The following is a 49,140-nucleotide window of genomic DNA, read 5'->3' on the forward strand; positions in this document are numbered from 1 at the left end:
TTCCTAGTCTTTACCGTCGCACCCGATCTGCAGCACGGTGTCGCCTATGGGCTTAACAAGGACGATTCCTATTTCGAAAACTTCACCGCCAACATGCAGGCCAAGCGTGACTACCTGATGAATGGGCTTAAGGAAGTCGGATTTGATGTCCTTGACTCACAAGGCACCTATTTCATCACCTGCGATTTCCGCCCGCTTGGCTATGATTGCGATGATGTCGAGTTCTGCCAGATCATGATCAAGAAAGCCGGTGTGGTCGCCATCCCGGTATCGGCCTTCTATCAGGGTGAAGATGGCGGTGTGCGCAATTTTGTGCGGTTCTGCTTCTGCAAGGACGAAGCCAAGATGGCAGAGGCGATTGCACGCATGAAAAAGGCTTTTGCCAAGTAAGCCGTGGGCGCAAAACAAGGCATTTGAAAGAACAGCGGGCCGACATGGAAATGTCGGCCCGTTTTGGTTGCGCGAGGGCGATGGTGTCAGGCCGTTTGTTCAAGTGTGCCCTGTCCCTGAAGCGGCAGGCCCGCCTCGCGCCAGTCATTCTTGCCTTCGTGATAATCGCGCACATTGCTGTAGCCAAGCTTGGTCAGCGCCATCTGGGCTATGCCGGAATTCTTGCACGGGCCACTGGCGCAATAGACAACAATCGGTGCATCCAGATCGGGCAGGATCTGTTTGATGCCCTCATCAATCGCATCATGGGGAATGTTGATCGCACCGGGCAGGTGGGCATCAACATAATACCGCGCCGGAAGCGCTTCGATCAGGGTCGGGGCATTTGCGGTGCCAAGGGCGGCCTTAAGCTCGTCACGGGTAATGGTTCTGGTCATTTTCCAATCTCCATCAGGAATATCGTTGGTTGATGGGATCAGTATTAATGTGCGTCTACGCGAAGTAAATTTGCGATAAATCGATTAGTATGTGCAATAATGCGAATAATCAGATGGCGCGTTCGGAGGATTGCACATGCTGGAATGGGATGATTTGAAACTGGTGCTGGCGGTGGGGCGCGCGCGCAGCATCACGCAGGCGGCCAGACAAACCGGCATTCACCATTCCACGTTGTTTCGCCGCATGGCTGATATTGAAAGTCGCATCGGTGCCAAGCTGTTTGAGCGGCAGCAGGGTGATTATCAACCAACGCCAGCGGGCTTGGCGGCCATCGAAACCGCCGAAAAGCTTGAAGCCGAAATGGCCGTGCTTGCCCGAACGCTGGCCGGACAGGATATCCGCCCGTCAGGCACGGTGCGCCTGACCACGACCGATACGTTGCTTCACGCCGTGCTGGCAGATGATCTTGCGGCGTTTGCGCAGGCCTATCCCGAAATCACTGTGCAGGTCGTGACCGATAACCGGTTTTATGATCTCAACCGCCATGATGCCGATATCGCCATCCGGCCCAGCAATGCGCCGAATGAAAATCTGGTTGGGCGGCAAATTGCTCCGATCCGGTCGGTGGTTTGTGCGGCAAAGGGTATGGGTGATCCCAAGGACGGTGATGGGCCGTGGATCACCTGCGATGAAAGCCTTGCCCATATCAAGGCCGCCCGGTGGCGTGACAAACATTTTCACGATCAGCATGTCACGATGCGCAGCAATTCACTTTTGAATGTGGCGCGGCTGGTCAATGCCGGGGCGGGTTATGCGGTACTGCCGGTGTTTCTTGCCGGGGCATTTGACAATATCGCGATCCTTGGTGACGCGATTGACGGGCTTGATAATGATCTTTGGATGCTGATGCACCGCGATCTTAAAGCTGTGCCGCGCGTTCGGGCCTTCAATGACTTTATGTTTCCGAGGCTTAAGGCCAAATCAGCCCTGTTTGCCGGCGCGTGATTGGCCAAAGAAAAAGCCGGGTTTCCCCGGCTTTTGTGCAGTTGAGTATCGGCAATACGTTGATCAGGATTTGACCATTTCCCAGCTGCCGGTTTTGGCAGAGCGGGCAAACGCATCCAAAATCTGCATATTGGCAATTGCGTCTTCAATCGGATAATCGACCGGGCTTTCGCCGGCAAAGATCTTAGTCGCGGCTTCACCCTGCAGGGTGTACTGGTTGCAGACCGGGAATTTGATTTCGCGCGCGTCGTCAAAGCCCGGCTGTTTCTGACCGGCAACGCGAATGACCGCTTCGTTTTCCGGCACAGCATTAAAGGGCATCAGGATCTCAATCCGGCCTTCGGTGCCAAGGATATGCACACGCTGTACGGCGGCCGACTGGGTGCCACACACAAAGCTCGCCTGCAGGCCGGATCCGAAATCAAGCATGCCAGATACCAAACGGTCGGTACCGAATTTTGGGTCCTTGTCCATCAGCGACACCACGCGGACGGGCTCCTTGCCGGTGATAAAGCGCGGGCCCACAATGCAATAGCAGCCGATATCAAGCAATCCGCCGCCGCCAATGTCCTTTTTATTGCGGACATTGTTCGGATCGGCATTGAAATAGGTGAAGATGCTTTGCACCGTGGTAAGTGTGCCGATCTGACCGCTTTCGACGATCTTGCGGGCTTCCAGCCATTGCGGATGATGGCGGACCATAAAGGCCTCAAGCACCTGCTTGCCGCTTTTGTCGCGGGCGCTAATCAGCCGCTTGGCATCTTCGGTATCAAGGCCGATCGGTTTTTCACACAATACATGCTTTCCGGCCTCAAGTGCCTTGATCGTCCATTCGACATGCAAATGGTTGGGCAGGGGATTGTAGATCGCCTCGATTGACGGATCAGCCAGCAGTTCTTCATACGAACCATAGGCGCGCGGAATGCGCATGTTTTCAGCGACCTCACGGGTCTTTTCAAGATCACGACCGGCAATCGCCAGGATTTCAAGCTGATCGCTTTCCTGCATGGCCGGGATGACCTTTTCCGTGCCGATCTTGGCGGTGCTAAGGATGCCCCACTTCATTCCGATACTCCGTCTGTTTTTCTATTATTTGGCCGTTTCCATGCCAAGGCAGGCAAGCAACCCTTTATATATGGTGTCTTGGTAACCTGCATTTGTGGCAATAGCCTGTTATTGGACCAGATTAATTAAGCCATGTGAGCATGGATGCAAGATGTTCAGACGGGTGGGGTGCCCAATTTACGGATAGGAAAGGACACAGAATCCCGATCAGGATTGCTCAAGCCCGCAAAAATCGGTGCTTTGAACAACTTGGCGGAAATCGGGCTAAAAAATTGAAAATATGCGCTTGACGTTGGGGGCCTCGGGCCATATAAACCGCGCCACACGATGGCGGGTGTAGCTCAGGTGGTTAGAGCACCAGTTTGTGGCACTGGGGGCCGTGGGTTCAAGTCCCATCACTCGCCCCATTTGTGAAAAGGTCAGGCAGAAATGCCTGGCCTTTTGTCTTTTGCGCACCTTTTTGCCGCAGCCCCGGTTGCCTTTGACGGGTGATCGACTAGACTGCCCGAAAATATCAATGTTCGGGGCGATATGGGGCGGCATGGCGAAGCTCAAAGTTGATCAGGCAATGAAGCGCGCAAAGGCGCATATGCGCAAAGGCGAAATGGCCGAGGCGCGCGCCCTTTATGAAGCCGTCCTTGCCGATTATCCCAAAAACGAACGCGTCAAAACGGCCCTTGCCGAACTCAGCGGCCCTGTGAAGGTAGCTGCCCCTTCAAAGGGTGCTGCGTCCGGTACTACCGAGCCACCGGCCGAGGTGTTTGCCAAACTTTCGCAAGCCTATCAGGCCGGTCGTTTGCAAGATGTGCATGCCATGACCGGGCAGCTTTTGAGCCAGTATGGCAATTCTGCCAAGCTGTGGAACTTCCGTGCTGCGGTCAGCAGCAATCTGAACCTGCTTGACGATGCCGAGCAGGCCTTGCGACAGGTCGTGCGCCTGCAGCCGGGCATGGTTGCGGCCAAAAGCAACCTTGGCGTCATTCTGGAACGTCTTGGCAAGTTGGCCGAGGCAGAGGAATGCTATCGCGCGGTGATTGCGAGCGCCCCCGAATTTGCCGAGGCGCATAACAATCTGGGTAACATCCTTAAAAGTAGCGGCAAGCTTGAAGAAGCCCAAGGCTGCTATATCAATGCAATTGCGCGCAAGGCAGATTATGCTGACGCGCATTATAACCTTGCCAACACGCTCCGCGAACGCGACCAGCTTGAAGACGCCAAACAGCAATATTTCAAGACGCTCAAGCTGCAGCCGAAACTGGCTGAAGCCTGGTACGGCCTTGGGCAAACCTTGGCGGAGCTTAAATCTGCGCCAGAAGCGGTTGAAGCGTATCAACGCGCCCTTGCCATCAAACCGGGCTACGTTTTGGCGATTGTTGAGCTATTGCGCGAACAAAGCCGTTTGTGTGACTGGCGGGCGTGTGATCTGTTTGATCAGTATGGCGCACAGCTTGGCGTCACGGGCGAGGCTGCCTTGCCATTCCCGTTGCTGCCGTTTGAGGATAACCCGGCCCATCAACTGGCCCGGTCGCGCAACTGGGCACAAAGCCACTTCTCGGCCGCCGCCCCGGTATCCACGATCCAGCCAACCCCGGCGGACGGGCGCAAAATCCGGTTGGGCTATTTCTCGGCCGATTTTCATGATCACGCCACCATGTTCCTGATGGCCGGCATTCTGCGCCATCATGACAGGTCGAAATTCGAGATCTTTGCGTTCAGCTATGGCCATACCACGGATGGCGCACAACGCGATCAGATGTTGGAGAATGTTGACCAGTTCTTTGATGTGCAGGAAATGTCGGATGGCGTTCTGGTCGCATTTGCCCGCGAACAGAACCTTGATATCGCAATCGACCTCAAGGGCTATACCCGCAACAGCCGTCTGGAACCGTTTGCCAAACGCGTGGCACCGTTGCAGATCAGCTACCTTGGCTATCCCGGTACGCTTGGCGCAGATTTCATCGATTATATCATCGCTGACCCGGTCGTCATTCCGCCCGAACAGCGCAGCGGTTATCACGAGAAGATCATTTATCTGCCGGGGTGCTATCAGCCCAATGACAATACGCGCGACATCTCGAACAAGCCGATGACGCGCGCCGAGCTTGGCCTGCCCGAAGATGGTTTTGTGTTCTGTTGTCTGAACAACAACTACAAAATCATGCCAGCCGAATTTGCCATCTGGATGCGGGTGATGAAGAAGGTTGAAGGCAGTGTGCTCTGGCTTTGGTGCAATGATGATGTCGCCAAGACCAACCTGCGCGAGAGTGCGGAAAAGCATGGGGTTTCGGGTGACCGTCTGATCTTTGCCGGTTACATGCCGCAGTCCGAGCATCTCGCGCGCTTGCGCCATGCCGACCTGTTTATCGATACCTTTAATGTCAATGCACACACGACCGCCAGTGACGCGCTCTGGGCCGGATTGCCGGTGGTGACACTGGCCGGAAAACAGTTCGCCGCCCGCGTTGCCGCCAGCCTGCTGTCGGTTATCGGCCTGCCGGAACTGACCGCCGAAACGCCCGAGGCCTATGAGGAGCTCATTCTCAAGCTCGCGCAAAACCCCGACATGCTGGCAGATCTGCGCACCAAGCTTGACGCAAATCGCCTAACCCAACCTCTGTTTGATACCGAAGGCTACACGCGCGGGTTTGAGCAGGGGCTGGAGCAGGCGTTTGTGCAAAGGTTGGCTGGGGAAGCGTTTTCGGACATTGCGGTTAATGTCTAGGCTTGTCTGATTGTGGTCTGATGTCACATTCCTGACGAAATAATTCCGAATAAGGGACGCATCTTCCGGCTCGATTGACTGGAAGGTTGTGCGTTGCGGTCCGCGGTCACATGGACTGCGTATAGGTTTAGTGCGCATATGACCCCGACCTTCAAGGACTGATGGATATGCCGGGCAAAAGACCACTTCCGATGCTGACCCGCCGTGCCTTCTCAGTGACCCTTCTGGGCGCGATGGCCACTCCCGCTATGGGCCGGGCCTTTGCTCAGACGCCGACCAATATCCGTTCGCGAATTGCTGACATGTCCCAGCTTCACGCAATCATGGTCCAGCGCGGTGACGAGATTATTGTTGCCGAAGCACCGCGCGGGCTGGGTTTGGATCGGGTTGCGAACATCAAGTCCTGCTCGAAAAGCATCATCGGTCTGCTGACCGGTAACGCGATTGCGCAAGGAGCGATCTCCTCGGTCGACGCCACCATCGGCGAAATCGCACCGTCTATCATTCCGTCGAACGCCACCCCCGGTGTGGAAGACCTGACCATCGAAGATCTGGTGACGCTCCGGGCCGGGCTTGAAAGCACATCAGGGCGCAATTACGGCGCTTGGGTCAATTCCGATAACTGGGTTTCCTTTGCGCTGCGCCGCCCCATGGTCGCCACGCCGGGCAGGCGGATGATCTATTCCACCGGCACCACGCATGTCCTTGGTGCGGTGCTTGCGGTTGCGACCGGGAAAAGCCTGCTCGCGCAGGCGCGCGATGTCCTTGGTCAGCCGCTCGGTATTGAAATTCCAGCTTGGACACGCGATCCGCAAGGCTATTATTTCGGCGGGAATCAGATGGCGATGACCCCGCGCGGGATGTTGCGCATCGCGACCCTCATGCGGGATCAAGGCAGGTTCAATGGCGACCAGATCATTCCAGCGGACTGGATAGACCAGTCAACCCAACCCCACACCCGATCACCATATTCGGGGCTCGCGTATGGTTATGGCTGGTTCCTGAGCCGTAGCGGTTTCATTATCGCACGCGGCTATGGCGGTCAGATCATTGCGGCCCATCCGGAAAAGAACCTGGCGGTAGCCATCACCTCTGATCCGACCTCGCCCGCACGATCAGGCGGATATTTTGGGGATTTGATGGACCTGCTTGAGGGACCCGTGCTTTCACTGGCCTGACAGAAGTGTCTAAAGAGCATGTAGAAAAGGTGGCGGCCATGATGGGGCAGAAAAACAAACCTGTCCCCTTTTTCGCGCACTTATTATGAAATCAAATGTAAATAGTAGTTCGGTCTGTTGTTGGTAGGCTTAACCTGAAAGGACTGTATTGGCGACTTATCTATTGAGAAGACGTTTCAATCGCGTTTTCTAGTGATTTCTTCATTTTCGCAAATTGAGTCCTGTTGTTGAAAATTGGTAGTGTAAGTCTGCGCAAATTTTGGCAAACAGTATGATGTTTAGAGATAATGGTAGAATTCAAGCCGCCCGATGATACGTACATACGTTTTGTGGAAGCGAAAATCGACGATAATTCACTCAATAAATGCTGTAGCGCATATTTTGCTTCATAAAAATGCACGTTGCATTCCTGATGATTGCTTTCATTTAAGAAGTTCAATCTATGTTGAGTGGTTGTTATTTCAGAACCTATCTGCTCAAATATTTCGTCGAAATGTACATGGAAAATATGCGGAGTAGGTTTGTTTGAATGGTAGAAATCGTATGTTTCCGTGGTTAAAGTCTTAACTTTTTCAGAGATATCAGCGATGCTTTTTTCTACCGTATTCGCTATATCTATTGAGGGTTGGAATTTCGCGCGCATCGTGTTCTTTAATCTTCGTTGGTCAATTATCCTTTGTTTTGTGAATAGCAGGTAGGCAACCAAAACACCGATTACAGAACCTATCAGGCTTTGCCAAATCTCAAGCTGGTTCATCAATACGCATCCATACAAGGTCAAAAATCCCCAAACACCAAATAGAAATAAGCTCAATATAGGCACTTTGATGAAGAGAAATATGATGCAATTCAGGTGCAAGGCAGACCCTCACTAATTTTCTGAGCGCAAACTAATTAAACTACATAATTCCATAAAAGCACCTAATCTGCTAGGTAACGCTCCATATTTCCCCAACGGGTTCATTGCTTGCCAGGAGATCGCCCTATGTCGACCAATCGCATTACCCTTCGCCGTCCCGATGACTGGCATTTGCATTTGCGAGATGGCGAGATGTTGAAAGGTGTGATTGGCGAGACGTCCGAACATTTTGCCCGCGCGATCATCATGCCCAATCTGGTACCGCCGGTGGTCAAGACGGCCGATGCCGTGGCATATCGCGACCGGATTACCGCCGCCATCCCGTCAGGCCATGATTTTACCCCGCTGATGACGCTTTATCTGACCGAGGGCAGCAATCCCGATGATATCGAGGAAGGTTACAAGGCCGGTGTGATCACGGCACTCAAGCTTTATCCGGCCGGGGCGACTACGAATTCGGACAGTGGTGTGCGCAATTTCGATAATGCCATGCCAGCGCTGGAGCGTATGGCAGAGCTTGGCATTCCGCTATGTGTACACGGCGAAGTCACCGATCCCGACATTGATATTTTTGACCGTGAAGCGGTGTTTATCGACCGGGTTCTCGATCCGCTGCGCAAGCGTCTGCCGGAACTGCGCGTGGTGATGGAGCACATCACGACCGAAGACGGTGTCGATTATGTCAAAGCCAATGACAACAACCTTGGTGCTACGATCACGACGCACCATCTGATCATTAACCGCAATGCCATTCTGGTTGGCGGCATTCATCCGCATATGTATTGCCTGCCGGTTGCCAAGCGTGAAAAGCATCGTTTGGCGCTGCGTGCGGCGGCGACGTCGGGTAATGTGCGTTTCTTCCTTGGAACAGACTCAGCGCCGCATACCGACGAGCGCAAGGAAAGCCCGTGCGGCTGTGCCGGGATCTTTACCGCCAACAACACCGTGCAGCTTCTGGCGCACGTGTTTGAGGAAGAAGGGGCGCTTGATAAGCTTGAAGGCTTTGCCTCGATCCATGGCCCGCAATATTACGGCCTGCCAATCAATGGTGATCAGATCACGCTGGAAAAACGCAGCGAGCCGGCCAAGTTCGCGGAGAAGATCGAAACCGGCGAAGGCCCGGTGACGGTGTTTAATCCGGGCTTTGACGTGTTCTGGCATTACGCTGACTGATTTCGGTGACAGACAAAGCAAAAGCGGCTCCGAGTGGGCCGCTTTTTTGTTGGGCTATCTTCATTCCGGGCGGCGCGGATGCTAACCGCTGAGGTCAATTTTGCCCGGCGCTGCATTTAGGCCAAGGGCCATGCGATAGCTTTCTGCCGCCGCACTGGCCTGCGAGGCGATCATCGCCGAGATGTTCTTTGATGCGCCCTTGGCGACATTGAAATCAGCCGCCGAACTTCCGGGCACCGATGCCGCACGTGAAATGGCGGCCTGATTGGCAATCGCCGCCACACCATCAAGTCCCTGAATGGGGCGGATGCTGACTTTGCCGCCGGTGGCATAAAGCCGCCCGTCGGGGCCTGCGGTATAGCTGTAGCTGATCATGCCGGCATTGGCCCCGGCGAGGGTTTGGTGGCTTTCTTCCTCTGTCCGGACAATCGCATCGCGGGCACTTAGTTCGCGCACAATCTCACGTTCCGACGCGGTCAGGAGGGCCGGGTTTGAGGTGGGTTGGCGCGCATTTTCCGGGGTGGCTTCGCGTTCTTCCTGCTGGCGCTGTGTCGGGCTTTGGGTATTCGCATCGTCCGGTGCAGCACCATGAATATCGCGCGGATCAAGCTGTTGAATGATGGTCACCACCGAGGCCGCACTGTTGACCGGTGCGGTTTGCGCAGGCGTAGGCGAAGGTGGCGGTGCCGCTTGGCGCTCGCCCGTATTGGAGGATTGCGATGGGTTTGTTTGATCTGTCCGTGCCGAAGGGCCGTTTGCCGGGGCTTGTGTGGCAGCAGCGATGGTGCTGGAAAGCGGGACAAGCGCAACGGCGGCTGGTAATGTTTGCGGCGCAGACGTGAGCGTTCCGCCCGACCCGTTGGTTGGCGGTTGGCTCCCGGAGCCGAGCAGGGCGCGTGTGGCAATAATCTGGCCAAGTTGCCCGCCACTGCCGGGGATAACCTGTATTGCACCTGCCTGTATCATGACGCCCAGTATAGCCCAGCTTGGGGTTAAATGTATATAAGCCGATCAAGGGGATGACAGGGCGTTATGACAGAGATCACGCCGGTTTGATGCGCCGGTTTTGCCCGCACCGGTTAAGGTGGGATCAAATCTGTTGAAATCTGGTTTGGTGATCATGCGTGCGTTGAGTGTTGCCCTGTCCTTTTTGCTGATTGCTGTCGCGGTTGTTGTGCCTGTGCGCCACTTGCAGGCTGCGCCGGATGCCGATTTATGGCCGGATTGGCAGGCGCATGATCCGGGCAGTACGGTCGAGATTGACCATGGCGATTGGCAGGCGGTGCTGGATCGCTATGTCACCCAACATGCGCCCGGTGTGACCAGTTTTGATTATGCAGCCGCCAGTCGGGATGGCGGGACGGAGATGGTCGCGGGCTATGTCGATGCCATGACCAAGATCAACGTCGATGCGCTTAACCGCGATCAACAATTTGCCTATTGGGTGAACCTGTATAATGCGCTGACCGTTAAGGTGGTTCTGGACCATTATCCGGTCGATAGCATCCGCGATATCGACATCTCGCCTGGGTTATTTTCATCTGGCCCATGGGGCAAGAAACTGATCACGGTCGAGGGCAGGACGCTTAGCCTTGATGATATCGAACATCGCATATTGCGACCGATCTGGCGCGATGCGCGCATTCATTATGTGGTCAATTGTGCGTCGATTGGTTGCCCGGCATTGGCGCCGGAGGCCTTTGACGCGGACAAGCTTGAAGCGCAGCTGGATCAGGCGGCGCGTGATTTCATCAACCATCCACGCGCGGTGCGTATCAATGCCGATGGCGGCCTTGTGCTTTCAAGCCTGTATGACTGGTATCGGGATGATTTCGGGAAAAGTGATGCGGAATTCATCGCGCATCTGAGAAAATTCGCCGGGTCGGAGCTGACGAAAGCTCTGGGCGGTATCACGGAACTTGATGTCGCCGACTATGAATATGACTGGGCGTTGAACGCCCGATAGTACCCGCCAAGGTGAACCGGTGCGTTACGCCGCCGTGTTGTGTAGCCCTGGTTTGACAGGGTTGGTCGTGGCCCATGCATCGGCATGTGCGTCCTCGACCGGATTTTCCGGCCGATTCTGATTTACCTGCTCAATCGTGTGACGAACATCACTGGCAGAGACGCCGTCATAGCGCATTAATGTCTGAACGATCGGGTCGGCAAGCATGTCTTCGACCGTCAATTCCTGATCAACATAACTCATCATCTCATATCCCGATTTTTTTGTTATGCGTAATGTAATGCAATTGCAAGTCATTCGCAATAACTATTCTGTGTCGATGGTGACTTTTTTTCATTTTTGTCTCTGAAACGCTTTGATCTGCCTTAAGGCAGGGCATCTATGCGAGAATTTCGCAAACTGCATTCAGCGGCCTGCAGCGTGCTGTTATTGGGGCAAAATCTGTGAAAAGGTATTTCCTTGATTAAAAAGCGTATGGGTCTTAACGCTTGATCTGGTCTGTTCGTCACCGCGATAAGGCCCAATAAGTATGGCAAAAATGGGCTAATAAAATGAAACGTCCGGGAATTCGTGAATACGGCTTGCTGTTGCTGCTGGCCTTGATGTGGGGAAGTTCGTTCACCTTCATCAAAATCGGCGTGCATGCCTATTCGCCGCTGGTGGTGGCCTGTGGCCGTTTGTCCTTTGCCGCCCTTGTCCTGTGGTGTTTCGCAGCTATTCGTAAATCCGAACTGCCCAAGGGGCGTGGTGCCTGGATTTCGACCTTTATGGTGGCCCTGATCGGCAATGCCATTCCGTTCTTTTTGATCAGTTTTGGCGAAACACAGGTCGATGCCGGATTGGCCGCGATCCTGATGTCGACCGTGCCGCTGACCACGGTGGTCTTGGCGCATTTCTTTACCCATGATGAAAAGCTTTCGACCGGCAAGGTCGTCGGCGTGATTTTGGGAACGATCGGCGTGATTGTGCTGGTCGGGCCGGAAACACTTTCCGGGCTGGGGGGAGAATTCCTGTTCCAGTTGGCCATTCTGGTTGCAGCAATCGGTTATGGGATCTCATCGCTTGTGGCGCGCAATCTGCGTGATCAGCCGCGCATCGGATCGACGGCCGTGATCCTGACTTTTGCCGCCTTGATGCTGATGCCCTTTACCCTGATTATCGATCAGCCCTGGACAATGGACTGGGACCCTGAAGGCGCACTTGCCATCATGTATCTCGGCATGTTCCCGACCGGCATTGCCATGTTCCTGATCCTGCAACTGATTGCGGTGGCCGGGGCCAGCTTCCTTGTGTTTAACAATTATCTGGTGCCAGCTGTTGGTGTGGTCATCAGTTTTATTGTGCTGGGCGAAGTGCCCCAACCCAATGCATTGATTGCCCTGGCGGTCATTCTGGGCGGGATTGCCGCATCACAGATGCGTTTTGGCCGCAAACCGAAGGATGTCGAGCGGCCGGTTTTGAAGTCTGATCCGATGACACCGGTGATGGAAGTTCCCAAAGGCGACAAATCGGGCGGAAAGTGACGGTTTTATATGCCGGAAAAACCGCGAATTTTCGCGAAATTTCGAACTTTATTGCCCAACCTTGCGCGATAGGATTTGTCAATATTGTTTGTGCGGGACAAACCTGATACTTTCCGCCTTTCTGGTCCGGCATGTGCCTTCAAATAGGTGTATGTCACGCCGATTGAATCATTTCTGATCAAGCGTTTAAGAGGTCACGGCCTTTGTCCACCAAAGAGACCAATCCCGAGAACCGCGATATCTTCCCGGTTTCCATCGAACAAGAAATGCGCCGCAGCTACCTCGATTACGCGATGAGCGTGATCGTCAGCCGCGCACTGCCTGACGTCCGAGACGGTTTGAAGCCGGTACATCGTCGTATTCTGTACGCCATGCACGAGAACGGGTTTGAATATAACAAGCCGTTCCGCAAATCGGCCCGTGTGGTCGGGGACGTGATGGGTAAATATCACCCGCACGGCGACAGCGCGATTTACGATGCCATGGTCCGTATGGCGCAGAATTTCTCCATGCGCCTGCAGCTGATTGACGGGCAGGGCAACTTCGGGTCCATGGATGGCGACAAGGCCGCCGCCATGCGTTACACCGAGGCCCGCATGGCCAAGGCCGCGCACTTCCTTCTGGATGATATCGACAAGGATACGATTGATTTCCGCGATAACTATGACGAAACCACCAAGGAACCGTCAGTTATCCCGGCCCGTTTCCCCAACATGCTGGTCAATGGTGCCGGTGGTATTGCGGTTGGTATGGCAACCAACATTCCGCCGCACAACCTTGGCGAAGTCATTGATGGCTGCATGGCCTATGTTGATGATCCCAATATTTCCGTCGAAGGTCTGATGGAATTTGTCCATGGTCCGGATTTCCCGACCGGTGGTCTTATTCTTGGCCGTTCGGGCATCCATTCGGCGTTCAAGACCGGCCGTGGTTCTGTCGTCATGCGGGCACGTACCCATGTCGAGGAAATCCGTGCCAACCGCGAAGCCATCATCGTGACCGAAGTTCCCTATCAGGTGAACAAGGCCACCCTGATGGAAAAAATCGCCGAACTGGTCCGCGACAAGAAGCTCGAAGGCATTTCCGATCTGCGTGACGAGTCTGACCGTTCGGGCGTGCGCATGGTGATCGAGCTTAAGCGTGATGCCAATGCCGACGTTGTCCTGAACCAGCTGTTCCGCTTTACAGCACTTCAGACCTCGTTTGGTGTCAACATGCTGGCGCTGAACCGTGGCAAGCCGGAACTGATGAACCTGAAGGAAATCATTCAGGCCTTCGTCGAATTCCGCGAAGAAGTCATTACCCGTCGTACCATCCACCTTCTGAAAAAGGCGCGTGATCGTGCCCATGTCGTGGTGGGTCTGGGTATTGCCGTATCGAATATCGACGAAGTCATCAAACTGATCCGTAATGCAGCCGATCCCACTGTTGCACGTGAACAGCTGATGGAACGTGATTGGGCGGCGGGCGATATCGTTCCGCTGATCGAACTGATTGCCGATCCGAACCAGGTTGGTTCAACCGATGGCATGTATCGCCTGTCCGAAGCACAGGCACGTGCGATCCTTGAACTGCGTCTGCATCGCCTGACCGGTCTCGAACGCGACAAGATCGCGGGCGAATTGACCGAGTTGGGTGAGAAGATCAAGGACTTCCTTGATATCCTTGCCTCGCGTGAGCGCAAGCTGACGATCCTCAAGGATGAACTGACCGAAATGCGCAATGAATTCGCCGACCCGCGTCGCAGCGAAATTCAGGAAGCAGAATTCGAACATGACATCGAAGACCTGATTGCCCGTGAAGACATGGTCGTGACCGTGTCGCACAGCGGCTATATCCAGCGTGTTCCGCTGTCGACCTATCGCGCACAGCGTCGCGGTGGTAAAGGCCGTTCGGGCATGGCAACCCGCGAGGAAGATTTCGTTTCCAAGCTGTTTGTTGCCAATACCCACACCCCGGTTCTGTTCTTCAGCTCCGAGGGCATGGTCTACAAGATGAAGGTCTGGCGCCTGCCGATGGGTACGCCGCAATCGCGCGGCAAGGCGCTTGTGAACCTGTTGCCGCTCTCAGAAGGCGAATATATCACCACGGTCCTGCCGCTTCCCGATGAGGAAGAATGGCCGAACCTGCATGTGATGTTTGCCACCTCGACCGGTAACGTCCGCCGTAACAGCCTTGCCGATTTCGTGAATGTGAAATCAAACGGCAAGATCGCCATGAAGCTTGAAGAAGAGCGTGGTGACAAGCTGATTGCGGTTCAGACCTGTACCGATGATGACGACATCCTTCTGACAACCCGTCAGGGCAAGTGCATTCGTTTCCGTGTCGGTGACGTGCGCGTCTTTACCGGCCGTAATTCGGTCGGTGTGCGTGGCATCCGTCTGGCCGATCAGGACGAAGTCATCGCGATGTCGGTTCTGTTTGGCAACCATGTTTCGATGGAAGAGCGCGGTGAATACCTTTCTATCACCGGCAAGTTGCGTCGCGAGGAAATCACGGCTGATAACCTTCCGCTCGAACTGCTGTCCGAAGAACGGTATCAGGAAATTCTCAGTGGCGATCAGATGATCCTGTCGGTTACTGAAAACGGTTATGGCAAACGGACGTCTGCCTATGAATATCGTGTGACCGGCCGTGGTGGTCAGGGCTTTGCCAATATCGAGATGTCGGAACGTAACGGTAATGTCGCTGCGTCCTTCGTGATCGAAGAAGGCGACGAACTGATGATGGTCACCAATGGTGGCAAGGTCATCCGTATGCCGACCCATGACATCCGTATTGCCGGGCGTAAGACCCAGGGTGTGACGCTGTTCCGTACTGCCGAAGACGAACAGGTCGTCGCAGTCGAACGTCTGTCAAACCTTGGTGATGAAGATGATGAGATCATCGATGGCGAGGAAGGTGTGATCGAGGGTGCCGAAGGTGCCGTTGAAACCGCCGACCAGGCCCCGGAAGCATCTGATGAAGATGCGGCTGAGGCACCGGCATCTGATGAAGCGGACCGCGACGAATAACGGGAAGTTCGATGACTGAAACGTCTTCTACCGTATCGCGTATCGGGATTTATCCGGGCACCTTTGATCCGGTAACCCAAGGGCATATGGATATCATTCGTCGTGCGACCCGGATCGTCGATCAACTGATTGTCGGCGTTGCGATCAACGCCGGCAAAGGTCCGATGTTCGGGGTCGATGAACGCTGTGCACTGGTTGAAGGTGCACTCAAGGCTGCGGGCGGTGAAGTTGCCGCCCGTACCTCAGTTAAGCCATTTTCATCGCTTCTGATGCAGTTTGCCCAGGAAAACGGATCCAGCACGATTATCCGTGGTCTTCGGGCGGTATCGGACTTTGAGTATGAATTCCAGATGGCCGGGATGAACGCCCGGCTATCCCCGGAAGTTGAAACCGTCTTTTTGATGGCATCGGACAAACAACAGTTTGTCTCTTCGCGTTTCGTGAAGGAAATCGCCCGTCTGGGCGGGAATGTCACTGAATTTGTGCCGGCAAACGTGCTGAAACGGCTGCACGAAAAGCTGGCAGAAGAAAAGGAATAACGCAGGCCATGCGTCTTTTTCGTCTATTTTCAATTATCGCTCTCGTACTAGGATTTATCACCATGTCCAATGGAAACGACGCTGTCGCTCAGGATCTGGAAAACACGCTTTATCTTGACCTGAAAGATGGCCGCGTTGTGATCCAGCTTCGCCCGGATCTGGCACCGAAACATGTTGCCCGGATCAAGGAACTCACCCGTGAAGGCTTTTACGATGGGCTGAAATTCCATCGTGTGATCGAAGGTTTCATGGCGCAGACCGGTGATCCCAAAGGCAACGGAACCGGTGGTTCCGGCCAGAAACTTGATGCCGAGTTCTCGAATGAACGTCACGTTCGCGGCACCGTTTCCATGGCCCGTTCGGCCAATCCGAACAGTGCAGATTCCCAGTTCTTCATCGTCTTTGCCGATGCACCGCACCTTGATGGCCAGTACACCATCTGGGGCGAAGTTACTGAGGGCATGGAATATGTCGATATGATCAAAAAGGGTGCGCCCTGGGCCAATGGCAGCGTTGCCGACCCGGATCAGATCGTCAAAATGCAGGTTGCTGCCGACGCGCAATAATCGCGATATTTGAAGTATTACAACCGAAAGCCGTCCCTTCATGGGGCGGCTTTCGCGTTTTTGGGGCTGAATGCGCAAAAAGAGCCAAAATATGGAAAACAGGTGTTGACCGATGCCGCCTGTGCCATTAAAACGCGCTTCACCAACCTTGAGGGCCCGTAGCTCAGTTGGTAGAGCAACTGACTTTTAATCAGTTGGCCACAGGTTCGAATCCTGTCGGGCTCACCAATAAGCCCCTGAAACCCAACCGGTTTCGGGGGCTTTTTATTTGTCCGGATTCTCCCTGCATATCGCGATTTTTTCCGACGCCGGAACCCGTCTTGCCATTGGCGATATTTCGCTATCCGCAAAGGCACATTCAGGCATGTGATTGGCAGGTATTTTTCGCCATTTGACGTCTTTTCATGGCTGATGTGCATCTTCGCATAAAAAGGGGGGTTGACCGATCCCGTCTGGCCCATTAAAACGCCGCTCACCAACGTTGAGGGCCCGTAGCTCAGTTGGTAGAGCAACTGACTTTTAATCAGTTGGCCACAGGTTCGAATCCTGTCGGGCTCACCAATTCAAAACCCCCGGAACCCAGAAGTTCCGGGGGTTTTGCATATCCGGCTTTTGCCATCATATTTCCCATCGCAATTCCTGATCGATCACGCAAACCCTTTCCCGCATTGAATAGGCCTGTCCGGGGCAGGGGATCAGCATGAAATGTATTTTGGCCTGTTGGTTGCGATTGCATCGCAATTCTATTTCCTGTAAAGAATGCAAATCAGTTTCAAACGCACCAGAGCAGGACGTCTGGTGGTGATCAATTTTGTGATCGGGAAAGTTACATGTCTGACCCTGTGAATTCATCAGCCGCATCTTCGGATGCGCAAACGCCGCTTTCTTCCGATGGCGCACTCGTCCCGGTGGGGGCTGACTCTGCGACCGGAAATCTTAATGCGGACGGTTCTGTCATGGTGGACCCGAATACCGGGCTTGCCATTGATGCAACTGCAACGACCCAGTCGACCGGTATGCTCGATGGCTTTGTTGGCCTTCCGGTGATTGAGCAGGTTGACCGGGCTGGCGTGGTCGGCTGGGTTCTGGCTGCGATGGCGCTGATCGGGCTTATGGTGTTCTTCTATAAGCTGGTCGGTTTCCTGCGCCGTGGTGTTTTTGCCGACGGCTTTGTAAAGGATGTCGAACGTCACTTGTCATCGGGTGACGAGCAGCAGGCGGCCGAAATTCTGGCCCGCCGTCGCCATCCGGCCGCGCGCATTGCGCTGTCGGGCATGATGCTTCCGGTAAGTTCGTCTGAGGAACGCGAAGCGGCCTCGGATCTGATTGCTTCGCGTGCGCGCAAGGAAATTGATGGTCTCAATGGTGGTCTGCGGATCATGTCGGCCATTGCCGTGCTAAGCCCGCTCTTGGGTCTTCTGGGTACGGTCATGGGCATGATCGAGGCCTTCCAGCGCATGGAAGGGGCCGGCAGCCGTATTGATCCGTCTGTGCTGTCTGGCGGTATCTGGCTGGCACTTCTGACTACGGCAATTGGCCTTGTGGTCGCGATCCCGGCAACCGCGTTTCATATGTGGATGCAGGGCGTGATTGGCCGTGCTGCCGCCACGATGGAAGATGTTTGTACGCTGGTGGTCAATCGCGGTGAACTGGCCCGCAAGACGCTTACCCGCGCATCAAACATTTCCGAACTGCGCCACGCCGCCGAATAAAACCCGTTTCCGAAAGTCGCCCCATGCAGCTGCGCGAACGCAACAGCGGTTCTACACCGATGATCGGTCTGACCCCGCTGATTGATGTTGTCTTTATCCTGCTGATCTTCTTCATGCTGGCCTCAAGCTTCCTTGACTGGAAGGGCTTTGAGATGTCGGTCAGCATCACCGATGGTCGCGCCACCAGCCAAAGCGATACCCGACCGGTCACGGTCGAGGTCGATGTGAATGGCGGTCTGTCGATCAACGGCAATGCGATTGCGCTGTCCAATCTGGCACCGACGCTTTTGCGCGATCATGACGGATCGCAGGTGCGCCTACGGCCGATCAACGGTGCCAATCTGCAACGACTGGTCGAAGTCATGGATACGCTGGGCCGTGGTGGTGTCACGGATGTGGAGTTCATTGAATGAAACGCCGCATCCAGATTGCCGAGGATGGACCGGTTCAGGAACCGATGTTGCCTTTGATCAACATCGTCTTTCTGCTTTTGATCTTTTTCATGATCGCCGGAAGCCTGCAAAAACTCGGTCCCTTTGAAGTTGACCCGCCTGCCAGCCAAACGGCTGAAGGCCAGCCGGAAGACACCATTGTCCTGTGGTTTGGCAGCAATGGTGAAATCGGGATTGATGATCTGACGGGTGGGCTTGATCGCCTGTCGTCAATGCTGCCTGCCGATTATATCGGCCGTCCGGTTGAAATCCGGGCCGACCGCGAAGTCGAAGGTGCCAAGGTCGTGACCCTTCTGGCGCGCCTTCAGGAACTTGGCATTGAGAAGGTCCAATTGATGACGGCCATGCAGCCGGGTCAGGAATAGCATGTCCAAACGCGTTGATCTTTTGATTGCGACCGGGCTGACCGGTCTTGTCCTGACTGGCGGGATCGTGCTTGCCATGCCCGACCCGCAGCCATCGGGCTGGGGCGGGGCAGGGGCAGTACAAAGTATCAGCATTTCGCTGGGTGCCGGGCAGGCCGAAACCGGCGAGGCGGAAACAGATACCCAAAGTGCCGACGCGGTTGACAGCATGGCCGCCGAAGTGCCCGAAGAAATCGTTGAACCGGATCTGGAACAGGAACCCCAGCCTGAACCGATCCCCGAGGAAGTGGCTGAGCCTGAACCAGAAGTTCTCCCGGAACCAGAGCCGGAAGTGGTCGAGCAACAGCCAGAACCCATTCCGGAACCAGAACCGGTCATCGAACAAGTTACCGAACCAGAACCAGAACCCGAGCCGGTTGTCGAGCAGCAGCTGGCAGAGGTCCTGCCGGTGCGCATGAAGCCCAAACCACCCGTGGAGCAGGCAGAGGCCCCAAAGCCGACCAAGGCACCCGAGCCGGCCGAAAAAGCCGCCCAGCCAACGCCACAGCCCTCCGGGCTGACCAACTCGGTCAAGTCGGAGGGCACGACGGGTGAAACCACCCAAAGTCAGGCGGCCAGTTCATCGGCTGGTAGCGGTGGTGGTGCGGCAAGCCAGGCAAAGATGGTGGATTATCAGGCATCGGTTTTGCAAACACTGGCGCGCTACCGCGAATATCCCGAACGCGCCATGCGCCGCCGGATCGAGGGCGAAAACCGTATTCGCCTTGTCATTGCGCGCGATGGCACGGTGCTTGAGGCCAGTATGGTCAGTTCAAGCGGATCAAGCATCCTTGATCGCGAAACCGAACGCCTGATCGAACGGGTGCGGAAATTCCCGCCATTCCCCGACGAGATGACCGAACAACATGTCGTCTGGACCGTACCAGTCGCCTATCAGCTTCACTAGAATGACAAACGCCAGCCCATGAAGGCTGGCGTTTTTGTTTGCGTAAGGCGCGTTTAGGCATCAGGCGTTTCGCCGTCCTCCCAGTGATAATCAAGTGGTGCCTCGCGCCAGGCGAATTTGTCGAGATGAACGATAATCACACCCTTCATGCTCTCGATACCCTCGGGCTTGTGTGACTGTCCGTCAAAGGTCAGGCGATCCTCATGGGCAGTAATGACACACGGCCCCATGGGAAACGCCACATTGCCGGCGGTTTCGCCCAGATCGACTTCGACCTTGTGGGCGAAATGTTTGCACAGCTGGACAAGATACTTGGCGGCCTTATCGGTTTTGACCGATCCCTTTGTGGTAATCATCTGGCGATCTCTCTGTTTGCGTTTGCGGGGTTGGGTCGGCTTATGGTGACGGCGTGTCGTCAAGGCCGATCCAGTAGACACCGTTCAGATCGACCGCCTGAAAGCGCTCGAAGAACGTTGCCAGTTCGGCGTCGGGATCGAGGTCGGCATAGATGTCGGGATGCAGCCACTTCGCCATCGCCTGCAGGGCAAACACATTGATCGGGTTGTTATAAATGTGATGCCAGACGGAATAGACCTTCCTGTTTTTAACAGCACTCAAAAGTGGCAGGCCGGTCCGTTCCATACTGTGCGCCAAGGACACACGCGCCTGATCGGCATTTGTGTTTGCACCGAGGACAATGCGACGTGCATTTGTTTCCGCATTCAGCCCGGACGATCCGATGGCCGTGGTGATATAGACGTCCGGGTCGGTGAAGATCACCTGTTCGACCGATATCTGGCTGATTACGCCGGGAATGGTATCGGCGAAGATGTTTTTGCCACCAGCCAGGGTAACGAACTTGCCGATCATCTCGTTGCCCATGGCTTCGCAGCAGTTCTCGGCAAGGCCGACACGGCTTTCAAGGAGGACACTGGGCTTTTCGGTTATTTTTGCGGCGCGTGAGGTCACCTTTCGAAGGTTCTCCTCATAGAATTTCACAAAGGCCTCTGCCTGTTCTTCCTTGCCCATCAGCTTGCCCAGAAGACGGATGCTTTTGGGCGTGTTTTCAAACGGCTTGGCCCGAAAATCGATCATCACCACCGGGATGTCTGCCGCACCCATGACAGACAGAACTTCGTGGCTGGTGGAACTAGGCCCATGGCCGCCCGACATGCCAAAAATTGCCACGTCGGGCTCGACTGTCACGGCCTCTTCAACAGAAAACGTTTCCTCGTTCTGACGACCAACCAGCGCGATATCATCAATCTCGGGGAATTTTTCGCGATATTGCGCAAAGGATGCCGGATCAAGCGATTTGAAGTCGCCCATCATTCCAGCAATCCAGCGCACCGGATTTTCCGGATCGAGAATGCCGATCGACGGCAGGAAACGCCCTTCGCCAAGGATCATGTGTTTGACCGGCACCTCGACGGTGACTTCACGTCCAGCAATATCAGTCAGCGTGACCGTTTCACCAGCGGAAGCACTTGCACCCCAGATCAGTGTCGCCGCAGCAAAGGCAAGAAGATTGCGAATTTTCATGTCAGGTCATCCTGAAGGTTTGTCTTGTCGTGCATTTCAAACGCCAAAACGGGCAGCACCTGATGTGCTGCCCATTTCGGTTCGATGAGTGTTTCTTCGCGTCCTAGAAATCGACCTTCGCCGAGATCAGGAAAGTGCGTCCGGGTTCGTGGAACGGTTCACTGATGCGCGTGCTGTCATAACCGGTTGTTGCGCGGTCGATGTAATCGCGATCAAGGATGTTCAGCGCATCCACACGCAGGGTAACTGCATCGTTCAACACTCCGGGGACCCATTCGGCATAGAGATTGGCAACGAAGTAGCTATCGAGTTTTTCGTTGCCGCGTTCTTCCGGACTGTCATCGGCAAGGGCGAATTCCGCATTGCCGCCAACGCGCAGCCCATAGCTATCAAAGCTGTGACCAGCATCGAAGTTGAACATGTCACCCATGATGACGCCCTGATAGGAGGCCTCGGTGCTCAGCGGGACGCCGCCGTCGGTTTTAACGTTGGTGTGGGAATAGGTCAGGCGCGCAAAGCCCGGACCATAGGAATACATGGCAGACAGATTGACACCACGGGTATCGAGATCGACTGTCGAGTTACGGGTCGCACTCGACAGATCGTGGGATTCATCGATCAGGTTGTAGAAAAGGTTTCCATCCAGCGTCCAGTCATCAAGCGCAAGGCGCGAACCGACCTTTGCGTTATAGGACCGCGAAGGGGCAAAACCGTCATAATTCCAGTTGCCACTGAATTCATAAATTGCTGACTCACCAAGCGGTAGGCCACCAAAGGTGGTCCCGGCACCACCGTATACCATCAACTGTTCGGTAAGGTCATATTCAGTGTTGGCATTGCCGCTCAGTCCGAATTCGGAAAAGTCTTCACCGGTCAGGCCTTCGAACCATTGCTGATCGGCACGGCCGCCGAACGACACACGCCACTGATCGGTCAGGGACAGGCGGGCTTGCGAGAATGCGCCAATATCGGTCGAGGTTTCCGAATAGTTACCGTTGCGCGGGGATCGGTTGTGATATCCGGTTGCCTCATCGCGATAGAAATCAATCCCGGCGGTGATGACACCATTATCGACTTCAAAATTGTTTGCGGCCTTGCCGTTGATGGACCGGATATCGGATTTGACGTGATAGAAGTTCGCACCACCCTGAAGGGCCGGAATGTTCAGAACCGTGCGGCTGTATGCCAGGCTGAATTCCGGATCAAACTGGCCAGACGGCATTTCATCTACATAGCTCACCCCAACCGAGGTATCGCGATAGGACAGCCATTGTGGCGCTGCGCCGTTGGCCAGAACCGCATAATTCGGGCGGGACGGGCGGACACCTTCATCTTCAAGATGGCTTGCGAACGCTTCGAAACGGCCGCCGTCATTGCCGGTAAAGGCAATCTTGCCCAGTCCGCTTTCGCTGCCATCGGCGGTACCAATCGCCTCATCACCTTCGCCGTCTTTGTAATTGCCCTGATTGCTGTTTTTCAGATACGCCAGCGCTTCAAACCCGTCTGACTGTCCAGCAACGGTTAGCCATTCGGCAAAGCCCTTGGTGTTTGAGTTGTACTGCAACTTGCCCCAGCCACCGAACGTGTCACCGGCTTCAAGAACGTCCCGGGCATCACGTGTTTCATAAGACATCGATCCGCCCAAGGCGTGTGGCCCGGCATCCGCCGGGGCGACACCGGATTCAACATTAACCGATTTCAGCATCGCCGGATCAATGATAGCTGTTCCGATATGGTGGAAGCTTGAATCTACCTGACGTGCGCCATCAACCTGAACGTTGAGCTTGGTATTCTCGATACCCTGCACATAGACCTTCTGAACGATGGCGGTCGGGCCGCCGACTTCAACCGACGCGTCCGATGAAAAGACATCCTTGATCGTCTGCGGATTTTTACGATCCAGTTCGTCCTGGCCAATCGAAACACCACCGGGAAGGCCTTGTGCCGATTTGGCCGAAGCCGTGACTTCGAGGGGCTTGGTCACGGTTTCATCGTTGTTGGCCCCTTGGGCAAAGGTGATTGATGGCAAAACCGCAAGCGAAAAACCGGCAAGAACGGTCGTGCGCAAAAGGGCGCTGATCCGGGGCGATGGGGTTGGCGAGGGTGACTGTGGCATGTTCATTTCCTGAGAAATATAATTGCAAATGCGAATGATTGTGAATATTATTTTCGCAGGCGGGGATGCAACAGGAATGATGTTTGCCAAATCGCCGGACATGTTTGCGAAATCGTCAGCATGTCTTCGCATAGGCCATGCGGCGCCGATTGCATGTTCAAAGATGCTTTGTGACTTCAAAATGATGCAGGAGAGGTTTGTGGGGGTAACAGCACACCGGCAAATAACGCGGCGTGACTCTATTACCAGAAGCCATCTGGAAAAACGCGGCACCCTTATCAAGGAAACAGGCGAGCTCGGGAACGCCTTGGCAAGTCGCGGCGCGTTGATGAGCGGGCGCATGTCATTTAGCGATACGCAGTCGTTTCTTGATATTCACACATCTGACACGATGGAGATGAAGGATGCCATCGCCGACTATCATGTCGGCGCGGCCGTAAAGGTTGCCATTATGCTGAAGGGACGGTTGCAGGCCGAGTTTGATGGTGTGCCGGTTGATCTTGACGCACGTGCCCACCCGGTTGGCTTTGTCTTGGCGGTGCCGCAACCCTCCAAGGTCAGGCGTTATATCCACAAAGGCAGCGAAATCAGCAAGGTGATGATTTCGGCACAGTTTGACTGGGTCTTGCGCCAGCTTGGCAAGTCACCGGCCCGCTATCGCGAAATCGCCGACTTCTTCAATGCGGGCATTTCTGTGCGCAGCTGGCGGCCGTCACGCCGGGTGCTCGCACTTGCTGATCAGTTGATCTATCCGCACGCAACGGATCCGCTTATGCGCGAGCTGTATGAAGAAAGTCGCGGGTTGGAGATTTTTGCCGAAGCACTTTCCGCCATTCAGAACGGTGCGGACCAAACGGCGACGCTTGGCAAAAATTCCGGCCCGGATGCGCTGGATCGGCATCATCGTGCACAGGAAATCCGAGATTTCATTCTGGCCAGTGACCCGGAACAGCAAACTCTTCCGACCATTGCCGCCGCCATCGGGATCAGTGTCGCCAGCATGCAGCGCATCTTCAAGGATGCCTATGGCATGACGGTAAAGGATTTCATCCGTGAAAGCCGTCTTGTCGCGGCCCGCGATGCCATGGAAAAGGACGGCCTGACGATTGCGCAGGCCGCCTGGGCGGCGGGCTATAAAAGCCCGGCCAATTTCGCAACCGCCTTCAAGCGTGTGTTTGGCATCACACCGTCCGAGGCACGCGACCGCTAGCAACTGGCATAAGCAGCGCGGCCTCGGGGTGAGGTGGTGTTTGATCCTATGATGTCAGCTTCGTGATGAAGGCATCGACATCTGACCGCAGTTTTTCGGAATTCTGCTTAAGCATGCGTGAGACGTCCGAGACGTTTTGTGCCACCGTGCTGGTGCGTTGTGCGGTGCCATTGACGGTTTCCAGGCTGCCGTTCACATCGCGATTGGCCGATGATACCGCGTTGATATTGCCACTGATTTCGGTGGTGGCGGCGGCCTGTTGTTCGACGGCTGCGGAGATGGCGGTGACGGAATCAACGATGTTGCTGATCTGGCCGGCCACCCCGTGAATGGCATTCACCGCGGCAACCGTGCTTTGCTGCACATTGTTGATTTGTGCTGTGATATCGCCGGTGGCCTTCGCGGTCTGATTGGCAAGGTTTTTGACCTCGCTTGCGACCACGGCAAAGCCTTTGCCTGCTTCGCCGGCACGGGCAGCCTCGATCGTGGCATTCAGGGCCAGAAGGTTGGTTTGGCTCGCGATCTTGTCAATCAGGTCAACGACAGTGCCGATTTGCTCGGCGGCGGCATTGAGGGTTTCGATCGTGTCTGATGTTTGTTGTACAGAAACTTCAACTTCGTTGGAAATCGTCGAGGCTCGCGAAACCTGGCTTGAGATTTCGCGAATGGAGCTATCAAGTTCTTCCGCCGCACCGGCAACCGTGGTGGCATTATCGGCAGACAGTTCAGCAGCACCGCGCGCCTTTTCAACTTCGCCCTGGGTTTCCTGCATGCTGGCCAACAGGGTTTCAGATGCCTGTGACATATCTTCGGCAGAGCTTGAAACGGCGGAAACAACCGTTCCGATGGTTTTTTCAAACTCGTCGGACATTTGCTGAAGTTTGTCGGCATAGGTCTTTTGCGTTTCTTCGTAATAGACCGTAATCGCCATTTCGACATCGATCAGCAACGCATTGGTCGAGCCGATGATCATCAACGGCAATTGTGAATCACGACTGAAATTTTTGCACAGCACAGCGGTGATTTCGCCAAGCATGAAGTTATAGGCCGAAACATATGCTTCGGGCGTCAGGCCAATCCGTTCGTGGGCCTTACCGATGCGGCGCACGTCGTCGTAAAAGGATTGATCGAATGCGCCGTCAAAAAGTTTGGCCCAGTGTTTGGCCTGGGCATTCTTCAGACGATCAATGTTTGACGGATCTCCGATAATTTTTGCCAGAGCCGCGTTATTCATCACCTTATGGTAAAACTGATCAAGCATGCCCGGCAGGTTTTTTTCAATCACTGGCCATGCGCGTTTGAGCTGTTTTATTTTAGGTTCGTCCAGTCCGATGAAGTCGAGACGGCTTTTCAGTTCAGGATGTACCACTTTTGATCCCCCAAGAAACAACAAGCAATGTGAACACTTAAAAGATGTTGTTTCTTTAGGTTGGATCTGAATGGTCTAGTTTAACTATCCAAAAGGTTAGTTTGGTGCAATTTTATGTAATTAAAATACTGTTTCCATGTGTTAAATTACGCGGATAAAGAGAAAAAACAGAAAAGATTTCTCATTTCCCGATCTGCTGCGTCATAGGGGTCCTTATACCATTGGTTGAATGGAGGCTCCTATGCCAATCAATGCCACGCAGCTTCGCACCCTTGTCGTCAAACCGGTTCTGGCGGCCCTTGGATTGCCTGCGTCAGATGTCGCGGAAAATCTGATCATGGGCACAGCCGCCCATGAAAGTCATCTGGGCGATTATATTGAACAGGTTGGCGGTGGTCCGGCGCTGGGAATTTTCCAGATGGAACCGGCAACCTTGCATGATTGTTATGAAAACTATCTTGATTACCGGGCGGACCTGAAAGCCAAAGTGGACGGGTTTCTTGCCCCGCAGCCAGCACAAGCAGACGGTACGCCCGACAAGGACGCACAACTGGCGACCAATCTGGCCTATGCCACGGCGCTTTGTCGTATTCGCTACTACCGGGCACCAGCCGCGATGCCGACCGATCCCAACGACGTCAACGGGCTGGCAGCCTATTGGAAGCAATATTACAACACGCCGCTTGGGGCGGGCACGGTTGAACAGTTCGTCGCCGATTACAATCGCTACCTTGGGTCGTAAGACACAGTTGGCGGACTGAAGGGCAGCATTCCGTAGCGGCAAGAAAAAATATTTCCTGATTTCGGCAAAAATAGTGGAAAAGGACAGTCGTTTTAGACAAAATTCCCCTCCGCAAGTTGGTGGTTGCGCAAAAAACCACCAAAACACAAGAATTTAAGGGGATCGGAATGAAACGTCGTCAGTTTCTAAAAGGGGCCGGACTGGGTGCGGGTGCAGTTGCTGCCTCGGTTGCAGCACCGGCTGTTGTATCCGCACAGGAAACGCTGAATTGGCGCATGGTGATGCCATGGCCAAAAGGAACCCCGGGACTTGGCACCAATGCCGAAAAGTTCGCCGCCATGGTCAAGGAGATGTCGGCTGGTCGTCTGAACATCACCATCTATGGTGCCGGTGAACTGGTGCCGCCGTTCGAATGCATGGATGCCGTCGAACAGGGTGTCGCCGAAATGGCGCACGGTACCCCGTATTACTGGCAGGGCAAAAACCCGGCCCTTAACTTCTTCTCGACCATCCCGTTCGGTCTGACCGCGTGGGAGCTTTCAAGCTGGATCCGCTTTGGCGATGGTCAGAAGCTTTGGGAAGAAGCTTACGAAGAATTCAACGTTGTGCCGTTCTATGCCGGTAACTCTGGCATGCAGGCTGGCGGCTGGTTCAACAAGGAAATCAATTCGCTTGATGACCTGCAGGGCCTTAAAATGCGCTATGCCGGTCTTGGCGGCGAAGCCATGCGCCGTGCCGGTGCCAACGCGACCATGATCCCGCCGGGTGAAATCCTGCCAGCGATGCAGTCGGGTGCGATTGACGCGGCCGAATGGGTTGGCCCGTGGAACGATATGGCGTTTGGTCTGTATCAGGTTGCCAAATACTACTACACCCCGGCCTTCCACGAACCTGGTCCGGGTCTTGAGATCTTTGTTGGCAAGGACAAGTTTAACGCGCTGACACCGGATCTGCAGGCGATCATTCGCTTTGCCGCACAGGCGATTGCCGAAAATACCCTTGCCGACTTCACCTTTAACAACATCCAGTCCTATCAGCCGCTGATCGACAAGGGTGTTGAGGTGCGTCAGTTCCCCGATGAAGTCATCATGGCGCTGGCCGAACATTCCAAGGCAGCTGTTGATGAAATTGCTGGCCAGAACGACCTCGCTGGCCGGATTGCTGCAAGCTACCTTGACCTCGTTAAAAAAGCTGCACGTTACGGCAAGGAGTTCGAGGCAACCGGTCTGATGCACCGTGCAAAGGTCTGGGGCTACTAAGACCCGCCTTTAAATCTTTATCGGACCCTCGGTTCGATCCCCGGTCAGGGACTGCCATTCTGGCAGTCCCTTTTTGTTTGGCTCTATGGTTGAAAATTTATCGATGAAATGTCGATGTCATGCGCTCAGTGCGATGCTGCATCCCGCAATCGTTAATTGTTGCCTGCGCCAAAAACCGTAACTTTGGGCCCAAACAAGGTTACGAAATTATCTTCGTAAGCTTTTTACGCAAAATTTTACCAATATTGGGAGCCCCACAATGAAACGTCGCGCGTTTCTGGGCGGTGCAGGCGTTGCCGCAGGCGCATTTGCCGCTACTGCCGCTGCACCATCAATCGTCAAAGCAAATGAAACCATCAACTGGCGCATGGTCATGCCCTGGCCGAAAGGAACCCCGGGCCTTGGTGCGAACGGCGAACTGTTTGCCGAACGTGTCAACAAGATGTCGGGCGGTCGCCTGAACATCACCGTTTACGGCGCGGGTGAACTTGTCCCGGCCCTTGAATGCATGGATGCGGTCGAGCAGGGCGTTGCCGATCTTGCGCACTCCACCCCGTATTACTGGTTTGGCAAGGACCCGGCTGTTTCATTCTTCACCACCACTCCGTTCGGTCTGATGGGCTGGGAGCTTTCCGGTTGGCTGCGCTTTGGCGGTGGTCAGGCGCTCTGGGACGAGCTTTATGCCCAGTTCAACGTCAAGCCGTTCCTGGCGGGTAACACAGGCCTTCAGGCCGGTGGCTGGTTTAACAAGGAAATCAACTCGGTTGACGACCTCAAAGGCCTTAAGGTCCGTTATGCCGGTATCGGTGGCGAAGCCATGCGCCGTCTGGGTGCAACCCCGTCGCTTCTGCCGGCTGCCGACATCCTGCCGAGCTTGCAGTCAGGTGCGATTGACGCAGCCGAGTGGGTTGGTCCGTGGAACGATTATGCCTTTGGCCTCGCATCGGTTGCCAAATACTACTACACCCCGGCATTCGCCGAGCCGGGTTCGGGCATCGAAGTCTTCATCAACAAGGACAAGTTTGCCGAATTACCCGAAGACCTTCAGGAAATCGTCGCCGTTGCCGCACAGGCCAATGCCGAACAGACCCTGTCGGATTTCGCATTCAACAATATTCAGTCCTATCAGGCGATCCTTGAAAAAGGCACCGAGATCCGTCACTTCAATGACGATCTGATCAATGCCTTTGCGAAGGCCTCCAAAGAAGCGCTTGAAGAAATTGCTGCGAAGAATGAACTCACCGGTCGCATTTATGCGTCCGTGATGGATTTCGCCAAGAAAGCCGCGCCCTATGGCAAGGAATTCGAGGCAACCGCACTTAACCAGCGCGCCAATGTTTTTGCCAACAGCACTTACTAAGCCATCAGGTTTTGAAAGAAAAAGGCCGGCGTCACATGACGTCGGCCTTTTATTTTGGGCGGGCCTAGTCCATATGTTCGACCTCAAGCGGGAATAGATGGCGATAGGGCTTGGCATCCGCGATGCACCGGGCAAAGGATGGGCGTTCCATCAGCCGGTCACGTAGCGCGTGGACATGGCGATATTTGCGATCAATCGGATGGGTCCAGTGCGCATAAAACAGGGCGGGTCCCGCCGCACAATCGGCAAGACTGAAATCCTCACCCGCAGCCCAAGTGCGATCAGCCATCCTGTCATTAAGCCAGCCATAGGATGTTTCAAGCAGGTCAATCGCCTTGTTAACCCCATAAGCATCCCGGTCCTTTGCATCACGCAGAACGTCGAATACGACAGTCATTTGCGGGGTTGAGATGTAATTGTCAAAGAACCGGTCCATAAAGCGTGCTTCAAGCGCCAGGGCCCGATCGCGCGGCACAAGGTCATGCCCGCTGTTATGATGCAGGTCGATATGTTCGATGATGATGCTGCTTTCCATGATGGTATGGCCGCTATCGATGATGACCGGCATGCGTTTGAGACGCCAGATTTCCTCAAACTCCGCCATGATTTCCGGGTCTTCGAAGTCAATCTTGCGCAGGTCGTGGTCAACGCTGTGTTCGTGAAACGCGATCAAGGCCTTTTGGCAATAGGCAGAAAAGTGATGGCCATAGAATGTGATGGGCATGGTGGCCTCCCGTTATGATGAAAACTGATTGCATAATGCAACCAGTTGCCTTTTAACAAAACCGATCCTATTTTGCAACCAGTGTGAAAAAGGATGCTTTGGGAATGGATCAGCACCGTTCGGGATGCCCTATTAATCTGACATTGGAAGTTCTTGGTGATCGCTGGAGCCTGATCGTCATTCGCGACGTGATGTTTGGCAATCGCCGCCATTTCCGCGAACTGCTTGGCCAGTCTGAAGAAGGCATTGCCTCAAACATCCTTTCGACCCGTTTGAAACGACTGGTCGCAGAAGGTTTGTTGTTCAAATCTCCTGATCCAAGCCACGCGCAAAAATCGATCTATAGCCTGAGTGAACCGGCAATCGAGCTTGTCCCGCTTTTGGTGCAAATGGGGGCGTGGGGAAGGCGGCATACGCCGGTGTCAAAGGAACTGTCGATCCGTGCCCAATTGCTCGAAGATGGCGGAACAATCATGTGGCAGCGTTTCATGGATGAGCTGCGCCATATCCATCTTGGTGCGCCCAAACCGGCCAAATCAGTCCTTGAAGAACTTCAAGATGCCTATCTGCGCGTGGTGGCCGAAGAAGCCGCCTCATCCTGAACGCAGATAAAAGAAAAGGGTGCCGAGGCACCCTGATCTGAAGTCATCAAAATCGGCGTTCGTCTGTGCTTAGTGCACGGTCGGTGCGTTCGGGGCGGCGGGCAAATCGAACGTGAACCTGTCCTGATCCTTGAGCTCCTCATTGGCGGCCCGTTTGACCAGTTCGGCGGCGAGGATCAGCGATGTTTCAATCGCCCATTTAAGCTGTTCTACCGCACCCTCGTTCCCGGCATTAAGCGCCTCTGGCAGGATGCGTTCTTGCAGGAATTTGGCGACACCGGCAAAGGCGCGCGCGGCACTTTCGCAGTTGTTGCGTTCGACCATGAAGCGACCGCTTTGTTCAATCGCATCGGCAATCCCGGCCAGATGGCCCATCATGATGCGAATTTCGGCGTCATCGGTTTCCGTCTTTTTTGCGACGAACCGCAGGATACCGGCGTAAAAGCCATAATCAGAAGCCATCTGAACCACGCTTTCCTTGATCTTTGGTCTCAAAACGATTTGCGCCGTTTTAGACAATTCACCCGCCGTGGTATAGTCCCCGATAACAGATAATTGTGACCGCCTGAATGGGCGGCGATAACAAGGGCGTTTGCGTCGATGCTTCAGGGCGGACTGATCTTTATTGTTGCCATGACCTATATCGGGTTGTTGTTTGCCATTGCCCATTATGGCGACAAATATGCCGACAAGTGGCGCGCATCCAGATTAAAGCCGACGATCTATGCCCTGTCGATGGCGGTCTATTGCACAAGCTGGACCTTCTTTGGCTCGGTGGGCTCTGCGGCCACCGGGGGATGGGCGTTTCTGCCGATCTATATCGGGCCGATTTTGGTGATGATTTTCGGTTTTGGCATCATGACCAAGATCGCCCGCGTCTGTCACAAGCAAAACATTACCTCTATTGCCGATTTCCTGGGTTCGCGCTATGGCAAAAGCCAAAGTCTGGCCGCCCTTGTTGCGCTGATCGCGGTGGTTGGCGTGCTGGCCTATATTTCGCTTCAGCTCAAAGCGGTATCGATGTCGTTTGATGTGCTGATCGGCGATCTCGGCCAACAGGTTGTTCGCCATTCCGAAGGCCATTTTTCCAAGGATACGGCGTTTTATGTCACCATCCTGATGGCGGTGTTCGCCATCCTGTTTGGCGTGCGTTATATCCACGCATCCGAACATCATGACGGCCTGATTCTGGCGGTGGCGTTTGAAAGCCTGATCAAGCTTGCAGCCCTTTTGATGGTCGGTTTTTTTGTCGTTTACGGGATGTTTGACGGATTTGTCGATATCAATCAACGCGCCCTGTCTGATCCGACCGTGCGGCAGATGTTTATTCCCGATACCTGGCTGACATCAAACTTCTTTATCGCCACCATGCTGGCAGGCTTTGCCATTTTCTGTCTGCCGCGGCAGTTCCATGTCACCTTTGTTGAAAATGATGACAGCCGCAATCTGACCAGCGCGCGCTGGCTGTTTCCGGCCTATCTGGTTGCGATCAACATCTTTGTCGTGCCGATTGCGATTGCCGGTCTGTTCATGTTTAGCCATAACCCGGCGGTTAATCCCGATACCTTTGTTCTGACCTTGCCGTTGCTGGGCGGGCAGAACTGGTTGGCGGTATTTGCCTTTATCGGTGGTTTGTCGGCCAGTACCGGGATGGTGATTGTGTCCTGCGTCGCGGTTTCGACCATGGTCTGTAACGATCTGGTCATGCCGCTTTTGCTGCGTTCTGAACGGCTCCAGAAACGGATGTCTGGCGATGTCAGTCAGGTGTTGTTGAAAATTCGCCGGGCCGCCATCATTGCCATCCTGTTTCTGGCCTATGGTTTCTATCGGTTTTTGGCGGAAAACTATGCGCTGGCCGATATCGGGATGCTGTCCTTTGCCGCCATGGCGCAGTTCGGCCCGGCGGTTCTCGCCGCGATCTATCTTAAAAACATCAACCGGACGGGGGTGCGGCTTGGCCTGACGTCGGGCTTTGTTCTATGGGCCTATACGCTTCTGATGCCGGCCTTTGTGCAGGGCGGGTTGTTGCCATCATCGCTCCTGACCGACGGGCCGTTTGGCATTGGTATTCTGAACCCGCAGGCCCTTTTGGGGGTGGGGATCGAAGATCATCTGACCCACGGTGTTGTCTGGTCACTTGGTGTGAACTTCGTTTTGATGTTTGTCGGCTCGGCCGTTGGGGTGCAGGGTGTCACCCAACGCCGTCAGGCGCAGGTCTTTGTCGATGTCTGGCGCAAGGATACACGCGCGCGCAACGATACCTGGCCGGGTCGGGTGACGCTGGGCGATCTCGAAGATCTGGCGGCAAGGTTCCTTGGCAAGCATTGGGCACAGCGCGCCTTTCGCAATTATCTGCAATCGCGTGATGGCGAAACCAAGCGATCCGATCTTGCCGATGTTGATGCCGCGAACTTTACCGAACATCTGCTGTCTGGCGCCGTCGGGGCCGCATCCTCCCGCGTGGTGATGGCATTGTTGCTGCCCGATAAGGCGGTATCACGCCGCGATGCGATGGAGCTGCTCGATGAAGCGTCCGAGGCCATCAAGTTCAACCGCGACCTTCTGCTCAACACGCTTGAAAACATCTCGCAAGGGGTCGGGGTGTTTGACCAGAACCTGCGCCTTGCCACATGGAACCACCGTTTCATTGATTTGCTTGGCATTTCGACCAGCGACATTCAGGTGACATTGCCGCTGTCGGAGCTTGTCCATATCTGCCGCGATAACGGCAATCGCGCGGTCGATATTGATATTCTGCTGGGGCGCAATGCCGCCCCGCAGATGCGCCGTTTGCCACATACTTATGAGCGCAAGCGTGCCGATGGCATGGTGCTTGAAGTTCGCACCAACCCGATGCCCGATGGCGGCTTTGTCGCTACCATTGCCGACATCACAGCCCGTGTCCGCACCGAAGAAGCCCTTAGGGATAGCGAACGCAACATCCGGATTTACACCGATAATATTCCGGTGATGATTGCCTATGCCGATAAAAATCAGCGCCTGCGCTTTACCAACCGCCCCTATGAGCGGATGTTTGGCCTGCGCCGGGTTGAGGCCCATGGCATGTCCGTCCGCGAAGCCGTGGGCGAGGAACGCTATGTCCATCTCGCCCCGATGATCGATCTTGTATTGCAGGGTTATCGCCAGAGTTTCGAGATCGAATTTCCCGCGATTACCCGCAACCGCAATGACGAACGCGCCACCCTTGGCGTGCGCGAAGGCCGCTATGCCGAAGGCACCTATATCCCGCACTTTGACGAAACCGGTGAAGTGCTGGGCTATTTCTGTATCTATCACGACATTACCGAACGCAAGATCGCCGAACAGGCGCTTAAGGAAGCCAACGAAGGCCTTGAGGCGCGCGTGACCGAACGAACGCACGCGCTTGAGGTACTTAATTCCGAGCTTTCAGACGCCAAGGAGCAGGCCGAAACGGCGAACGATACCAAAACCCGCTTCTTTGCCGCAGCAAGCCACGACTTGCTTCAGCCGCTTAATGCCGCGCGCCTGTTTACCGTTGCCCTTGGCGGCAAGCAGGGGCTGGCCGAAGACGTGCTTGATCTGGTCGGCAAGGTCGATTTGTCGCTCAAGGGTGTCGAAGAACTGCTGAACGAGCTTTTGGATATCTGCAAGCTTGATGCGGGCGCCATGCAGCCGACCGTGCGTGACTTTGCAATTAATGATGTGCTGGGCGCACTTGAAACCGAATTTGGTCCGATTGCCGAAAATGCTGGCCTGACCTTCAAGGTCCATAAACGCGATCTTTGGGTGCGCAGCGACAGTCGCCTGCTTAGGCGTATCCTGCAAAACTTCATTTCCAACGCCATGCGCTATACCCGCACGGGTGGCGCGGTGGTCGGCTGCCGTGTGCGCGGCGATAAACTGAGGCTTGAAGTCTGGGATAGCGGGCCGGGCATCCCGGAAGACAAACTGAAAATCATCTTCCGCGAATTCCATCGCCTCGAAGGCCCGGAAACCACCGATGTGAAGGGCCTTGGCCTTGGCCTTGCCATCGTCGATCGCTTGGGTAAGTCACTCGGCCATCCGGTTTCGGTGCGCTCACGCCCCGGTCGTGGCACGGTCTTTTCGGTCGAAGTGCCGCTTGGCGTTGCCGACACTGCCGCCCCCCCAAAACCCAAACGCCGCATGGCGGGCGAACTGGGCGGCCTTCGCGTGCTCTGTCTTGATAACGAACCGGCGATCCTTGATGGCATGCGCGCCATGTTGGAAAACTGGGATTGTGTTGTGGTCACCGCCCAGTCTGGCCGTGCTGCCGAAGACGCCTTGACCAAAACAATCGATGGCAGACCGCCGTTCTCCCCGGATATCATCCTTGCCGATTACCACCTTGATTCCGGCCAGACCGGCCTTGATGTTCTGATCCGGCTCCGCGATGTTCACGGTGTTAACGTTCCCGGCGTCATCATCACCGCCGACCGCTCCTCTGACACCGCAGACCTGATCGCGGCCCAAGGCTACTCCTTGCTCAACAAACCGCTCCGCCCAGCCAAGCTGCGCGCCCTGATGACGCGCGCGCTCAACCGATTGGGGAGTGATGCGGCGGAGTAAACCGTAAAAGGAACCGTGAATAGATGCTCAGCCCATTAGAGATATATGGCCTTATCAAGGATGGAACTGGTGCGGCTGTTTCTGGTGTCCGCTTTTGGAAGCGGAAGCGTAGGATACTTAGTCCAGAAGAAAAAATTGCTCTTCGAGCGAGATGGAAATCAGAGTTCGAAGAACATCTTTATGTTCGCCAAGCGCGCGGCCTCAGAAAGGACGTCATTGTCCGAGACGTAAAGAGGATCGACATCTATCCGGATATCCCGAAGACAAAGGGAATTTCTCCCTGTTTTCGCGTCGGTTTGGTTGGGACATACGAGCGGGGTGCAATGATAGGGCTCGGTTGGGCTCGTATTATAGAAGAAAAAGGTAGGTGGCGGGAATTAGATCTGCCTTATGATTCAGATGAGCACGAGAAAGTTATGTTAACCGGCTTCGTTCCTTACGAAAATATCGAACACGTAGATTGGGATGGAGACCAATACTACAGTTATCCTCATATTTTCTGCCACTTTGTCTACAAGGGCGAACCATACGAAAAGGTTGCGTATTGTCGGTGCTACGAATTTAACAATAACGAACACTTTTCTGAGCTCGTGAATTACAAAGACGTTAAACGTAAATGACATCGGCTATGATGTCGTTGCTAGCTTCATGCCCATTAGAACAAAGGCTCCCGCGAAGCTTTTGCCTATAAACCTCATGACGTTCGGGCGTTCGATAATGTGGCTGCGAAGGGCGCCTGCAAAGCAGCCATAAACCACAAACACCGCAAATGTCATCGCCATGAAGATCAGGCCGAGCAGGGTCATTTCGAGCGTTGTATCGGGCGTGTTAGCGCTAACAAATTGCGGCAGGAAGGCAAGGAAGAAGACCGAGAGCTTCGGGTTCAGCAGGTTGAGCAATATGCCGTCGCGGATGATTTTAAGAATGCCCGCAGCACTTTCATTGGCGGTGACTTTCATCGCACCCGTCCCGTGCCACATGCCCCAGGCCATATAGAGCAACCACGCCACCCCAAGATAACGCACGATTTCAAAGGCGACCGCGCTGGCATGAAGCAGGGCGGCGAGGCCAAGGATGCTGGCGGTCATATGCGGGACGATACCAAGCGTGCAGCCAAAGGCCGCCCAGATGCTGGCCTTCATGCCGTGGCCTAGGCCGAGGGCGAGGGTATAGATCACGCCCGTACCGGGCAGGACGACGATGATAAGAGAAGTTATCAGGAAATCGAGGCTGATCATTTTGCATCCGTTTGTTTGACTGCGTTGCGATCAATCTACGGATGGACAGCAGGGCATTCTTGAACGGAATTGCAGAATGTGAGGATTGCTCAGTTTCCGCGAACGGCGCGGGCATAGCGGCCCGGTGTCAGGCCAAAGGCGCGGACAAAGTGGCGGTTCAGATGGCTTTGATCGGCAAAGCCGGCGGCACTTGCGATATCAGCAAGCGTTTCGCCGGATTTGATCATGGTCCTTGCAAGATCAATGCGCCGCTGGATCAGATAGGCGTGCGGGGTTAGGCCGGTCGCACGGGTAAAATCGCGCAGCGTTTGAAATTTGCTTAAGCCCGTTGCGTTTGCAAGATCATCAAGGCTGTGGCTTTGCGTTGGGCTGTCATCGAGCAACGCCTTGGCGCGTCTGATCCGGGCATGGGCAACAGCCGTTCGGGCGTTTGATTTCCGGGTGGGTTCACCGGGGCCGATCATGGCGTGATGGAGCATCATCAGCAGCATTTCTTCGCGCCGGAGCCGTGCGCTTTCTTCCGATCCGTTGGTGATGGCATCGAATAATGCGCCAAAGCAGTGCCGGACATCGGGGCTGTCCATGACGGGCCGTGTGAATTCATATTGATCGGTGGCGGTTTCGGAAAGGTCGGTTGCCGCATGTGCGATCAGGGCCGGGTCGAAATACAGCATGTTCCAGCCGCGCGGAGCATCGCCAATCGGATGGCCATCATGCACTTCGCGCGGATTGACCGTGATGATGTTGCCAGCCCCGGCCTCGACCATGCCGCGCCCGGAGGCCGATTTTTGCGCCCCCGAATACATGAAGCCGATGCCAAACGCCTCGTGCGTGTGTTTGGCAAAGGAATGGCGTGTTTCGGCCATGACGGCTTCAACACCCAGACAATCATGGGCAATGACTTCGATCTTGTTCATCGCACAAAACTGGCAGCGTTTGCAGATTTTGGCAATGGCGCAGGGTGTAGGGCTGGCTGATAAAGCTACTTACCGTTTGTCGGAATGGTGCGGTCAGGCGTGTTACTGGCTGCATGCGGGCCCAGCAGTTCGCGAAGTCCGCCCAGGCCTTCGACGTGATTGGAAATGACGCTGGCAACGATCAGAAGCGGGACGGCAACCAGAATGCCGACAAAGCCCCAAAGCCAACCCCAAAGTGCAATGGCAAGCACAATCGCGACCGAGTTGATTTTAAGCCGGTTGCCAATAAGCATTGGCGTGATCAATTGCCCTTCAAACACCGTGCAGGCCAGATAAAGTGCAGGTGCAATCAGGGCCTGTCCGGTGGTTTGCATCGACACAAGCGCCACCACGCCAACGATCACCACACCGGTCATTGCACCAAGGATTGGCACATAATTCAGTACCGCCGCCGCAATCCCCCAAAGAACAGGGTTGGGCAGGCCGATAATTGCCATCAGGGTCCCGATCACAATGCCAAGCAAGATGTTGATCGCGGTAATCGTTGCAAGATAGCGCGAAACTTCGCGTTCCACGTCATGGGCGATGCGCAATCCCTTGCGCCGGTCACCAAAGGTCGGGAGCGAGCGGATCAGTTTCTGATAAATGCGATCGCCCCCCGACAGGATAAACAGCAACAAAACAAGCATCAGCGCAATGCCCGCCAGAATATCGGGTGCGCCTTGAGCGGCCTGGCTGATCAGGTTGGGTTCGGCAACCACGACCCTTTGAACGTCTTCATCGCCATTATTCTGATCGGTGGCCTCGGAGACCTGCTTTTGGGCTTCGCGGAGTTTATCAAGCGGTTCGCTGAGATCGGCAAGGCGCAGACGCAATTGGCGCTCGATATTCGGCGCTTCATCAATCCAGCCCGATACCGGGCCACTCAGGCCATAAATCCCGGCAATCACAGTTGCGCTGAGTGTCAGAACAATTGCAAACGCGGTTACGGTATTGGGGATGTAAAATTTCGCAAAGGTGCGGACAACCGGCGAAAACACAAGCGACAGCAAAAACGCCAGAACAACCGGCAGCAAAAGACTTTGCGCGACGTAAAGGCAGCCCAATGCCAAAACCACAAATGTGCCGATCACCGAAATCGTCCGCGCCCTGCGGTACACCCGCGCACGCGCATTGGTGCGGCGTTCCGCATCACTGGGGACAGTCGCATCCGTTTCTGCCGCCGTGCCATTGGCGGGCGGATTGGCGTACGATGTTTCGGAGGCTTCAGGTGTTTCTGGCGAATGCGCGCCGCATCTGGCCGACATACAAGGACTCCCGACAGGGCAGGGCAACCGCCTGCAAGCGTGTTTTATCTGGATGTATGGATTAAACGGCTGAGCAGCGGGGAAGTTCCGCGGGCTGAAACCCCAAGGTGGATTTAGCCAAATTCGACCAATCAGGCCTCGATTGCCGGTTCCTGCAACTGCAATTCGCGCGCGATGATCACGGCCTGTGTCCGGCTATGGACCGAAAGCTTGCGCAGGATGGCCGATACATGGGCCTTGACCGTCGCCTCGGTGACATCAAGCTCATAGGCGATCTGCTTATTGAGCTTGCCTTCCGTCAGCATGTTCAAAACACGCAACTGTTGCGGGGTAAGCTGGCCGATCTTTTCGGCCAATCCGGTGGCCTCGTCATCGGCCGGGCCGTTTTCCATGGCCTCGCGTGCCCAGTCTGGCATCCACATGCCACCATCGAGCACGGTCTTGACCGCAAGCCCGATCTGATCGACCGGGGCTGATTTCGGGACAAAGGCCGATGCGCCATATTCGATGGAACGGCGCACAACAGGCAGTTCCTGACTGGCTGAAACGATGGAAACCGGAATGTCGGGATAGGATGCACGCAGGGTAAACAGGCCGGTAAAGCCATTCATGCCAGGCATATGAAGATCAAGCAGGACAAGATCGATATCACCCTTGTGGGCTTCGATCTGATCAATGGCTTCATACAGGCTGCCGGCTTCAAGGACCGATACGTTTTCCAGTTCCGAGCTTAACGCCTGTTTGAGGGCTCCGCGCACGAGCGGATGGTCATCGGCGATCAGAATCTGGAACGTTTCGGACATTGGCGATTTTTCCCCTGAAAGTTATCATTCCCCGACAGGTCGCAATTATTCTATCCCGTTCAAGCGGAACTCACAAATTATTAGGTGAGAAAAGGATGGGATATTTTTGATTTTGGTAGGGTGCGACCCGGTGGACGCCGATCTGCATGAGAAGGTGTTTTGTCTGGAAAACCGGCAGAAAGGTTGAGGGAAACCAAAGATCACTCTCGCCCCACGAAATGTGAAACTTTGGCCCCCCTCGCGCCACCGTTTGAGAGTATGCCCATTAAAATCGGCGCCGTAAACTCCGCATTTGAGGAAAAATGAAATTTATCCTATCAGTGTTATCGCTGACCGAAATTCAGTTCTGAAACACCACACTGCATTGCGAAATTGGCGATTTTATACAATCCGTTCCAAAACCGCGCAGCCCAAGGAAAAAAGGACCCTTAAATGTCTGAACAGCCGCAAGAGATTCGTCGCGAAGACTATAAGGAACCTGACTTTATTGTCGAAAAGGTCGAACTGGTTTTTGACCTTGATCGTGACGTGACAAATGTCAAATCGCGCCTGTTTATGGCTGCGAATCCTGTGCGCGGTACCGGAAAAGGTGACGAGGTTTTCCTCCATGGCGAGGATATGAAGCTTCTTTCCGTCACCCTTAATGAAACCCGCCTGGCGTCCAGCGATTTCACGGTTGATCAGGAAGGGCTACGCTTTAAGGCACCGGGGCAAAACTTCATTGCCGAACTTGAAACCCAGATTTCACCAGCCAACAACACCCGGCTCGAAGGCCTTTATGTTTCGCAAAGTGCCTTTTGCACCCAGTGCGAGGCCGAAGGGTTCCGCCGCATTACCTATTTCCCGGATCGCCCGGACGTCATGGCGACCTATAAGGTCACGATCAATGCGAATAAGGAAAGCTGCCCGGTTTTGCTATCGAATGGCAATCTGATCGATAGTGGCGATCTTGACGGCGGCCGTCATTTCGCCGTGTGGGAAGATCCGTTCCCCAAGCCATCCTACCTGTTTGCGCTGGTCGCCGGCGATCTGGCCTGTGTCGAAGACAGTTTCAAGACCATGTCGGGCCGTGATGTGGCGCTGCGGATCTTTGTCGAGCACGGCAATGAGGATCGCTGCGATTACGCGATGGACAGCCTGAAACGGTCGATGAAGTGGGACGAGGAGGTCTATGGCCTCGAATACGATCTGGACCTGTTTAACATCGTCGCCGTATCCGACTTCAATATGGGCGCGATGGAAAACAAAAGCCTCAATGTGTTTAACGCCAAATTCGTTCTGGCCCGCCCGGATACGGCGACCGATGGCGATTATGAACGCATCGAATCCATCGTTGCACACGAATATTTCCATAACTGGTCGGGCAACCGCGTCACCTGTCGCGACTGGTTCCAACTGTCGCTCAAGGAAGGTCTGACCGTGTTCCGTGATCAGGAATTCTCGGCCGATCAGCGATCGCGTCCGGTGCAGCGAATCAAGGATGTCAATGCCCTCCGCGCCGCCCAGTTCCCCGAGGATGCAGGTCCGCTGGCCCATCCGGTGCGCCCGGACAGCTATATGGAAATCAACAATTTCTATACCGCCACGGTCTACGAAAAGGGCGCGGAACTGATCCGCATGATGCATACGTTGCTTGGGCCGGATGGCTATCGCAAGGGCATAGACCTTTACTTTGATCGCCATGACGGGCAGGCGGTGACCTGTGATGACTTCGCCAAGGCGATGGAAGACGCCAACGGTATCGATTTCAGCCAGCTCAAACTCTGGTATTCGCAGGCCGGCACGCCGAAACTCAGCTGGCAGGGCGACTATGACGCAGATGCCAAACAATACCGTCTGACCATTTCGCAAAAAACCGATCCGACCCCGGGACAGCCGGACAAGAAACCGCTGCACATGCCGATTTCAATCGGGCTTCTGGGCGCGGATGGTTCAGACCTCGTCGCCAAAACGGTTGAACTGACGGAAGCCAGCCAGGAATTCGTCTTTGATGGTGTGACTGAGGCGCCGGTGCTGTCGTTTAACCGGGGATTCTCCGCACCGGTCAACATCACCACCGATCAGCCGGATGACGAGCTTGTCTTCCTGATGGGCAATGACAGCGATGCGTTCAATCGCTGGGAAGCCGGGCAGAAATACGCAACCCGTTTGATGTTGTCTGCCATCGCCGCCTATGAAGCGAATGGCGGCGATGTCGATGCAGCCTTTGCCGATGAAAAGGCCCGCGTTGATGCCTTTATTGCCGCGATGCGCGCGACACTTATTAATAACGATCTTGATAAGGCGTTCCGCGCAGATGCGCTTGTCCTGCCGGGCGAGGCATTCCTGTCCGAACAACGCAAGCCCGCCAATCCGGAAGCGATCTATCAGGTGCGCACCGCCTTGCGCAAACGCATTGGCCAGGCACTTTCGGACGATTTCGCCAAAACCTATCACCAGAATGCCTCAAACGCCGCCTTTACCCCGGATGCGACATCGGCGGGGCAGCGTGCCTTGCGGGCAACGGCCCTTGCCTATCTGGTGGCAAGCGGGGCGGATGAATTTGCCGACGTGGCAGTCGCGCAGTATGGCACGGCTGATAACATGACCGATCAGATGGCCGCCCTTTCGGTGCTCAATAACCTTGATCATCCGGGCCGTGAAACCGCCTTGGCCGATTTCGAGGAACGCTTTGCCAGTGATGCTGTCGTCCTCGATAAATGGTTCTCGTTGCAGGCGATGTCGTCGCGTGATGATACCCTGGCGCGGGTCAAGGATCTGATGAGCCACCCGGCCTTTACCATGCGCAATCCCAATAAGGTGCGTGCGCTGATCGGGGCATTCGCCATGGGCAATCCGCGTCATTTCCATGCCAAGGATGGTTCGGGCTATGCCTTCTATGCGGATCGCCTGATCGAACTTGATGACATCAACCCGCAGGTTGCCGCACGGCTTTGCGCCCCGCTTGGCAAATGGGCAAAATACGATGCGGATCGCGCGGACAAGATGAAGGCCGAACTTAACCGTATCCTCGCCAAACCGGAAATCTCGCGCGATCTTTATGAAATCGCCTCGAAATCCGCGGCAAGCTGATCAAGCAACCATATCTGGTGAAATGACAAAGGGCGGCACCCTAAGGATGCCGCCCTTTGTTTTGGAAAATATCACAAAGCCGATCAGGTCAGCTTCATCCGCTCGCTAAACTCGCGCATTTTCTCTGACAGGTTGCGTGCCACTTCCGAAAGGTTATGGCTGGCGGTGTTCAGATCATGCGCACTGCGCCCGGTGCTCTGTGCGCCGTCATTCACAAAGGTGATCATTTCGTCCATCGATCCCGCACCGGCGGCGATGCGTTGAACGTTTTCGGAAATCTCACCGGTGGCACGGCGTTGTTCATCAACCGATTGGGTGATGGTCGACTGGATGTCGTTGACCTGATGAATAACTTCGCCAACCGTGCTGATCGAATGGGCCGCCTTTTGCACTTCTTCCTGAATGGCAGCGGTCAGGTCACCAATCTGGCCGGTTGCACTTGCGGTTTGATCGGCAAGCGATTTGACCTCGTTGGCAACCACGGCAAAGCCCTTGCCAAGTTCACCGGCACGTTCGGCTTCAATCGTTGCATTAAGCGACAAAAGCTTGGTGCGATGGGCAATGTCGTTGATCAGATCAATGATCGATCCGATCTCGGAACTGGCCTTTTCAAGCGATCCGATATTGCGCTGGCTTTCCTCGGCTTCTTCACGTGCCCGTCCGGTCACGGTGGAGGCCTCGGTTGCCTGACGGTTGATCTCGGCGATCGAGGATGAAAGTTCCTCAACCGCGGTGGCGACATTGCGGGTATTTGATGCCGCCTCGCGCGAGACATCCAGTGCACCACCCGATTGCTGTACTGTGTTTTCCGACTGGTTTGTCAGTTCACTGGCAAGGCTTAGCAACCCTTCGGACTGTTCGGTCACGGATTGGGCCACGCGGGCAACCTCGGCCATCAGTTCGGTGACCGCGATCTTGCTTTCCTCACGCTCTGACACGTCGTTCCAGGCCAGCATGGTGCCCAAAAGGACATTGTCCTTATCGCGCACCGGGGCAGCAAGGATATCAAGATAGCCACGGTCGGTCTGGATGATCTCGGTAAAGGGCAGGTTGTTCGGATTGGCAAGCTTGGCCTGGAATTCCGATCCAAGATTAAGGAAATCACCCGAAATCGTTGCCGTGGTACCACCAAGATGGTCTTGCGCACTGGCGTTAAGGTAACTCAGCTTGCCATCAGGCAGGATCATCGCCGTCATGGTCGGGGTATTTTCGACCATGTTTTGCAAGATCAAGGCCTGACGTACCGATTCACGCAAGGCAATCAGGGCCTTTTTCATTTCGCCGATTTCGTCATTACCGACATTGGGCAGATTGACGTTGGTATCCCCGTTCGAGATTGACGTCATCGCACCGGCAAAGGCGCGCAGATTGCGCAGAACCGTGGTGCGCAACAGGATCCAGCCAACAACCCAGGCCGCCAGAAGCACACCAACAAGGATCTCGATCGACAGCAGGCGAAGACTATCTGTCTGGGCATAGAAATCAGACACGTCGCGGTCAAACCGGGCCTCGGCCCAGACACCACCACGACCATCACTGATCATAACCTCGACTGCCGCGCGGTGCGTCGTATCACCTGCTTTGGCCGTTTCGGGCTCCGGCGCATCATTGCTGGCTTCTGGTGCTGCATCTCCGCCATTTTCGGTGGCGGCATCTCCCTCTGCTGCCGGGGCCGTTTCGGTTTCTGCCTCAGCCGGGGCTTCAAGGCTTTCAAACAACACGTTGCCAGAATTATCCAGAATCTGGAAGTTGCCACCCAAAACCTTGCCAATGCCCGCAAGCTGGGGCAGGGGATCGGTGATGACTTCAAGGAAACCAACAGCACGGAACCCGCCAACCGGCAGGATCAGGCTAAAGACTGGCCGCCCATCCGGGGTTGCCCACATAAAGCTTGCTGGTTTGCGGGCTTCGGCCTTGTCGCGACCGATCAAATAGGCTTTGACGTCCGGGTCATCAGTCACGCTGGCGCCAAGATTGGCTTCGGACGTCGCCAGTTGATTGAATTCCTGATCATAGGATATTGCACCAATCAGGTTTACATCGCCCTGAACCACTTCGCGTGCGTTCGAAAGGATGTTGAGTTCGGCCTGCATGCGCGTCTGGTCATTTTCCTGATAACTTTTGACCAGGCTGCCAAGCCGCGACCATTCATTGGCAATGGGGGTAATTTTGTCGGCATAGTCGGTGGCAATACGCGACCCGACAAAGAAATTGACTGTACCACTGACCGAGTTGTTCAGTGTTTCAATCGCAAAGTTGCGATAGGTATCACCGGTCCAAAGAAGCATCCATGTCACTGCACCTGAAACCAGTAACCCGGTTACGAGCAAAATCCGTCGTAACGTCAGAAGGCTGGTAGCACCTCCTGCAATAGCCGTCTTCGCGGCCTTGTCTCCCGTCATTTTTGTCACTCCAGAGCAAACCAAGTTTATTTTTTGTCTTTGGTCATATTGGCTCGCGTCTCTCCCGCTCACACCTCTACTTCTCAAGAGTAGTTATCCTGATCCAAGCAGAGCTTGGTTTGGAACACAATCCCTTATTTCTCGATTTCCATAGGATTGCTGCGGCACACAGCCGGTTTGAAGCGGTTCGAAATCTGGAAATTCTCGTTTTGGTTGGGGGGCTTAGCCCCGATTTACGAGCGCGATTTCGACGCATTGAAATTTTTTCTGCGAATGTGTGTGATAATCGTTTGCAATTGCAAAAACGATGCTCTATGACTGTGTTTGTCAAATGCAGACGACAACGTCGTTTGTGACCGGCCATCAGGCCTACATGGCGTGCCTGATGGCTTCTATCTTCGGGACTCTCTCTCCCCGAAGGTCGATCTCTCTCACTCGAGGGGGCTGGTATCCGGATCATTGTGCGGGACAATGCCGGAATTCATACCAGTCCCCCTTTTTTTATCCAAAACACATTGACCCATATCGATCTTTGGCACGCTGCCTGGTTGCATCCGTGCACGGCTTTAGCGTTTTATAAAGGTGCTGTTGGTTACAAAAGCAGGGTAACTTTGATGTCGTGAAGGATGGCCAAGTCCATGGCTGGCGAAGACAACACCAACAAACCCGATTTGCGCGCAACCCCGGAACCGCAGACTGATCCGGATGCAGGGCAAAAGGATGCACCGCTTCCGGCCTTTATATATGGCCGGGACGGGCACGGTGATGGCAGCGCACGTGGGGCAGAACGCTCCGGTGATCGGCAAAACCTTAATGCACGGATAGCGGATATGGATCGCAAAACCCTTCTTGGCCTGGTCACAGGCGCAGGCATGCTCGGCCTTGTCTTGTTCTTTGCCGGAATGCTGGTCGGCGCAGGCTTGTTCATGGATTCTGAAGACGGTGCGCGCACCACCCAGACAGAACAGCCGCAGGTCGAAATGCTGGCCTCCGCCCCGGAAGAACCAACTGAAATTCCCGATGCCACGCCTGAGGCAACCGAGCCGACAGCAACAACACCTGCACCGGAAATCAGCGCTGATAGCGAAGACCCGGTCGGTGATCTGATCGCACAGCGTACCGAGGCACTTTCGGATGATCCATCCGCTGGCAGCGAAGCCGCATCGGATGCAGCTGAAACCGAAGAAACCGCAGAAGCCACAGGATCAGAAGATCAGGCGATTGCAGCTCCGGAAATCCGCGACGTAACCGGCGACACCGATGCGCCAGCCGCACCAGAAGCCCCGGCAGTTGAAGACGCGCAAGACAGTGCTGCGACCGAAACGGCGACAACTACTGAACAGGCATCCGCGCCAGAGGCATCCGAACCGGCCGCTGAAACCGCCGAAACCACGCCGGAACCAGCACCAGCAGCCCCGGCATCAGATGCCAGCAAGCCTTTCTCGGTTCAGGTTGGTGCCTTCAAGGTGCATGAAAATGCCAGCCAGCGTGCCGAGGAACTGCGTGGCAAGGGACTTGAAGTCGCCGTTGTCGTGCGCGGGCCAGAGGACGAAGGGGCTTGGTACTATGTCCGGATCGGGTCCTATGCCAACCTTGCAGCAGCTCGCGATGATGCGGCCAAAATCAAGGCGGATCATTCGATTGACGGTTTCCCGGTTCGCGCAGAGCCAAATGACCGCGTGGTAGACTGATCAGATCGGGTCAGATCGGGTGCGCATCCCGGTACGGTTAAGGCGCACACTATATATATAGAAGTAATAATGCAGAGCGGGGTGGTCATAAGGGCTGCCCCGCTTTTCTATTGGGCTTGGCGTGTTCAATTGCCAAATTCATGTCATCGGGTTTGTTTTTGTCCTCTGATTGGGGCATTCTGCTTGCCATCTTGGGGTAAAGGCGCTACGCGCTAGGTTCTCAAACACCAGACCGGCAGCCGCTTGATTGGAACGGCTGCAAAGCAAGACAGGATGGCCGATAGCACATGAGCACGCACAAGGATTTCCCGAACCTCCATATTCTTGATCATCCGCTGATCCAGCATAAGCTGAGCCACATGCGCAAGGTCAGCACTTCGACCAAGACCTTCCGTCAGTTGCTCAAGGAAATCGCCCTTCTCATGGGCTATGAAATCACCCGCGAGCTTCCTGTCAGCTATGAAGACATCGAAACACCGATTTGCGCGATGAAGGCGCCGGTCATTCAGGGCCGTAAACTGGCGGTGGTTCCAATCCTGCGCGCCGGTTCGGGCATGGCCGATGGCCTGATCGAACTGATGCCGTCCGCGCGGATTGGTCATATCGGCCTCTATCGCGATCCGGAAACCCACATGCCGGTCGAATATCTGGTCAAGCTGCCCGAAGTCGAAGGCCGTACCTTCATTCTGGTCGATCCGATGCTGGCGACCGGGAACTCGGCAGTGGCGGCGATCGATACGCTTAATAAATACGGTGTGGCCGACAAGGACATCCGCTTCATGGCGCTGGTTGCCGCCCCCGAAGGGGTCAAGGTCTTCCAGGATGCCCATCCGGATGTGCCGATCTATACCGCGGGCCTCGATGAAAAGCTTAATGAAAAGGCCTATATCGTTCCGGGCCTTGGTGATGCCGGCGACCGACTGTTCGGTACGCGCTAGGCCCATCGACCAACCATTGCGTTTCGCATTAAAAAAGGGTGCCGTTTGGCACCCTTTTGTTTTTGAAGTTTTCGTCTGTTTGGTCGGGCAGGCAATCAGCCCTTTGGCGATACCGTGATATCAACCACCGATCCGCTAAAGGAGCCACCGGTCAACTTGATGGTCGCGACCCGGTTTTCACGGTCATAGACCAGAACTGAAATATCGGCGCGGACCACGGTCACCTTGCTCCAGCCAAAGTTTGGCATTTCACGCTCGTAGAAATCATACATCTGCGCTTGCGATCCACCAGCATTCAGGACAAGCCGCCCGTGCCAGGCATCGGATGCGCCAAAGATGATGCTCCTGTCCATATCGAGTGACGAATTGGACGGCATCGGAATATCTGTGAACTGGGTGAAAGACGGACCTGGTTGGCCACCTTTGCCTTCACTGCTGCCCGGGCCCGTATTGGGCACAAGGTTGGTGCCAGAGCACCCGGCAAGAGAGAGCCCCGCAAAGGCGGCGGCACATATAAGATATTGTCGCAGTCTCATCATCTTCCTTCGGTCCCCTGATGCCCGTCTTATAACGAGGGGTATGGATATCTCGCCCTATCATCGGGTCATAATGTAAAGGAAAGGTTCACATATTTGCTTTTGCGCCATTTTGCGGCCTTGCCCGGATCATATGTCCTTCTGGACTAAATTGGCGGAACTATCACGTTTAATTTGACCTTTAATATGACTGTGCGCATTGCATCAAATCAAACGGGTTGAACCGGACTTTGGGCATATAGGGCGAATCAACGGCCCGTAATCTTGGTTTTTTCGAATCATTTTGATCCGGCGCAGTGTTTTTTGCCGGGTAAAAGCCCAGTCTTTGCGGGTCTTTTTCAGGACTTTTGCGGGATTTTTCAACCAAGAGTCTGATGGGTACTGCTGTCTGACTTTTATGGTTGGATATGGCTTTTCGATTATGTTGTTGAAAAATAACGATATTCAGAAAAGTTCCCATTAAATGCATTTTTTTCTGAAAAAGGTGTTTACAGGTCGGGATAGGGGCCCTATAACCCGCCTCCACCGACGGGGTGCGGCGCCAACGAGACGGCGACGCGAACTGGACGGTTTCGGGCTTCGGCCTTTGAGTTCTTTGACATTGTAGATCAGAAGGAAGGGATGCGCGGGCAGCGTTATGGCGTTTAGTCTGTGCATCCTGGAGACGACGGATCGATTTGGATTTATTCAGATTGATTTGTGGTAACCACCAAAATGTGCAGACGTTAATTTTGAAGAGTTTGTCTTTTGACAAGCTTGGATTGAACATGAGAGTTTGATCCTGGCTCAGAACGAACGCTGGCGGCAGGCCTAACACATGCAAGTCGGAC

Annotated in this window: 41 protein-coding genes, 3 tRNA genes and 1 rRNA gene (1 of these 45 running past the window's edge); 28 read left to right on the forward strand and 17 right to left on the reverse strand. The window is 54.8% G+C overall.

The annotated features are described in order from the left end of the window. A protein-coding gene (locus FHI25_RS16655; protein ID WP_210519663.1) for an aminotransferase crosses the window boundary here: on the forward strand, window positions 1–390 show its 3' end. It extends 783 nt beyond the left edge of the window; the window shows 390 of its 1,173 coding nt (coding positions 784–1,173); its start codon lies off the left edge, out of view; it ends in the stop codon at window positions 388–390. A gap of 86 nt (window positions 391–476) precedes the next feature. Here the strand turns inward: FHI25_RS16655 and FHI25_RS16660 are convergent, their stop codons facing one another. Next, entirely contained in the window at window positions 477–827 is a 351-nt protein-coding gene (locus FHI25_RS16660; protein WP_210519665.1) for a rhodanese-like domain-containing protein, read from the reverse strand. Between the two features lie 136 nt (window positions 828–963). On the opposite strand from FHI25_RS16660, the gene FHI25_RS16665 reads away from it, so the two are divergent. Then, entirely contained in the window at window positions 964–1,833 is an 870-nt protein-coding gene (locus tag FHI25_RS16665) for a LysR family transcriptional regulator (RefSeq protein ID WP_210519668.1), read from the forward strand. Between the two features lie 63 nt (window positions 1,834–1,896). Here FHI25_RS16665 and FHI25_RS16670 read toward each other — a convergent pair whose 3' ends face one another. Further along, on the reverse strand, window positions 1,897–2,898 hold the full coding sequence (locus tag FHI25_RS16670; RefSeq protein ID WP_120226291.1) for a Gfo/Idh/MocA family oxidoreductase: 1,002 nt from the start codon (window positions 2,896–2,898) through the stop codon (window positions 1,897–1,899). Between the two features lie 330 nt (window positions 2,899–3,228). On the opposite strand from FHI25_RS16670, the gene FHI25_RS16675 reads away from it, so the two are divergent. From FHI25_RS16675 to FHI25_RS16685, 3 genes are all read left to right on the forward strand, one after another. Continuing rightward, window positions 3,229–3,305: transfer RNA gene (locus FHI25_RS16675), tRNA-His, on the forward strand. Window positions 3,306–3,439: 134 nt separating this feature from the next. After that, window positions 3,440–5,620, forward strand: coding sequence for a tetratricopeptide repeat protein (locus FHI25_RS16680; protein WP_210519670.1), 2,181 nt, complete (start codon window positions 3,440–3,442; stop codon window positions 5,618–5,620). 167 nt (window positions 5,621–5,787) lie between these two features. Beyond that, a complete protein-coding gene (locus FHI25_RS16685) occupies window positions 5,788–6,798 on the forward strand; it encodes a serine hydrolase (RefSeq protein ID WP_210519673.1) in 1,011 nt (336 codons plus the stop codon). Between the two features lie 160 nt (window positions 6,799–6,958). On the opposite strand, the gene FHI25_RS16690 is transcribed toward FHI25_RS16685, so the two are convergent. Then, window positions 6,959–7,555: a hypothetical protein gene (locus FHI25_RS16690; protein ID WP_210519676.1), complete on the reverse strand. Its 597-nt coding sequence runs from the start codon at window positions 7,553–7,555 to the stop codon at window positions 6,959–6,961. A 228-nt stretch (window positions 7,556–7,783) separates the two neighbouring features. Here FHI25_RS16690 and pyrC point away from each other — a divergent pair, with 228 nt between their 5' ends. Beyond that, window positions 7,784–8,830: a dihydroorotase gene (gene pyrC / locus FHI25_RS16695; RefSeq protein WP_210519678.1), complete on the forward strand. Its 1,047-nt coding sequence runs from the start codon at window positions 7,784–7,786 to the stop codon at window positions 8,828–8,830. Between the two features lie 81 nt (window positions 8,831–8,911). Here the strand turns inward: pyrC and FHI25_RS16700 are convergent, their stop codons facing one another. Further along, window positions 8,912–9,796 (reverse strand): putative metalloprotease CJM1_0395 family protein, encoded by an 885-nt coding sequence (locus FHI25_RS16700; RefSeq protein ID WP_210519680.1) that lies wholly within the window; start codon window positions 9,794–9,796, stop codon window positions 8,912–8,914. A gap of 133 nt (window positions 9,797–9,929) precedes the next feature. Here FHI25_RS16700 and FHI25_RS16705 point away from each other — a divergent pair, with 133 nt between their 5' ends. Beyond that, complete coding sequence (locus FHI25_RS16705; protein WP_246879159.1) at window positions 9,930–10,796, forward strand: DUF547 domain-containing protein; 867 nt, start codon at window positions 9,930–9,932, stop codon at window positions 10,794–10,796. A gap of 24 nt (window positions 10,797–10,820) precedes the next feature. Here FHI25_RS16705 and FHI25_RS16710 read toward each other — a convergent pair whose 3' ends face one another. Continuing rightward, window positions 10,821–11,042: a hypothetical protein gene (locus tag FHI25_RS16710; protein WP_157097812.1), complete on the reverse strand. Its 222-nt coding sequence runs from the start codon at window positions 11,040–11,042 to the stop codon at window positions 10,821–10,823. A 305-nt stretch (window positions 11,043–11,347) separates the two neighbouring features. Here FHI25_RS16710 and FHI25_RS16715 point away from each other — a divergent pair, with 305 nt between their 5' ends. From FHI25_RS16715 to FHI25_RS16760, 10 genes are all read left to right on the forward strand, one after another. Continuing rightward, window positions 11,348–12,319 carry a DMT family transporter gene (locus FHI25_RS16715; RefSeq protein ID WP_210519682.1) on the forward strand — a complete coding sequence of 324 codons (972 nt, stop codon included), beginning with the start codon at window positions 11,348–11,350 and terminating at the stop codon, window positions 12,317–12,319. Between the two features lie 203 nt (window positions 12,320–12,522). Next, window positions 12,523–15,333 carry a DNA gyrase subunit A gene (gene gyrA, locus FHI25_RS16720; RefSeq protein WP_008890702.1) on the forward strand — a complete coding sequence of 937 codons (2,811 nt, stop codon included), beginning with the start codon at window positions 12,523–12,525 and terminating at the stop codon, window positions 15,331–15,333. Window positions 15,334–15,344: 11 nt separating this feature from the next. Beyond that, window positions 15,345–15,872, forward strand: a complete 528-nt coding sequence (gene coaD / locus FHI25_RS16725; protein ID WP_008890703.1) for a pantetheine-phosphate adenylyltransferase — start codon at window positions 15,345–15,347, stop codon at window positions 15,870–15,872. A 62-nt stretch (window positions 15,873–15,934) separates the two neighbouring features. After that, entirely contained in the window at window positions 15,935–16,438 is a 504-nt protein-coding gene (locus FHI25_RS16730; RefSeq protein WP_063088087.1) for a peptidylprolyl isomerase, read from the forward strand. A gap of 152 nt (window positions 16,439–16,590) precedes the next feature. Beyond that, window positions 16,591–16,666 (forward strand) — tRNA-Lys (locus FHI25_RS16735). Between the two features lie 257 nt (window positions 16,667–16,923). Next, window positions 16,924–16,999 (forward strand) — tRNA-Lys (locus FHI25_RS16740). 269 nt (window positions 17,000–17,268) lie between these two features. Then, entirely contained in the window at window positions 17,269–18,150 is an 882-nt protein-coding gene (locus FHI25_RS16745) for a MotA/TolQ/ExbB proton channel family protein (RefSeq protein ID WP_210519685.1), read from the forward strand. A gap of 23 nt (window positions 18,151–18,173) precedes the next feature. Beyond that, the gene (locus tag FHI25_RS16750) at window positions 18,174–18,563 is read left to right on the forward strand and encodes a biopolymer transporter ExbD (protein WP_210519687.1); all 390 of its coding nucleotides are present in this window, start codon (window positions 18,174–18,176) and stop codon (window positions 18,561–18,563) included. Continuing rightward, entirely contained in the window at window positions 18,560–18,967 is a 408-nt protein-coding gene (locus FHI25_RS16755) for a biopolymer transporter ExbD (protein ID WP_008892304.1), read from the forward strand. The genes FHI25_RS16750 and FHI25_RS16755 overlap by 4 nt, the downstream gene beginning before the upstream one ends. Before the next feature lies 1 nt (window position 18,968). Continuing rightward, complete coding sequence (locus FHI25_RS16760; protein WP_210519689.1) at window positions 18,969–19,913, forward strand: TonB family protein; 945 nt, start codon at window positions 18,969–18,971, stop codon at window positions 19,911–19,913. A 53-nt stretch (window positions 19,914–19,966) separates the two neighbouring features. On the opposite strand, the gene FHI25_RS16765 is transcribed toward FHI25_RS16760, so the two are convergent. From FHI25_RS16765 to FHI25_RS16775, 3 genes are all read right to left on the reverse strand, one after another. Beyond that, a complete protein-coding gene (locus FHI25_RS16765; protein ID WP_210519691.1) occupies window positions 19,967–20,269 on the reverse strand; it encodes a DUF2218 domain-containing protein in 303 nt (100 codons plus the stop codon). 40 nt (window positions 20,270–20,309) lie between these two features. Continuing rightward, window positions 20,310–21,455 carry an ABC transporter substrate-binding protein gene (locus FHI25_RS16770; protein ID WP_210519693.1) on the reverse strand — a complete coding sequence of 382 codons (1,146 nt, stop codon included), beginning with the start codon at window positions 21,453–21,455 and terminating at the stop codon, window positions 20,310–20,312. Between the two features lie 103 nt (window positions 21,456–21,558). Continuing rightward, window positions 21,559–23,571, reverse strand: coding sequence for a TonB-dependent receptor (locus tag FHI25_RS16775; protein WP_210519695.1), 2,013 nt, complete (start codon window positions 23,569–23,571; stop codon window positions 21,559–21,561). Between the two features lie 340 nt (window positions 23,572–23,911). On the opposite strand from FHI25_RS16775, the gene FHI25_RS16780 reads away from it, so the two are divergent. Next, complete coding sequence (locus FHI25_RS16780; protein WP_246879160.1) at window positions 23,912–24,781, forward strand: AraC family transcriptional regulator; 870 nt, start codon at window positions 23,912–23,914, stop codon at window positions 24,779–24,781. 46 nt (window positions 24,782–24,827) lie between these two features. Here FHI25_RS16780 and FHI25_RS16785 read toward each other — a convergent pair whose 3' ends face one another. Then, a complete protein-coding gene (locus tag FHI25_RS16785; protein ID WP_210519704.1) occupies window positions 24,828–26,150 on the reverse strand; it encodes a globin-coupled sensor protein in 1,323 nt (440 codons plus the stop codon). Between the two features lie 241 nt (window positions 26,151–26,391). Here FHI25_RS16785 and FHI25_RS16790 point away from each other — a divergent pair, with 241 nt between their 5' ends. The 3 genes from FHI25_RS16790 to FHI25_RS16800 all read left to right on the forward strand — a co-directional run bounded on the left by FHI25_RS16790 (window position 26,392) and on the right by FHI25_RS16800 (window position 29,511). Beyond that, window positions 26,392–26,892, forward strand: a complete 501-nt coding sequence (locus tag FHI25_RS16790; RefSeq protein ID WP_064782520.1) for a hypothetical protein — start codon at window positions 26,392–26,394, stop codon at window positions 26,890–26,892. Between the two features lie 167 nt (window positions 26,893–27,059). Next, window positions 27,060–28,151: a TRAP transporter substrate-binding protein gene (locus FHI25_RS16795; protein ID WP_008892312.1), complete on the forward strand. Its 1,092-nt coding sequence runs from the start codon at window positions 27,060–27,062 to the stop codon at window positions 28,149–28,151. Window positions 28,152–28,410: 259 nt separating this feature from the next. Further along, a complete protein-coding gene (locus FHI25_RS16800) occupies window positions 28,411–29,511 on the forward strand; it encodes a TRAP transporter substrate-binding protein (protein WP_210519706.1) in 1,101 nt (366 codons plus the stop codon). A 64-nt stretch (window positions 29,512–29,575) separates the two neighbouring features. Here the strand turns inward: FHI25_RS16800 and FHI25_RS16805 are convergent, their stop codons facing one another. After that, window positions 29,576–30,235, reverse strand: coding sequence for a glutathione S-transferase family protein (locus FHI25_RS16805; protein WP_210519708.1), 660 nt, complete (start codon window positions 30,233–30,235; stop codon window positions 29,576–29,578). 104 nt (window positions 30,236–30,339) lie between these two features. Here FHI25_RS16805 and FHI25_RS16810 point away from each other — a divergent pair, with 104 nt between their 5' ends. Beyond that, complete coding sequence (locus FHI25_RS16810) at window positions 30,340–30,837, forward strand: helix-turn-helix domain-containing protein (RefSeq protein WP_210519710.1); 498 nt, start codon at window positions 30,340–30,342, stop codon at window positions 30,835–30,837. A 69-nt stretch (window positions 30,838–30,906) separates the two neighbouring features. On the opposite strand, the gene FHI25_RS16815 is transcribed toward FHI25_RS16810, so the two are convergent. Then, the gene (locus FHI25_RS16815) at window positions 30,907–31,299 is read right to left on the reverse strand and encodes a hypothetical protein (protein ID WP_210519712.1); all 393 of its coding nucleotides are present in this window, start codon (window positions 31,297–31,299) and stop codon (window positions 30,907–30,909) included. Window positions 31,300–31,437: 138 nt separating this feature from the next. On the opposite strand from FHI25_RS16815, the gene FHI25_RS16820 reads away from it, so the two are divergent. Next, window positions 31,438–35,406: a NahK/ErcS family hybrid sensor histidine kinase/response regulator gene (locus FHI25_RS16820; RefSeq protein WP_210519714.1), complete on the forward strand. Its 3,969-nt coding sequence runs from the start codon at window positions 31,438–31,440 to the stop codon at window positions 35,404–35,406. A 23-nt stretch (window positions 35,407–35,429) separates the two neighbouring features. Beyond that, window positions 35,430–36,026, forward strand: a complete 597-nt coding sequence (locus FHI25_RS16825; protein WP_210519716.1) for a hypothetical protein — start codon at window positions 35,430–35,432, stop codon at window positions 36,024–36,026. 6 nt (window positions 36,027–36,032) lie between these two features. Here FHI25_RS16825 and FHI25_RS16830 read toward each other — a convergent pair whose 3' ends face one another. From FHI25_RS16830 to FHI25_RS16845, 4 genes are all read right to left on the reverse strand, one after another. Further along, window positions 36,033–36,644 carry a LysE family translocator gene (locus tag FHI25_RS16830; protein ID WP_210519724.1) on the reverse strand — a complete coding sequence of 204 codons (612 nt, stop codon included), beginning with the start codon at window positions 36,642–36,644 and terminating at the stop codon, window positions 36,033–36,035. Between the two features lie 89 nt (window positions 36,645–36,733). Beyond that, window positions 36,734–37,561 (reverse strand): AraC family transcriptional regulator, encoded by an 828-nt coding sequence (locus FHI25_RS16835; RefSeq protein ID WP_210519726.1) that lies wholly within the window; start codon window positions 37,559–37,561, stop codon window positions 36,734–36,736. 65 nt (window positions 37,562–37,626) lie between these two features. Continuing rightward, window positions 37,627–38,868, reverse strand: coding sequence for an AI-2E family transporter (locus tag FHI25_RS16840; protein ID WP_246879161.1), 1,242 nt, complete (start codon window positions 38,866–38,868; stop codon window positions 37,627–37,629). Window positions 38,869–38,999: 131 nt separating this feature from the next. Then, a complete protein-coding gene (locus FHI25_RS16845) occupies window positions 39,000–39,671 on the reverse strand; it encodes a response regulator transcription factor (protein ID WP_210519728.1) in 672 nt (223 codons plus the stop codon). A gap of 432 nt (window positions 39,672–40,103) precedes the next feature. Between FHI25_RS16845 and pepN the strand changes: the two genes are divergently transcribed. Beyond that, window positions 40,104–42,743: an aminopeptidase N gene (gene pepN / locus FHI25_RS16850; protein ID WP_210519730.1), complete on the forward strand. Its 2,640-nt coding sequence runs from the start codon at window positions 40,104–40,106 to the stop codon at window positions 42,741–42,743. Window positions 42,744–42,826: 83 nt separating this feature from the next. On the opposite strand, the gene FHI25_RS16855 is transcribed toward pepN, so the two are convergent. Then, window positions 42,827–45,145 (reverse strand): HAMP domain-containing methyl-accepting chemotaxis protein, encoded by a 2,319-nt coding sequence (locus tag FHI25_RS16855; RefSeq protein ID WP_246879162.1) that lies wholly within the window; start codon window positions 45,143–45,145, stop codon window positions 42,827–42,829. Between the two features lie 638 nt (window positions 45,146–45,783). Here FHI25_RS16855 and FHI25_RS16860 point away from each other — a divergent pair. Both FHI25_RS16860 and upp read left to right on the forward strand, forming a co-directional pair. Continuing rightward, window positions 45,784–46,836 (forward strand): SPOR domain-containing protein, encoded by a 1,053-nt coding sequence (locus FHI25_RS16860; protein ID WP_210519732.1) that lies wholly within the window; start codon window positions 45,784–45,786, stop codon window positions 46,834–46,836. Window positions 46,837–47,123: 287 nt separating this feature from the next. After that, complete coding sequence (gene upp, locus FHI25_RS16865) at window positions 47,124–47,774, forward strand: uracil phosphoribosyltransferase (RefSeq protein WP_008892328.1); 651 nt, start codon at window positions 47,124–47,126, stop codon at window positions 47,772–47,774. A 95-nt stretch (window positions 47,775–47,869) separates the two neighbouring features. Here upp and FHI25_RS16870 read toward each other — a convergent pair whose 3' ends face one another. Next, window positions 47,870–48,313 (reverse strand): hypothetical protein, encoded by a 444-nt coding sequence (locus FHI25_RS16870; RefSeq protein ID WP_231959834.1) that lies wholly within the window; start codon window positions 48,311–48,313, stop codon window positions 47,870–47,872. A gap of 760 nt (window positions 48,314–49,073) precedes the next feature. Here FHI25_RS16870 and FHI25_RS16875 point away from each other — a divergent pair. After that, a 16S ribosomal RNA gene (locus FHI25_RS16875) occupies window positions 49,074–49,140 on the forward strand; the annotation flags it as partial.

The organism is Thalassospira sp. ER-Se-21-Dark, assembly GCF_017922435.1.
GTDB lineage: Bacteria > Pseudomonadota > Alphaproteobacteria > Rhodospirillales > Thalassospiraceae > Thalassospira.

Bases quoted from the DNA above. Each gene is read 5' to 3' on its own strand.
- FHI25_RS16660 (WP_210519665.1), bottom strand. From the start codon at position 827: ATGACCAGAACCATTACCCGTGACGAGCTTAAGGCCGCCCTTGGCACC.
- FHI25_RS16760 (WP_210519689.1), top strand. From the start codon at position 18,969: ATGTCCAAACGCGTTGATCTTTTGATTGCGACCGGGCTGACCGGTCTT.
- FHI25_RS16815 (WP_210519712.1), bottom strand. From the start codon at position 31,299: ATGGCTTCTGATTATGGCTTTTACGCCGGTATCCTGCGGTTCGTCGCA.
- FHI25_RS16835 (WP_210519726.1), bottom strand. From the start codon at position 37,561: ATGAACAAGATCGAAGTCATTGCCCATGATTGTCTGGGTGTTGAAGCC.
- FHI25_RS16860 (WP_210519732.1), top strand. From the start codon at position 45,784: ATGGCTGGCGAAGACAACACCAACAAACCCGATTTGCGCGCAACCCCG.
- FHI25_RS16670 (WP_120226291.1), bottom strand. From the start codon at position 2,898: ATGAAGTGGGGCATCCTTAGCACCGCCAAGATCGGCACGGAAAAGGTC.
- FHI25_RS16710 (WP_157097812.1), bottom strand. From the start codon at position 11,042: ATGATGAGTTATGTTGATCAGGAATTGACGGTCGAAGACATGCTTGCC.
- FHI25_RS16845 (WP_210519728.1), bottom strand. From the start codon at position 39,671: ATGTCCGAAACGTTCCAGATTCTGATCGCCGATGACCATCCGCTCGTG.
- FHI25_RS16730 (WP_063088087.1), top strand. From the start codon at position 15,935: ATGTCCAATGGAAACGACGCTGTCGCTCAGGATCTGGAAAACACGCTT.
- pyrC (WP_210519678.1), top strand. From the start codon at position 7,784: ATGTCGACCAATCGCATTACCCTTCGCCGTCCCGATGACTGGCATTTG.
- FHI25_RS16745 (WP_210519685.1), top strand. From the start codon at position 17,269: ATGTCTGACCCTGTGAATTCATCAGCCGCATCTTCGGATGCGCAAACG.
- FHI25_RS16820 (WP_210519714.1), top strand. From the start codon at position 31,438: ATGCTTCAGGGCGGACTGATCTTTATTGTTGCCATGACCTATATCGGG.
- FHI25_RS16750 (WP_210519687.1), top strand. From the start codon at position 18,174: ATGCAGCTGCGCGAACGCAACAGCGGTTCTACACCGATGATCGGTCTG.
- FHI25_RS16795 (WP_008892312.1), top strand. From the start codon at position 27,060: ATGAAACGTCGTCAGTTTCTAAAAGGGGCCGGACTGGGTGCGGGTGCA.
- FHI25_RS16830 (WP_210519724.1), bottom strand. From the start codon at position 36,644: ATGATCAGCCTCGATTTCCTGATAACTTCTCTTATCATCGTCGTCCTG.
- FHI25_RS16800 (WP_210519706.1), top strand. From the start codon at position 28,411: ATGAAACGTCGCGCGTTTCTGGGCGGTGCAGGCGTTGCCGCAGGCGCA.
- FHI25_RS16805 (WP_210519708.1), bottom strand. From the start codon at position 30,235: ATGCCCATCACATTCTATGGCCATCACTTTTCTGCCTATTGCCAAAAG.
- FHI25_RS16825 (WP_210519716.1), top strand. From the start codon at position 35,430: ATGCTCAGCCCATTAGAGATATATGGCCTTATCAAGGATGGAACTGGT.
- FHI25_RS16715 (WP_210519682.1), top strand. From the start codon at position 11,348: ATGAAACGTCCGGGAATTCGTGAATACGGCTTGCTGTTGCTGCTGGCC.
- upp (WP_008892328.1), top strand. From the start codon at position 47,124: ATGAGCACGCACAAGGATTTCCCGAACCTCCATATTCTTGATCATCCG.
- FHI25_RS16855 (WP_246879162.1), bottom strand. From the start codon at position 45,145: ATGACGGGAGACAAGGCCGCGAAGACGGCTATTGCAGGAGGTGCTACC.
- FHI25_RS16700 (WP_210519680.1), bottom strand. From the start codon at position 9,796: ATGATACAGGCAGGTGCAATACAGGTTATCCCCGGCAGTGGCGGGCAA.
- FHI25_RS16765 (WP_210519691.1), bottom strand. From the start codon at position 20,269: ATGATTACCACAAAGGGATCGGTCAAAACCGATAAGGCCGCCAAGTAT.
- FHI25_RS16665 (WP_210519668.1), top strand. From the start codon at position 964: ATGCTGGAATGGGATGATTTGAAACTGGTGCTGGCGGTGGGGCGCGCG.
- coaD (WP_008890703.1), top strand. From the start codon at position 15,345: ATGACTGAAACGTCTTCTACCGTATCGCGTATCGGGATTTATCCGGGC.
- FHI25_RS16680 (WP_210519670.1), top strand. From the start codon at position 3,440: ATGGCGAAGCTCAAAGTTGATCAGGCAATGAAGCGCGCAAAGGCGCAT.
- FHI25_RS16775 (WP_210519695.1), bottom strand. From the start codon at position 23,571: ATGCCACAGTCACCCTCGCCAACCCCATCGCCCCGGATCAGCGCCCTT.
- FHI25_RS16690 (WP_210519676.1), bottom strand. From the start codon at position 7,555: ATGAACCAGCTTGAGATTTGGCAAAGCCTGATAGGTTCTGTAATCGGT.
- FHI25_RS16755 (WP_008892304.1), top strand. From the start codon at position 18,560: ATGAAACGCCGCATCCAGATTGCCGAGGATGGACCGGTTCAGGAACCG.
- FHI25_RS16770 (WP_210519693.1), bottom strand. From the start codon at position 21,455: ATGAAAATTCGCAATCTTCTTGCCTTTGCTGCGGCGACACTGATCTGG.
- FHI25_RS16790 (WP_064782520.1), top strand. From the start codon at position 26,392: ATGCCAATCAATGCCACGCAGCTTCGCACCCTTGTCGTCAAACCGGTT.
- pepN (WP_210519730.1), top strand. From the start codon at position 40,104: ATGTCTGAACAGCCGCAAGAGATTCGTCGCGAAGACTATAAGGAACCT.
- FHI25_RS16685 (WP_210519673.1), top strand. From the start codon at position 5,788: ATGCCGGGCAAAAGACCACTTCCGATGCTGACCCGCCGTGCCTTCTCA.
- FHI25_RS16780 (WP_246879160.1), top strand. From the start codon at position 23,912: ATGTCATTTAGCGATACGCAGTCGTTTCTTGATATTCACACATCTGAC.
- FHI25_RS16810 (WP_210519710.1), top strand. From the start codon at position 30,340: ATGGATCAGCACCGTTCGGGATGCCCTATTAATCTGACATTGGAAGTT.
- FHI25_RS16870 (WP_231959834.1), bottom strand. From the start codon at position 48,313: ATGATGAGACTGCGACAATATCTTATATGTGCCGCCGCCTTTGCGGGG.
- FHI25_RS16840 (WP_246879161.1), bottom strand. From the start codon at position 38,868: ATGTCGGCCAGATGCGGCGCGCATTCGCCAGAAACACCTGAAGCCTCC.